This is a genomic window from Acinetobacter sp. GG23, assembly GCF_057766365.1.
Genome location: NZ_JBYMDJ010000001.1, coordinates 517504 through 575174, shown reverse-complemented (window position 1 = coordinate 575174; position 57671 = coordinate 517504). Strand labels below are relative to the sequence as shown.

General features: G+C 39.3%; 59 protein-coding genes, 3 tRNA genes and 1 pseudogene (2 of these 63 only partly in view). 43 read left to right on the top strand and 20 right to left on the bottom strand.

The genetic code is table 11. The features are described from left to right. From AC3CAU_RS02800 to AC3CAU_RS02785, 4 genes are all read left to right on the top strand, one after another. Positions 1-627, top strand: the 3' portion of a protein-coding gene (locus tag AC3CAU_RS02800; RefSeq protein WP_447053283.1) for a dihydroorotase. Its footprint begins 609 nt before the window's first position; the window shows 627 of its 1236 coding nt (coding positions 610-1236); its start codon lies beyond the left edge, outside the window; it ends in the stop codon at positions 625-627. 164 nt (positions 628-791) lie between these two features. Then, on the top strand, positions 792-2270 hold the full coding sequence (locus AC3CAU_RS02795; protein WP_447053282.1) for an OmpA family protein: 1479 nt from the start codon (positions 792-794) through the stop codon (positions 2268-2270). A 253-nt stretch (positions 2271-2523) separates the two neighbouring features. Further along, on the top strand, positions 2524-3303 hold the full coding sequence (locus tag AC3CAU_RS02790; protein ID WP_131215797.1) for a Rossmann-like and DUF2520 domain-containing protein: 780 nt from the start codon (positions 2524-2526) through the stop codon (positions 3301-3303). A gap of 54 nt (positions 3304-3357) precedes the next feature. After that, entirely contained in the window at positions 3358-4032 is a 675-nt protein-coding gene (locus tag AC3CAU_RS02785) for a class I SAM-dependent methyltransferase (RefSeq protein WP_424619379.1), read from the top strand. Between the two features lie 60 nt (positions 4033-4092). Here the strand turns inward: AC3CAU_RS02785 and trmB are convergent, their stop codons facing one another. From trmB to AC3CAU_RS02770, 3 genes are all read right to left on the bottom strand, one after another. Next, positions 4093-4809, bottom strand: a complete 717-nt coding sequence (gene trmB, locus AC3CAU_RS02780) for a tRNA (guanosine(46)-N7)-methyltransferase TrmB (RefSeq protein WP_131215793.1) — start codon at positions 4807-4809, stop codon at positions 4093-4095. 224 nt (positions 4810-5033) lie between these two features. Further along, positions 5034-5462, bottom strand: coding sequence for an EamA family transporter (locus AC3CAU_RS02775; protein ID WP_447053281.1), 429 nt, complete (start codon positions 5460-5462; stop codon positions 5034-5036). A 94-nt stretch (positions 5463-5556) separates the two neighbouring features. Continuing rightward, positions 5557-7005 (bottom strand): SulP family inorganic anion transporter, encoded by a 1449-nt coding sequence (locus tag AC3CAU_RS02770; protein ID WP_447054322.1) that lies wholly within the window; start codon positions 7003-7005, stop codon positions 5557-5559. Between the two features lie 234 nt (positions 7006-7239). On the opposite strand from AC3CAU_RS02770, the gene AC3CAU_RS02765 reads away from it, so the two are divergent. The 3 genes from AC3CAU_RS02765 (at position 7240) to AC3CAU_RS02755 (ending at position 8970) form a co-directional block, all read left to right on the top strand. Further along, a complete protein-coding gene (locus AC3CAU_RS02765) occupies positions 7240-7851 on the top strand; it encodes a glutathione binding-like protein (RefSeq protein WP_447053280.1) in 612 nt (203 codons plus the stop codon). 190 nt (positions 7852-8041) lie between these two features. Continuing rightward, entirely contained in the window at positions 8042-8623 is a 582-nt protein-coding gene (locus tag AC3CAU_RS02760; RefSeq protein ID WP_447053279.1) for an NAD(P)H-dependent oxidoreductase, read from the top strand. Positions 8624-8649: 26 nt separating this feature from the next. Next, positions 8650-8970: a putative quinol monooxygenase gene (locus tag AC3CAU_RS02755; protein ID WP_447053278.1), complete on the top strand. Its 321-nt coding sequence runs from the start codon at positions 8650-8652 to the stop codon at positions 8968-8970. Between the two features lie 394 nt (positions 8971-9364). Here the strand turns inward: AC3CAU_RS02755 and AC3CAU_RS02750 are convergent, their stop codons facing one another. The 5 genes from AC3CAU_RS02750 to AC3CAU_RS02730 form a co-directional block, all read right to left on the bottom strand. Continuing rightward, positions 9365-10150 (bottom strand): thiazole synthase, encoded by a 786-nt coding sequence (locus AC3CAU_RS02750; RefSeq protein ID WP_447053277.1) that lies wholly within the window; start codon positions 10148-10150, stop codon positions 9365-9367. Positions 10151-10162: 12 nt separating this feature from the next. Further along, positions 10163-10360, bottom strand: a complete 198-nt coding sequence (thiS, locus tag AC3CAU_RS02745; RefSeq protein ID WP_131215780.1) for a sulfur carrier protein ThiS — start codon at positions 10358-10360, stop codon at positions 10163-10165. Positions 10361-10384: 24 nt separating this feature from the next. After that, complete coding sequence (locus AC3CAU_RS02740) at positions 10385-10750, bottom strand: DUF423 domain-containing protein (RefSeq protein WP_447053276.1); 366 nt, start codon at positions 10748-10750, stop codon at positions 10385-10387. A 147-nt stretch (positions 10751-10897) separates the two neighbouring features. Continuing rightward, positions 10898-11767: an RNA polymerase sigma factor RpoH gene (rpoH, locus tag AC3CAU_RS02735; RefSeq protein WP_131215776.1), complete on the bottom strand. Its 870-nt coding sequence runs from the start codon at positions 11765-11767 to the stop codon at positions 10898-10900. A gap of 136 nt (positions 11768-11903) precedes the next feature. Then, complete coding sequence (locus AC3CAU_RS02730; protein ID WP_424619496.1) at positions 11904-12137, bottom strand: sulfurtransferase TusA family protein; 234 nt, start codon at positions 12135-12137, stop codon at positions 11904-11906. A 382-nt stretch (positions 12138-12519) separates the two neighbouring features. Between AC3CAU_RS02730 and AC3CAU_RS02725 the strand changes: the two genes are divergently transcribed. Continuing rightward, positions 12520-12732 carry a cold-shock protein gene (locus tag AC3CAU_RS02725; RefSeq protein WP_004648643.1) on the top strand — a complete coding sequence of 71 codons (213 nt, stop codon included), beginning with the start codon at positions 12520-12522 and terminating at the stop codon, positions 12730-12732. 98 nt (positions 12733-12830) lie between these two features. Then, entirely contained in the window at positions 12831-13982 is a 1152-nt protein-coding gene (gene rhlB / locus AC3CAU_RS02720) for an ATP-dependent RNA helicase RhlB (protein WP_425918611.1), read from the top strand. Between the two features lie 121 nt (positions 13983-14103). Here rhlB and AC3CAU_RS02715 read toward each other — a convergent pair whose 3' ends face one another. Continuing rightward, positions 14104-14484 (bottom strand): hypothetical protein, encoded by a 381-nt coding sequence (locus tag AC3CAU_RS02715; RefSeq protein ID WP_131215770.1) that lies wholly within the window; start codon positions 14482-14484, stop codon positions 14104-14106. A 222-nt stretch (positions 14485-14706) separates the two neighbouring features. Here AC3CAU_RS02715 and AC3CAU_RS02710 point away from each other — a divergent pair, with 222 nt between their 5' ends. From AC3CAU_RS02710 to AC3CAU_RS02645, 14 genes are all read left to right on the top strand, one after another. Continuing rightward, positions 14707-15282, top strand: a complete 576-nt coding sequence (locus tag AC3CAU_RS02710) for a nitroreductase family protein (protein ID WP_131215768.1) — start codon at positions 14707-14709, stop codon at positions 15280-15282. 33 nt (positions 15283-15315) lie between these two features. After that, complete coding sequence (locus AC3CAU_RS02705; RefSeq protein WP_131215766.1) at positions 15316-16389, top strand: NAD(P)H-dependent glycerol-3-phosphate dehydrogenase; 1074 nt, start codon at positions 15316-15318, stop codon at positions 16387-16389. Positions 16390-16465: 76 nt separating this feature from the next. Continuing rightward, on the top strand, positions 16466-16921 hold the full coding sequence (gene sixA, locus AC3CAU_RS02700) for a phosphohistidine phosphatase SixA (RefSeq protein WP_131215764.1): 456 nt from the start codon (positions 16466-16468) through the stop codon (positions 16919-16921). Between the two features lie 30 nt (positions 16922-16951). Further along, on the top strand, positions 16952-18091 hold the full coding sequence (gene gspL, locus AC3CAU_RS02695; protein WP_131215762.1) for a type II secretion system protein GspL: 1140 nt from the start codon (positions 16952-16954) through the stop codon (positions 18089-18091). After that, positions 18091-18570: a type II secretion system protein M gene (locus tag AC3CAU_RS02690; protein WP_131215760.1), complete on the top strand. Its 480-nt coding sequence runs from the start codon at positions 18091-18093 to the stop codon at positions 18568-18570. The genes gspL and AC3CAU_RS02690 overlap by 1 nt, the downstream gene beginning before the upstream one ends. Positions 18571-18660: 90 nt before the next feature. Next, a complete protein-coding gene (locus AC3CAU_RS02685) occupies positions 18661-19671 on the top strand; it encodes a quinone-dependent dihydroorotate dehydrogenase (RefSeq protein ID WP_131215758.1) in 1011 nt (336 codons plus the stop codon). After that, complete coding sequence (locus AC3CAU_RS02680) at positions 19668-20255, top strand: CvpA family protein (RefSeq protein ID WP_131215756.1); 588 nt, start codon at positions 19668-19670, stop codon at positions 20253-20255. The genes AC3CAU_RS02685 and AC3CAU_RS02680 overlap by 4 nt, the downstream gene beginning before the upstream one ends. A 24-nt stretch (positions 20256-20279) precedes the next feature. Beyond that, a complete protein-coding gene (gene purF, locus AC3CAU_RS02675) occupies positions 20280-21818 on the top strand; it encodes an amidophosphoribosyltransferase (protein WP_131215754.1) in 1539 nt (512 codons plus the stop codon). A 129-nt stretch (positions 21819-21947) separates the two neighbouring features. After that, the gene (locus AC3CAU_RS02670; RefSeq protein WP_447054321.1) at positions 21948-23798 is read left to right on the top strand and encodes a M48 family metalloprotease; all 1851 of its coding nucleotides are present in this window, start codon (positions 21948-21950) and stop codon (positions 23796-23798) included. A gap of 115 nt (positions 23799-23913) precedes the next feature. Next, positions 23914-24582 (top strand): hypothetical protein, encoded by a 669-nt coding sequence (locus AC3CAU_RS02665; protein WP_424620945.1) that lies wholly within the window; start codon positions 23914-23916, stop codon positions 24580-24582. Continuing rightward, the gene (locus AC3CAU_RS02660; protein WP_447053275.1) at positions 24579-25547 is read left to right on the top strand and encodes a 2-hydroxyacid dehydrogenase; all 969 of its coding nucleotides are present in this window, start codon (positions 24579-24581) and stop codon (positions 25545-25547) included. The genes AC3CAU_RS02665 and AC3CAU_RS02660 overlap by 4 nt, the downstream gene beginning before the upstream one ends. A gap of 86 nt (positions 25548-25633) precedes the next feature. Next, the gene (locus AC3CAU_RS02655; RefSeq protein ID WP_447053274.1) at positions 25634-27073 is read left to right on the top strand and encodes a M48 family metalloprotease; all 1440 of its coding nucleotides are present in this window, start codon (positions 25634-25636) and stop codon (positions 27071-27073) included. A 46-nt stretch (positions 27074-27119) separates the two neighbouring features. Then, positions 27120-27482, top strand: a complete 363-nt coding sequence (locus AC3CAU_RS02650; protein WP_131215744.1) for a GFA family protein — start codon at positions 27120-27122, stop codon at positions 27480-27482. Positions 27483-27570: 88 nt separating this feature from the next. After that, on the top strand, positions 27571-27933 hold the full coding sequence (locus tag AC3CAU_RS02645; RefSeq protein ID WP_131215956.1) for a hypothetical protein: 363 nt from the start codon (positions 27571-27573) through the stop codon (positions 27931-27933). A 68-nt stretch (positions 27934-28001) separates the two neighbouring features. On the opposite strand, the gene AC3CAU_RS02640 is transcribed toward AC3CAU_RS02645, so the two are convergent. Together AC3CAU_RS02640 and rpsU are read right to left on the bottom strand one after the other, a co-directional pair. Further along, the gene (locus tag AC3CAU_RS02640) at positions 28002-28448 is read right to left on the bottom strand and encodes a GatB/YqeY domain-containing protein (protein WP_131215742.1); all 447 of its coding nucleotides are present in this window, start codon (positions 28446-28448) and stop codon (positions 28002-28004) included. Positions 28449-28482: 34 nt separating this feature from the next. Next, positions 28483-28698 (bottom strand): 30S ribosomal protein S21, encoded by a 216-nt coding sequence (rpsU, locus tag AC3CAU_RS02635; protein ID WP_001136722.1) that lies wholly within the window; start codon positions 28696-28698, stop codon positions 28483-28485. 145 nt (positions 28699-28843) lie between these two features. On the opposite strand from rpsU, the gene tsaD reads away from it, so the two are divergent. Next, positions 28844-29860 (top strand): tRNA (adenosine(37)-N6)-threonylcarbamoyltransferase complex transferase subunit TsaD, encoded by a 1017-nt coding sequence (gene tsaD, locus AC3CAU_RS02630; RefSeq protein WP_131215740.1) that lies wholly within the window; start codon positions 28844-28846, stop codon positions 29858-29860. 186 nt (positions 29861-30046) lie between these two features. After that, on the top strand, positions 30047-30997 hold the full coding sequence (locus AC3CAU_RS02625; protein ID WP_131215738.1) for a sensor domain-containing diguanylate cyclase: 951 nt from the start codon (positions 30047-30049) through the stop codon (positions 30995-30997). Between the two features lie 173 nt (positions 30998-31170). Here the strand turns inward: AC3CAU_RS02625 and AC3CAU_RS02620 are convergent, their stop codons facing one another. Together AC3CAU_RS02620 and AC3CAU_RS02615 are read right to left on the bottom strand one after the other, a co-directional pair. Further along, on the bottom strand, positions 31171-31737 hold the full coding sequence (locus tag AC3CAU_RS02620; protein WP_424619677.1) for a DUF4385 domain-containing protein: 567 nt from the start codon (positions 31735-31737) through the stop codon (positions 31171-31173). Between the two features lie 317 nt (positions 31738-32054). After that, on the bottom strand, positions 32055-32927 hold the full coding sequence (locus AC3CAU_RS02615; protein WP_131215734.1) for an ATP-binding protein: 873 nt from the start codon (positions 32925-32927) through the stop codon (positions 32055-32057). Positions 32928-33113: 186 nt separating this feature from the next. Here AC3CAU_RS02615 and AC3CAU_RS02610 point away from each other — a divergent pair, with 186 nt between their 5' ends. From AC3CAU_RS02610 to AC3CAU_RS02590, 5 genes are all read left to right on the top strand, one after another. Next, on the top strand, positions 33114-34625 hold the full coding sequence (locus AC3CAU_RS02610) for a DUF3336 domain-containing protein (protein ID WP_447053273.1): 1512 nt from the start codon (positions 33114-33116) through the stop codon (positions 34623-34625). Then, a complete protein-coding gene (locus AC3CAU_RS02605) occupies positions 34615-35442 on the top strand; it encodes a protein kinase domain-containing protein (RefSeq protein ID WP_447053272.1) in 828 nt (275 codons plus the stop codon). The genes AC3CAU_RS02610 and AC3CAU_RS02605 overlap by 11 nt, the downstream gene beginning before the upstream one ends. Before the next feature lie 107 nt (positions 35443-35549). Further along, positions 35550-35634, top strand: a tRNA-Leu gene (locus AC3CAU_RS02600). 33 nt (positions 35635-35667) lie between these two features. Then, a tRNA-Trp gene (locus tag AC3CAU_RS02595) sits at positions 35668-35741 on the top strand. 40 nt (positions 35742-35781) lie between these two features. After that, positions 35782-35866 (top strand) — tRNA-Leu (locus AC3CAU_RS02590). Positions 35867-36035: 169 nt separating this feature from the next. Here AC3CAU_RS02590 and AC3CAU_RS02585 read toward each other — a convergent pair. Further along, positions 36036-36239, bottom strand: a complete 204-nt coding sequence (locus tag AC3CAU_RS02585) for a hypothetical protein (protein WP_131215728.1) — start codon at positions 36237-36239, stop codon at positions 36036-36038. 486 nt (positions 36240-36725) lie between these two features. Here AC3CAU_RS02585 and AC3CAU_RS02580 point away from each other — a divergent pair, with 486 nt between their 5' ends. After that, positions 36726-36998 carry a hypothetical protein gene (locus AC3CAU_RS02580; RefSeq protein ID WP_131215726.1) on the top strand — a complete coding sequence of 91 codons (273 nt, stop codon included), beginning with the start codon at positions 36726-36728 and terminating at the stop codon, positions 36996-36998. 24 nt (positions 36999-37022) lie between these two features. Here the strand turns inward: AC3CAU_RS02580 and gloB are convergent, their stop codons facing one another. Continuing rightward, positions 37023-37754: a hydroxyacylglutathione hydrolase gene (gene gloB / locus AC3CAU_RS02575; RefSeq protein ID WP_131215724.1), complete on the bottom strand. Its 732-nt coding sequence runs from the start codon at positions 37752-37754 to the stop codon at positions 37023-37025. A gap of 221 nt (positions 37755-37975) precedes the next feature. Between gloB and AC3CAU_RS02570 the strand changes: the two genes are divergently transcribed. Both AC3CAU_RS02570 and AC3CAU_RS02565 read left to right on the top strand, forming a co-directional pair. Further along, positions 37976-38797: a PhzF family phenazine biosynthesis protein gene (locus AC3CAU_RS02570; RefSeq protein ID WP_424621140.1), complete on the top strand. Its 822-nt coding sequence runs from the start codon at positions 37976-37978 to the stop codon at positions 38795-38797. A 138-nt stretch (positions 38798-38935) separates the two neighbouring features. Next, entirely contained in the window at positions 38936-41707 is a 2772-nt protein-coding gene (locus tag AC3CAU_RS02565) for a M16 family metallopeptidase (protein ID WP_424621142.1), read from the top strand. 341 nt (positions 41708-42048) lie between these two features. Here AC3CAU_RS02565 and AC3CAU_RS02560 read toward each other — a convergent pair whose 3' ends face one another. Beyond that, positions 42049-43113 (bottom strand): amidohydrolase family protein, encoded by a 1065-nt coding sequence (locus AC3CAU_RS02560; protein ID WP_424621144.1) that lies wholly within the window; start codon positions 43111-43113, stop codon positions 42049-42051. Between the two features lie 124 nt (positions 43114-43237). Further along, positions 43238-43633: a DUF3144 domain-containing protein gene (locus AC3CAU_RS02555; protein WP_131383413.1), complete on the bottom strand. Its 396-nt coding sequence runs from the start codon at positions 43631-43633 to the stop codon at positions 43238-43240. 108 nt (positions 43634-43741) lie between these two features. Here AC3CAU_RS02555 and AC3CAU_RS02550 point away from each other — a divergent pair, with 108 nt between their 5' ends. Next, entirely contained in the window at positions 43742-44374 is a 633-nt protein-coding gene (locus tag AC3CAU_RS02550; RefSeq protein ID WP_424621146.1) for a hypothetical protein, read from the top strand. Positions 44375-44407: 33 nt separating this feature from the next. On the opposite strand, the gene AC3CAU_RS02545 is transcribed toward AC3CAU_RS02550, so the two are convergent. Together AC3CAU_RS02545 and AC3CAU_RS02540 are read right to left on the bottom strand one after the other, a co-directional pair. Continuing rightward, positions 44408-45868: a CYTH and CHAD domain-containing protein gene (locus AC3CAU_RS02545; protein WP_424621148.1), complete on the bottom strand. Its 1461-nt coding sequence runs from the start codon at positions 45866-45868 to the stop codon at positions 44408-44410. Positions 45869-46030: 162 nt separating this feature from the next. Beyond that, the gene (locus AC3CAU_RS02540; protein ID WP_424621150.1) at positions 46031-47491 is read right to left on the bottom strand and encodes a CYTH domain-containing protein; all 1461 of its coding nucleotides are present in this window, start codon (positions 47489-47491) and stop codon (positions 46031-46033) included. A gap of 272 nt (positions 47492-47763) precedes the next feature. Here AC3CAU_RS02540 and AC3CAU_RS02535 point away from each other — a divergent pair, with 272 nt between their 5' ends. From AC3CAU_RS02535 to AC3CAU_RS02520, 4 genes are all read left to right on the top strand, one after another. Further along, complete coding sequence (locus tag AC3CAU_RS02535) at positions 47764-48147, top strand: Mpo1-like protein (RefSeq protein ID WP_424621152.1); 384 nt, start codon at positions 47764-47766, stop codon at positions 48145-48147. Between the two features lie 575 nt (positions 48148-48722). Beyond that, positions 48723-49343, top strand: a complete 621-nt coding sequence (gene thiE / locus AC3CAU_RS02530) for a thiamine phosphate synthase (protein ID WP_447053271.1) — start codon at positions 48723-48725, stop codon at positions 49341-49343. A gap of 39 nt (positions 49344-49382) precedes the next feature. Next, entirely contained in the window at positions 49383-50684 is a 1302-nt protein-coding gene (gene hemL, locus AC3CAU_RS02525; RefSeq protein WP_447053270.1) for a glutamate-1-semialdehyde 2,1-aminomutase, read from the top strand. Between the two features lie 77 nt (positions 50685-50761). After that, complete coding sequence (locus AC3CAU_RS02520) at positions 50762-51181, top strand: GlcG/HbpS family heme-binding protein (protein WP_447053269.1); 420 nt, start codon at positions 50762-50764, stop codon at positions 51179-51181. 348 nt (positions 51182-51529) lie between these two features. Here the strand turns inward: AC3CAU_RS02520 and AC3CAU_RS02515 are convergent, their stop codons facing one another. Next, entirely contained in the window at positions 51530-52147 is a 618-nt protein-coding gene (locus tag AC3CAU_RS02515) for a trimeric intracellular cation channel family protein (RefSeq protein ID WP_424621160.1), read from the bottom strand. Between the two features lie 164 nt (positions 52148-52311). On the opposite strand from AC3CAU_RS02515, the pseudogene AC3CAU_RS02510 reads away from it, so the two are divergent. From AC3CAU_RS02510 to AC3CAU_RS02490, 5 genes and pseudogenes are all read left to right on the top strand, one after another. Then, a pseudogene (locus tag AC3CAU_RS02510) lies at positions 52312-53022 on the top strand (phosphopantetheine-binding protein). Between the two features lie 129 nt (positions 53023-53151). Continuing rightward, on the top strand, positions 53152-53796 hold the full coding sequence (locus AC3CAU_RS02505; protein WP_131215696.1) for an RluA family pseudouridine synthase: 645 nt from the start codon (positions 53152-53154) through the stop codon (positions 53794-53796). Positions 53797-53940: 144 nt separating this feature from the next. Further along, on the top strand, positions 53941-56778 hold the full coding sequence (gene rapA, locus AC3CAU_RS02500; protein WP_447053268.1) for an RNA polymerase-associated protein RapA: 2838 nt from the start codon (positions 53941-53943) through the stop codon (positions 56776-56778). 153 nt (positions 56779-56931) lie between these two features. Then, a complete protein-coding gene (locus AC3CAU_RS02495; protein WP_131215692.1) occupies positions 56932-57198 on the top strand; it encodes a PAAR domain-containing protein in 267 nt (88 codons plus the stop codon). 157 nt (positions 57199-57355) lie between these two features. Further along, positions 57356-57671: the beginning of an alpha/beta fold hydrolase gene (locus tag AC3CAU_RS02490; protein WP_447053267.1), read on the top strand. Its footprint extends 512 nt past the window's final position; 316 of the gene's 828 nt are visible here — the first part of the coding sequence; its start codon is at positions 57356-57358; the stop codon falls past the right edge of the window.

The window sequence follows — 57671 nt, the reverse complement described above, 5'->3', positions numbered from 1 at the left end:
CCAGCATTGGCTGAAACCGTTGCGATTGCAAAATATTTGCTTATGATTGAAGCAACCAAAGTGCGTGCACATTTTGGGTTGTTATCTTGTGGTGCATCTGTTGAATTGATCAAAATTGCAAAAGACAAAGGCTTGCCTGTGACTGCGGATGTAGCGATGCATCAATTGCATTTAACCGAAAGTTTAACCGACGGCTTTAATTCTTTGGCACATGTACGACCGCCACTGCGTGCTGAAAAAGATAAACGGCTATTACGTCAGGGCGTAAAAGATGGTGTGATTGATGCGATTTGTACTCATCATGAACCGCTTAGCAGCTCTGCAAAATTAGCTCCGTTTGCTGAAACACAACCCGGTATAACTGCTTTTGATACTTATGTGGCGTTTGGTATTCAAATGATTAATGAAGGCCTGTTCGAGCCTTTAGAATGGGTGGAAAAAGTTACGCTTGCACCGGCAAGAGTGGCGAATATGGTCAATCGCTGGACTGAAGAAGCAGGTTGGATCTTGGTTGATCCTAAACTTGAATGGATAGTTTCTAAAGATTCCATTCTTTCACAAGGTAAAAATACACCGCTTATTAATCAAAAAGTAGTGGGTAAAGTGGTCCAAACTTTTGTGGCTTAATTGATTTAATATTTTTTTATGATTTATAAAAGTCAGCTTCGGCTGGCTTTTTTATTGCTGAAAAAAATAAGAGTATTCAAATAATACAATTAATTACACTGTCTGAAAAATGAGCAGATAAACTAAAAATACCCATGATAAGACCAGAATAAAAGGAATAATGGATGAATATTAATTTGATTGCTTTATTGAAGCAGAAAGTATCTGCAATTGTTCTTGAAGGCGAAACGGAATATCTAAGCGAGAAGAGTCAAGCATTAAGCAGTTTTTTTCCTATTTTATTGGCAATTTTCAAATCTAAGCCAGAACTTATTGGAAATTTGCAGAGTCAATTAAACCCGAGATTAAGTGACGTATTTTCAACAAATCCCGGTTTAAAAGAGGAGTTTTTAGAACAGGTTTCAGGAACGGTTCCAACTGGAGCAATTGAATCTACCTTAAACCATTCTATAGCACCGACATTAAATTTTTTAGAAACTGAAGCGGGTTCTTCTGAGCCAAGTGCCATTGTGCATTTGATTGAAACGCATTGGCCTGCTGTATCGAGTGCCTTGCCACATTGGGCACCAGTGCTTTTAAGTGCTTTAGGCGTAGGACTGGCATCTGGACATTCCTTACATCAGGCCCCTGAAACGCATGTAGTGGTAGAAGAAAAAAAGAAACCGAGTTTTTTATTGCCGCTTATTGGTTTCATTATTTTGGCTGCACTACTGGCTTTAATGTTTAGAGCTTGTTCTGATAAGAAGGAAACTGAGTCTGCAAGCGGTGTGCCTGCACAGACTGCCACCAGTGAGCCAGCAAAATTACAACTCAGCACGGGTTCGACAGGAGATTTAACCACATGTCAGTTATATTCTGGCAATGCCAGTTATATCGATATTCTGCAGAAAGAAATTAAACAAATTTTTAATCACAATATTGGTTGTGGTGTTGAAAGCAACCCAAGTTATCATACAGAATTTATTGACCAAAATGCCATTCCAAGTGTCTTGAAATTGGTTAAAGGGGTTCCAAATGCATCCATAATCTGGATGGGAGATCAGCTTTCTATTCAGACTGCAAATCCGACTGATGCAGAACAATTGGCAACTAAAATTAAGCCACTGGTTAAAAACATGACAGTAATGACGCAAGCAACGACTGCTGCTTCGACACCTATTGATAACAATATGGCAATTAGTGAAGGTAATACCAATGCGGAAAAAGCCTTGGCTGCAATTAATCCAGAGCAAGTTCGTGCATTAGATATTGCAACAGCCCTGAATCTGCAAATTATCAACTTTGATACCGCAAGTGCCAATATTCCTGATGCCAATAAATCGATTTTAGATCAAGCAGCTGCGCTGATTAAACGTGCATCACAAGTGCATCTAACGGTTAAAGGTCACACCGATGCTGTGGGGGATGCTGCAGCAAATAAAGCACTATCACAAAAACGGGCACAAGCCGTTGTCGATTACTTGGTGCAACAAGGTGTTGATCCAGCTCAGTTACAGGCAGTAGGTTATGGTTCGGAACAGCCCGTGGCAGATAATGCAACGCCTGAAGGTCAGTTTAAAAACCGTCGTATCGAGTTTGAAGTGTTAAATACAGAAACAGGCACTGTTCGTGAAGTAGATGAAGAGGGCGTAAAGCAGCAATAAATGAATTATTAAAATAAAAAGTCTCTGTGTCAAAGCAGAGATTTTTTATGGAAACCAGCATTTAATTTATTAACAGTGTTTAAAAATATTTTAAAACATGAAGCTATAGATATTTAATAAAAAGGAGGGTATCTGATTTGTTTGATTTTTTTTAACTTAATCAAAGATATCACTGAGTATTTAAAAAAGGACTAATTGATTCGTCCTTTTTTTATTGGCATGCTGTGGTGAATTGGAAATTGTGAACAGATATATGCGTATTAGTTTGATTGGGGCGGGACGGGTTGCCCATCATTTGGCTCATGCCTTAAGTCAGTATCATCAAATCATGCAAATCTATAGTCGCAGTTTCGAGCCTGCACAAACCTTAGCTGCTCAAGTCGGTGCAACTGCAGCGGCGAAGATCTCCGAAATAAATCCTGAGATTGATTTGGTGATCATTGCGGTAAGTGATCAGGCGATTGCGTCCATCATTGCAGAGACTCATCAACACTTAGCTGATGTTTTGATTGTACATACTTCAGGTAGTACCGATATTGAAGTCTTGGCAAAAACCCATGCACGTGCTGGTGTGTTTTATCCTTTACAAACCTTTAGTCTGGATCGGGAAATTCCTTGGTCAGATACACCCTTATTTGTAGAAGCCAAGTCTGAAGTGGATCTGGTTTTATTAAGCCAATTGGCCAATCAATTGAGTAGTCGAGTTTATCAATATACATCGGCACAACGCTTAAGCCTGCATCTGGCTGCGGTATTTGCCTGCAATTTCAGCAATTATTGTTATGACATGGCGAAGCAGGTGGTAGATGCACAACAGGTCGATTTTTCTTTGCTTTATCCACTGATTTTAGAAACAACCAATAAAGCTGTACAGCATGATCCTAAACAGATGCAGACTGGACCTGCAATGCGAGGGGATCAAAATATCTTGAATATGCATCAACAGATGCTACAAGATGCAAATCGGGATGATTTAAAAAATATTTATAGGTTGATGAGCCAGCATATTTTGCAATCGCATCAGCAAAAATAGTGGTTTAAAATTAAATCAATATACTTGAAGAATAAATAAGACAAGGATGTATTTATGGCAAAGGATTTTAACAGCCAATATGTAGTCGATGGTTATGATGAACATATCCGTAAATTAATTCCTGGCTATGAAGTGGTTCATCAGCAAATTCAAGCCTTGTTAAAAACCTATGCTGATGAATATGCACATGTGCTCATTGTAGGTTGTGGTACCGGCTATGAACTGGGACATTTAGTACGATCATTTCCAGACTGGACATTTACTGCAACAGAGCTGTCGGAAACCATGCTGGATAAAGCCAGACAGCATATCCATTCTTTAAACGCATCACATCGGGTGGAGTTTGTGTTGGGAGATGTAGACCAGTTAAAAACAGGTCAAACATACGACGCTGTGCTTTCTATTCTGGTCACGCATTTTGTGAATTATTTAGATAAGCCCAAGTTCTTTAAAGCGATTTACTCACGTTTAAAACCTCAAGGACTATTCATTACGTTTGATTTAACCCGAATCAAATCCGATCAGGAATTGGAAATACTGAAGCATATCTCTCAGGCAAATGGCTTAACGACTTCGCAAGCTGCTGCAATGATTGATCGTTTGGAAGATGATTTTTATCCGCTGTCGGAACAGGAAATATTGGAGCAATTGAAATTGAGTGGATTTGATTCGGTAGAACGCTTTACCCAAATTTTATCTTATCAAGGTTATCTGGCGATAAAAGCTTAAAGTCTAAGCATAAAAATGGCTCATACATTGATGAGCCATTTTTTAAGGTGCTGGTTAACGTTATTTAATTTTCTTGAACAGGAAGTCGTTAATTTTATGACCTTCCTCAATCCCGCGACGTTCAAACTTGGTTTGTGGGCGCCAGGCAGGACGAGGGTAACTGTTGCCTTTACCTGCCATATTTTCAAGGTTCGGACGGTTATCCAATACATCTAGCATCCATTCAGCATAGGGTTCCCAGTCTGTAGCCGAGTGAAATGTACCACCCATTTCCAGTTTTTGTTCAACCAGTGGCATACGGTCATGTGATACAAAACGACGTTTGAAATGACGTTTCTTTTGCCATGGGTCTGGGAAATAAAGCTGTACCGCATTAATGCTGTTGTCAGGCATTTCACGAAGCACTTGAATGGCATCGGCATCGAGTAAACGCAAGTTGGTTATACCTGCCATACCTGCTTCATATACACATTGTGCGATACCGGGAACATGTACTTCAATACCGACATAGTTACGTTCAGGATTGGCTTTTGCCATAAGTACCAGTGAACGGCCCATACCAAAACCAATTTCAACTGTTAAAGGGCGTTCTGGATGTTCAAACTGTTGACGTAAGTCACCCACCGGATATTCCAAAATTAGGTGACCATATTGTTCAAGCGCAGTACGTTGAGAGGTATTTAGCGGAGATGAACGACGCATAAAAGTGACAATTTCGCGATGTTCATTCAAGTTGTCCAGCTCGACGACTTGCGGGTCTAATTGATCGTTCGACATAACTTTGGCAAATGTAAAAAATTTGAATGCGGTATTTTAAGTCCTGAGCCTAACAAGTCAAACTTTTTCATTTTTAAGATGCGGTAAAGACAGCAGAGTCATGCTGTTATTGCGTCATTATTTGCTGAAATAGAAGTTGAGACCTAACAAATAACAGGGTTAAGTTGTGTAGGGATTGCTTTATAAAAAATATTGGCTTAGAAGATTTTAAAAGAAAATCTACATTATTTTAATGCAATAGTAAGCACGCCAAGCGCAATCAAGACAATACCCAAGTATTCTTGCAGGCTTGGGCGTTCACCTAAAAAAACTACAGCAAATAGGGTGACTAAAACCACACTGAGTTTATCAATTGGAGCCACTTGTGAGGCTTGACCGAGTTGTAAGGCCCGAAAATAACACAGCCATGAGGCACCGGTTGCTAAAGCTGACAAAGTTAAAAATAACCAGGTTTTGCCTGAAAGCAACAAGGGATTCTGCCATTTTCCTAATCCCCACACCACTAAACTTAATACAAATACAATAATGACCGTACGAATGAGTGTGGCTAGGTCGGAGTCTACCTGTCGCAAACCTACTTTAGCAAAAATGGCAGTTAAGGCTGCGAAACAGGCAGACAATATCGCCCACATAAACCAGTGATTTGTATTCATAGTGCTGCCTATATTCTTTTAGTTTTGGGCTGCTATCATTTGGGAAATCTATTAACAACAGCAACCATGATCTCACTTTTATTTTAATCAAAAGTTACAGCGGATTATAGCGATCAATTAATGTATTGCTGGCTTCATTTAACCCGACAACTTTTACGTCAATATTTTGATCTTTAAATTTCTGTACCACACTGTTCAGCATGTTGACTGAAGTAATATCCCAAACATGGGCATGAGTAAGATCAATCTCAACCTTGGAAATGATTTCTTTAAAATCAAAGAACTGGAAAAACTTGTCTGAACTGCTAAAGAAAATTTGTCCAGAAATTACATATTGGCGCGTATTAGAGTTTAAGAGCGTAGAGCGAACCTTGACTTCACTTTCGAGTTTATTGACTAAAAATAAAGCCGAAAGTAACACCCCGACAAAGACACCCAGCGCAAGGTTATGGGTGGCTAAAACAATAATGACAACAGCCAGCATCACAATATTGCTTTGCTTCGGATGTTTTTGGAAATTGCGGACTGAATTCCAGTTAAAGGTGGTGAAAGCTACCATAATCATAATGGCAACTAGTGCTGCCATCGGAATATACGCCAGCCAATCTTTAAGAAACACCACCAAGCACAGTAAAAATACACCTGCAACCAAGGTTGATAAACGTGTACGTGCACCTGACGATACGTTAATAATGGATTGACCAATCATGGCACAACCCGCCATGCCGCCCATAAAACCACTGACGATATTGGCATAACCTTGACCGCGACATTCCTGATGACGGTCGCCTTCAGTGTCGGTGACTTCATTCACAACGGTCGTGGTCATCATGGTTTCTAATAAACCAACTGTAGCTAAAGTGATGGAGTAGGGAAAAATAATGGCTAAAGTTTCAAAGTTGAGTGGAATTTCAGGAATCAGGAAAATAGGAAGCATATCTGGGAAATGCCCTAAATCGCTGACTGTACGCATATCACTATCTAAAAATAAGGCAAGTAGACTGAGCAGAACAATACAAATCAGCGGAGAGGGAATAAGTTTGCCAACTCTTGGTATATAAGGGAAAAGATAAATTACAGCCAAGCCTAGAGCTACAAATAAATAGCCTAAGTTATCCATCTTATTTAACTCAGGAAGTTGAGCCACAAAGATTAAAATTGCCAGTGCATTTAAAAACCCATACACCACAGACTGCGAAACAAAGCGCATTAATTTGGCGACTTTAAAATAACCTGCAATCACCTGAATGATACCGGTCAAAATAGTTGCTGCTAATAAGTACTGCAAGCCATGTTCTTTGACCAAAGTAATCATCAGTAAAGCTAGCGCACCAGTAGCCGCAGAAATCATGGCAGGGCGACCGCCAAAGAAAGCAATGGTGACGGCTATACAAAATGATGCATATAGACCGACTTGCGGGTCAACACCGGCGATGGCTGAAAAGGCAATCGACTCGGGAATCAGGGCTAAACCCACGACCAAACCCGCTAATACATCGGTACGAATATTGGAAAACCATTCTTCTTTTTTAAGGCTAATCACTACGTTAATTTTCATCAAACTTTAAAGCTGGATATGTTAAAACAGTTTTATAGAAAAAAGCAGATCAGATTGATGTAAAAAATATTGACTTGAAAAAGACAGCATTTTAGACAATATTCTAAAGGTAAGCTTTTTTTACGCATTGATGCTTTTTTGCAATTTATAGGTTCGATCACTTGAAAGTTCGATAGAAGAGATTTAAAACAGTTAATAGTTAAATAACAAGGATCAAATATGAAGCTTTATTACGCCCCGGGCGCGTGTTCTCTAGCATCACATATTATTTTAAATGAAATTAATGTCGATTTTGATTTAGAGCGTGTCAATTTAAAAACCCATACAACAGAAAAAGGTGCTGATTACTACGCAATTAATCCGAAGGGCTATGTTCCAGCTTTAGAAATTAATCCAGGCTTGATTCTTACTGAAAATGTGGCAATTTTACCGTTCCTTGCACAGCATGATCCTAAACAAGATTTAATTCCGCCATCAGGTTTAGGGCGTGCTAAAGTCCTTGAATGGCTGGGTTACTTGAACTCTGAATTGCATGATGCCTATGCGGTATTTTTTGGTGCTCCTTTAGCAGATGATGCAAAGGAAAAAGCCTATGCTGAAATTGATCGTTTACTTACCTATATTGAAAAAACCATTGGCGAGTCAGATAACGACTATTTAGTGGATGATAATTTTGGCCCGGCAGATGCCTATCTCTTTGTATTAACAAACTGGTCGAATGGTATTGGGCATGATCTGACGCCGTATAACAATATTATTGCCTTGCGTAATAAAGTGGCGGAACGCCAGTCGGTACAAATCGCGATGCGTGATGAAGGGCTAATTCCTTAATTTTTTTGTCTTGATTTAAAAAAGCACCTGAGGGTGCTTTTTTTTGGGGTTTTTAAAATTGTGAAATGTTGAATTATTAAAGAGTTCTATTGTTGATTTTTTATCAATAGTGTTTTGCAAACTCATGAATTTTTATCAATAAGATATTTGAGTATATTGGCCACTGTAAATAAATCCTTAAAGGTAAATGATGAGTAATATCCTGATTGTGAATGGTGCCAAGCAATTTGCCCACTCGAATGGCGAGTTAAATGATGCTTTAACCGAGTTAGCAAATGCTGTGCTCGGTGAACTGGGTCATACCGTTAAAATTTCTCGTGCAGATAGCGACTATGAAATTCAGGAGGAAATTCAAAAATATGTATGGGCCGATGTCATTATTTATCAAATGCCAGGCTGGTGGATGGGTGCACCTTGGACAGTCAAAAAATATATTGATGATATTTTTACAGAAGGACATGGAACTCTATATGCCAGTGATGGTCGATCCCGGTCGGATGCATCGAAAAAATATGGTTCAGGTGGTCTCATTCACGATAAAAAGTACATGTTATCGTTAACGTGGAATGCGCCCATGGAAGCTTTTAATGATGCTGATCAATTTTTTCATGGTGTCGGGGTTGATGGTGTATATCTGCCATTCCATAAAGCCAATCAATTTTTAGGAATGAAAAGTTTAGACACCTTCATCGTAAATGATGTAATAAAAATGCCGGATGTCGCTGAATATGAACGTAAATATCGTCAGCATTTAATGGATGTTTTTGCTTAATAGAAGTGGTGTTTAAGGAGCAAACTATGTTAGTTGTTATTGCAGATATCCAGATTCGATCAGGTGCTCAACATCGTGAAAACGTGTTAAATGCATTTAGAAAAATAACACCTGCGGTTTTACAAGAAGATGGGTGTTACGGCTATGAGTTACTGGTAGATCATGAATCGGATACTAATTATCAAACTAAAGTACCTGATTCAATTACCATGTTGGAGCATTGGGAAAGTATTGAGCATTTGAATGCTCATTTACAAACTCCTCATATGCAAGCTTATCAGCAACAAGTTAAAGATGATGTGCTGAATGTTAAAATCCGGATTATGCACAAGGGTTTAATGATTTAGCGATATTCTTGAAAGATAGAGTTCTTTTGAGTAATACCAGTTAGTTAAGGAATTGACTGGTATTTTTGATTTAAATTCATCATATTATTTGATACGCAGAAATGACATTCACAACTATTTGAGGCGGGAGGAAATTAAAAAATTACTGTTTCTGTGATGAATTTTCTACTCGATGGTGGTGGACGAGTTTTGCGATGAGGTGCGCTGCACCGCAAGATGCTTTTCTTGCGAAGCTTTACTTCTCATTTGGCTAAAAAAAGAACTGAAGAACTCCAAATATTTGATCTAAAAAGACAAGACTCCGCTGTGAATAACTCAAAAGTTAAGGAGTTTATGGTCGAACCCCTTAACTGATCAGCATTACTCTTTTGAGCCCTTTTTAAGGTTTTTAACTTTATTTAAAGAAATAACCGGTTTCAGGTGAACTTGCATTTGCCATACGTTTACGTGGCATGCGACCCGCTAAAAATGCTTCGCGACCCGCTTCAACCGCTTTTTTCATCGCAGATGCCATTAAGATGGGGTTTTGCGCAGCAGCAATCGCAGTATTCATCAGTACGCCGTCGCAACCCAGTTCCATGGCAATAGCAGCATCACTCGCCGTACCCACACCGGCATCCACCAATATAGGAACATTGGCATTTTCTTTAATAATAGAAATGGTATGCGGATTTAAAATACCTAACCCTGAACCAATCAGGCTACCTAAAGGCATAATCGCAACACAGCCCATGCTCTCTAACTCTTGCGCCACAATCGGATCATCCGAGGTGTAGACCATGATTTCAAAGCCATCGTCAATTAAGGTACGCGCAGCTTTTAAAGTTTCGGTGATATTCGGATACAACGTTTTTTCATCGCCTAGCACTTCCAGTTTAACCAGATTGTGACCATCCAGAAGTTCACGCGCCAGCATACAGGTACGGATTGCACTGTTGGCATCAAAACAACCCGCTGTATTCGGCAGAATGGTATATTTTTCAGGTGGCACAACAGAAAGTAAATTTGGCTGGTCAGGATGCTGTCCAATATTTACACGGCGGATTGCCACCGTCACAATTTCTGCACCACTAGCTTGAATGGCCAAATCGGTTTCAGTTAAATCTTTATATTTACCTGTACCGACCAATAGACGTGAATTAAAGGTACGCGAACCGATTATAAGCGGGGTATCTTCCATGGGAGCTCCGAATTAGCCGCCACCGACGGCATGAATAATTTCAATCTGATCTTCAGCGCAAATGGGGGTTTGTGCCAATTTGCTTTTGGAAATGATCATTTCATTTTGTTCTACAGCAAAGCGTTTGCCTTCCAAGGCCAATTCTTGAATCAATTCTAGTAAATTCGTACATGAGGTATTTTTTGATTCACCATTTAAATAAATATGCATACTTATTTTTCCTTTCCCCTTACTTTATTTTGCGTATTTTAATGCATTCCACGCCAGTACTAGCCAGCCAGCAATCATTAAAGCACCACCAATCGGTGTGATAGCACCTAATACACGCGGTAAACCTAAGGTCATCACGTAGAGTGAGCCACAGAAAAATAAAATACCGACTTGAATCAGGATAAAACTGGCTTTAATAGGCAGTTGAGGAATAATTTTACTGAGAATTGCGAGCGCCAAAAGTCCAAGGGCATGATAGAAAAAATAATCAGTTGCGGTATGCCACCAAGCCAATTGAGTTTCGCTTGCATGCGCTTTTAAGCCATGCGCGCCAAATGCACCCAGCATGACTGCAAGTGCCAAGTTAAGGGCTGAAATTGCAATCCACATAAGCAATTATCACCTGAGTAAATTTGCGCCTAACTTAGCATATTTTAGTGTTTACACAAAAGCCCAAATGTGACAATACAAATGTTTAAGTATGAAAAAAGGGCACGCAGCCCTTTCTTTATCACAGAATAAAATCAGCCTGATATCTTAGTTAGAAGACATGGCAACTTTAATTTTTTCCATGGCATTTTTTTCTAACTGACGAATACGTTCAGCAGAGACATTATACTCAGCCGCTAACTCATGTAGCGTCGATTTTTCATCATCTAGCCAGCGACGCTGCAAAATATTACGCGAACGGTCATCAAGCTGATCCATTGCGCTATGCAGGGCAGACGTACTTTGTTGCTCATAATCTTCTTCTTCCGCTAAGCGTGCGGGATCGTATCGATTATCTTCTAAATATAAAGCCGGTGCGACATGAGTTGAGCCTTCATCATCGTCATCACCCTGAGCTTCAAATGCTGCATCATAGGCGGTTAAACGACCTTCCATTTCCAAGACTTGTTCTGGTGTTACATTTAAGTCGTTAGCAATAGATTTTGCTTCTTCCAGGGTGAGCTTCTTACTGGATTTTTTTAGGCTACGTAAATTAAAGAACAGTTTACGTTGTGCTTTAGTGGTCGCAATTTTAACAATACGCCAGTTACGAATCACATATTCATGAATTTCAGCTTTAATCCAATGTACGGCAAAAGAGACCAAACGCACACCCATATTCGGGTCAAAACGTTTAACCGCCTTCATTAGGCCCAGGTTGCCTTCTTGAATCAGGTCGCCCTGTGGTAGACCGTAGCCTGCATAACTACGCGCAATATGAACGACAAAACGCAAATGAGACATGACCAGCATTTTTGCAGCGTCTAGATCTTGGTCATAATAATAGCGTTCGGCTAACTCTTTTTCTTGATCAGCCGTTAAAATAGGAATCTGATTGACAGTACTTATATAAGCACCGAGATTTACCCCTGGCGCCGATAATGACAGGGGCATCAATTGATTGCTGCTGTCACTCATGTGTTCTCCTTCAGAATGGATGACATAACCACTTAAATTTTATCTTAATCCAATATTTTCCTGAAATAAGGAATATTGGGTAGAGAAATGTAATTTTTTATGCAAATTTGAAAAGCTCTAGTTTAATTGAAAATAATTAAGATTCAATTAAGTAGTGATATTCAAAATCAGTTATTTTAGTCATAGTGCATTTTAATTGATGTATTTGGCAATAACGGACTACATCTTGCTGACTATGCGGATCTGAAGATTTTAATAAAAACAGATGCTCTGATTTATTTTTGATCGCTCGCTTAAGCATTAATAATGGCATGGGGCAGGGTTTACCCATCGCATCTATAATAATGGCTGTACTGGCTAGATCATTCATCTCATTTAATTTCTGATAATACGTTCTGAAATATTAGCAAATTTGGTGCCAAAATTAAATGAAATTATATAATCTCAACATAAAAACTACTGATATAAAATAGAGAAATAATTAGTAAAATAAAACTCAATCAAAAAGAAAATTATTCAAAAAAAACAGTATGAATTGTTATAAACCCATGATAAGCTCGTCGCGTATTCAACTTAATGACACACTTAATTTTGTCTTAAAGTTGAATATAGCAATGGATATAACCGGGATTTTGTTAATAGTAATACAGAATGATTACAAGCTTAGAAATAATAAATATTTTTAAACCTTGTTTACTCTGCTGTTTGCAACACCGGGTGGTCCTTCTATTAAATACAATGAGGATTAACTTATGACAGCTCGTGAACAAGGCGTAGTTAAATGGTTCAACGACACTAAAGGCTTCGGCTTTATTCAACGTAACGGCGGCGACGATGTATTCGTTCATTTCCGCGCTATCCAAGGTGACGGTCACCGTTCACTTCGTGACGGCCAACGTGTTGAATTCAGCGTAGTTAAAGGTCAAAAAGGCTTCCAAGCTGAAGAAGTACAACCTTTAGACTAATCGCCTGATTATTCATGAGAACGCCCCAATGTAATTTGGGGCGTTTTTGTTTATAATAGGCTATAATTTTCCTGAATATTAAGTTAGGGCACATTTATATGTCATCTGGTTTTGAAACCTTAAATTTACATCCGAAACTGAAACAGGCTATTGATGCTTTAGGTTTCAAAGAAATGACACCTATTCAGGAAAAGGTTTTGAAATTTACTTTGGCTGGGCATGATGCTATTGGGCGTGCGCAAACAGGTACCGGGAAAACAGCGGCTTTCTTGGTCAGTGTAATTAATGACTTGCTCAATAATCCGATTAAAGAACAACGCTATCGCGGTGAAGCACGCGCGCTCATTCTTGCGCCAACACGTGAGTTGGCTTTACAAATTGAAAGTGATGCTAAAGAGCTAACCAAATTTACCGATTTGCATGTGGTTACCCTATTGGGTGGGGTAGATTTTGATAAGCAAAAAGCACAATTGAATAAACAGTTTGTCGATATTATTGTGGCAACACCCGGTCGTTTAATTGACTTTGTTGAACAAAAAGAAGTCTGGTTGGATCAGATCGAATTTTTAGTCATTGATGAAGCAGACCGTATGCTTGATATGGGGTTTATTCCTTCAGTTAAACGGATTGTGCGTTATTCACCGCGTAAAGAACAACGTCAAACGCTCATGTTTTCTGCAACCTTTAGTTATGATGTTTTAAACTTGGCACAACAATGGCTGTTTGAACCCATCACTGTTGAAATTGAGCCAGAAAAGAAAACCAATGCAGATGTTGAGCAACGCGTTTATATGGTTGCGAAAACAGATAAGTATAAATTACTGGAAGAAATTTTACGTGATGAACCGATTGAAAAAGTCATGATTTTTGCTAATCGTCGTGACCAGGTGCGTAAACTTTATGATCATTTAAAAAGAGATGGCTATAAAGTAGTTATGCTGTCTGGTGAAATTGCACAAGATAAGCGTACCAAAATGCTGGATCAATTTAAAAATGGTCAACATAATATTATGATTGCAACTGATGTTGCGGGTCGTGGTATTCATGTGGATGGTGTTTCACATGTGGTGAATTTTACTTTGCCTGAACAGTCGGATGATTATGTGCACCGTATTGGTCGTACCGGTCGTGCGGGTGCGCGTGGTGTAAGTATTAGTTTCCTATCTGAAGATGATGCGTTCTATCTTCCAGAGATTGAAAAAGCTATTGGTCAAAAATTACCTTTAACCCGTATGGAAGGTTATTGTTAATCTGGCATTAATTAAAATGTAAAATCAAAAGCCGCTTAAAATAAGCGGCTTTTGATTAGTGTATTAGTTAAAATATCATTGTTTGGGTGATACGATGAAATAGACTGATTCTCTAAGCAAATTAGTTTGCTCGGCAGCTAAAAGTGAGAACTGTTTGATAATCGTCATCACGAGCTAGGCTACCACTTTTACCCGCTAAAGTACCTAGAACACTGGTTGCAGCTTGAATCATTTGTCCTGTTTTTTCATCCACAACTCCTTTTAAAGCACCGTTGTATTCAGTTTTTTCATCAATGATGATCGCAGTGGCTTTTTTACCGCAGGTATTGTTGGCGGCAGTAATGGCATTATTTTTTGAAATGAGATTGGTTTTACCTACACCAGTCACTTCATATTGGTTATTTTGCTTTTGAATAGCCAATGAGTTGGTTGGGTTTGATGTACAGGCGCTTAGAATAATAGTTGCTGCAATTGTTGAAGTGAGTACCAAAACTTTATTCATTGTTTTCCCCAAGATCGTAAAGAATTAAAATTATTGGAACATAATTTTTTGAATGATTTTTGAAGGACTTGTATAAAATATGCAGTTTTATATGGTTACTCTGTGATTACTCTACCTTTAAGACTGAAATGAAGAGGGAAGCATTGATTTAATACTCTAGAGTATCTGAATAAGAATATGCTAATCTTGATCAAATATTTTAGTACATAGATATAGAAGTTAATGACGGATTCAGCGGTAGATACGGTTCATCTTAATATTCATCAGCGTCAATCAATTGGTCATTTGGTTGAGCCTGCACCGAATGCGGCGCAGTTGGAAAAAGCCTTTCAGGCTGCATTGACAGCACCAGATCATCATCGCCTCAAACCGACTCGTTTTGTCGTCATTCCGAATGATCAGCGTGAAGCTTTTGGTGAATTGTTATCTCAAGCAATCGCAGATCTGGGTGAAACAGATCAGTCTCAGTTAGACCGTGTTAAAAACCATCCTTTTCGCGCCCCACTTTTGGTTTTAGCATTAACGGAATTTAAACCGCATCCGAAAGTTCCTGATTTTGAGCAAACCTTAAGTACCGGTGCAGCGATACAAAACTTTTTGCTCTCCTTGCAAGTTCAAGGTTTTTCGACCATTTGGCGAAGCGGTGCAGTGATTGAATCAAGGTTATTTAAGCAGGCTTTAGGTCTTGCAGCCGAAGATTTGATTTCTGGAATTATTTATATTGGAACAGCCGTAAAAGCGATTCCTGCACGTGCAGAAATAAATAGCCAAAATTATGTGAGTTATTGGAATAAATAACTTTATTGAATCATGAATTGAGATATAAAAATAATGTCAGAATTGAAATTTTCAGATCTTGTTCAACCGGTATCGGTAGATCAAAAAACAGCGTTACGGGTAACCGTTTTAGGGGGTGGCAGTTTTGGTACTGCCATGGCGAATACAGCTGTAAGAAATGGTTGTGATACCATGATCTGGATTCGTGACGAAGTAGCTGCCAATGAAATCAATCAAACCCATATCAATAAACGGTATTTGCCAGATTTTAATTTAGAATCAGGATTAAAGGCAGTAACGGATTTGGAAACGGCTATTTGTAATCGTGACATTATTCTAGTGGCGATTCCAAGTCATTCTTTTCGTGATGTACTCAAACAAATTAAGCCATTCATTACTTCACAGGCGGTCATATCCTTAACCAAAGGTATTGAGGCAAAAACCTTTAGTTTTATGAGTGATATTATTCGTGAAGAATTACCTGAAGTGCCTTATGGTGTACTTTCAGGGCCGAACCTAGCCAAAGAAATTATGGCAGGTCAGCCCGCAGGTACGGTGATTGCCAGTCAGTCCGAACTGGTACGTTATGCAGTACAGCAAGCCTTGCACAGTGCATTATTTCGTGTATTTGCAAGTGACGATGTACATGGTGTGGAACTTGGCGGGGCATTAAAAAATATCTATGCCGTTGCAATGGGTATGGCCGCGGCTTATAAAGTCGGTGAAAATACCAAAAGTATGATTTTAACTCGTGCATTGGCTGAAATGAGCCGTTTTGCAGTGAAATTGGGAGCAAATCCACTGACGTTTCTGGGGTTGTCAGGGGTTGGTGATTTATTTGCGACTTGTAGCAGTCCACTAAGTCGTAATTATCAGGTCGGTTTTGCTTTGGGGTCAGGTAAAAGCTTGCAACAGGCGACTGAGGAATTGGGGCAGACGGCGGAAGGGATCAATACGATTATTCAGGTGCGCAGTCGTTCAGAAGAATTGGATGTATATATGCCGATTACCAGTGCTTTGTATGATGTAATTTTTGAAGGTGCACCGCCTTTAAGTATCGCACTTTCACTGATGAAAAATGGGCACCGTAGTGATGTGGAATTTGTTTTGCCACACCATGAAGTTTAATTTCGAATATTGGAATGAATGAGCTCTGTCATAAAGCTGGGTTATAATTGCTGCAGATTGAGAATAAGGAAATTTTATGCAACTCACTTTAGTCCGTCATGGTGAAGCTTCTCCTGCGGTCAATGGAAATGATGACAAACGTCCATTAACCAAGCGAGGACACAAGCAGGCGCAACAAACAGCAACCTATTTAAAGGACATGATTAAACCCGATATATTTGTGGTGAGTCCTTTGGTGCGCGCTCAAGAAACTTTGGCGCATCTTCAACATTATTTTAATAATGTGCCTGTGCTGGTGTGTAATAAGATTAAACCTGAAGACGATGCGAAATCAGCAGTGGAATGGTTGGCCCAGTTGCCTTATGAGTCTATCGTAGTGGTATGTCATATGAATGTGGTGGCTCATATTTCATCGTTATTGACACTAGAGTCATTTAATCCATATGCTCTGGCTGAGGCGCGCATTTACGAACAAGCCGTCATTGCAGCTGGCTTGTCAACCCAGTTAAAAAGTTTTATACCAAACACATAAAATATTAATTAAAACGGCAGAAAAACATTAATGTTGTATTTATGGATGCCTGAAGCCAATGGGGTTTGGCAATGGTCGACTGGAGAGAGCTGGTATCAAACCTCTAGTCTTGAACAATTGATTCAAGAAACCCAAACCTATCATGGTGAAGAAGCCGTGGTATTTTTTCCAAGCCGTGATGTGCAAATGGTGCAACAGACGTTAGCCAAATCACAATATAAAAAACTGGGCGTGGAAGGGGTTAAATATCTATTAGAAGAATTTGTGGTTTTGCCTATTGATGCAATGAAGGTATTGCATCATTTTCAAAATCCAGATCAGTTGTTTATTTTGGGTGTGGCAAATAATACAGTAGAAATGCTAAACCATACCTTGAGCTTGATTCCAGTTAAAGTCATTTCCCTGTTGCCTGATTTTCTGATTTTACCTAGCCCGGAAGCAGGGCAAACCGTCATTGCTCATGTTTCAGGAAAGTTGCTGGTGCGTGAAAAAGAATTTATAGGTAATTCGATTGATGATTTAGCTTTGTTTCTGGATTATCAGCCGCCAGGGCAGCGTTATAAAATTAGCAATTTTACTGCTGAACAAATGCAAAGCCTTGAAGCGATGGTCACACATGAGCAGATTGAATCTTTTCATTATGAATTGCCGGTCTTAAAAAAAGCCAAAGCTCATCCTTTTAATATCCTGCCGAAAGCTAAAAACAGTACTGGTGTAGGAGGCTATTGGAAGGCCTGTGCTGCTGTGTTGGTCGCAGCTTTAATGGTTCAATTTAGCTATGATGCAATGCGCTGGTATAAATATAAAAAGGTTGCAGATCAGACTGCAGTACAAGCAATCGATCAATATAAATACTGGTTTGGTCAGAGTAGCCGTGTGACTGAACAAAATTTAAAGAGCCAGTTTGAAAGTCATGTACGTTTGAATAAAAGTGCCAATACTCAAGCCTTGCAATTACTCAGTCGGGTGGGGCCGGTTTTAATGCAGAATCAAATTGTGGCAAATCGTATCAATTACGATGCTTCAGTTCTAAATATGGAACTAAAAGCCAATTCTGCTACGGCGTTGCAAACGTTAACGCAACAACTGAATCAGCAAGGATTTAAAATTGAATTGGGCAATATCCAGCCGAATGGCACCGGTGTAATTGGATTGGTGAAAATACAATAATGACTACATCAGAAAGACTGCAAAGCTCTATTGATCAATCTATAGAGAAAATAACCGATTATTTAGATCGGTTGTCTGTACGTGAACGCTATATGGTGATTTTTACCACTATTTTTGTTGTGGTTGTCGCTATTGGTTCAACACTTTGGTTTATGCATGCAGCAGCAAATAAACAGCAAAACCGCGTTAATGATTTAAAAGACATGATGGTGTGGATGCAAAGCAATGCGGTGACTATGAAACCTGCTAATGATTTGCAGTTAACTGCGGCAGATAAAGTGCAACGTGTTGCCCAGCAGCAAGGATTATCGGTTGCATCTCAACAAGCAGGTGAACAAATTCAAATTTTGGCATCACATGAAAATTACGCCATTTTGGCAAATTTTTTAACCCAACTCGCTCAAATGGGACTAAGTCTTGAAAAAATAGAATTAATTTCTGAGGCAGGTCAGATTAAATTAACAGCGATAGTGCAATAATGAGTAAAAATAAAGATCCGCTAAGCATGGCGTTTTCCATGGGCTATGCCTATAATATGGCGACTTAAAAAGCAGTAGACTTTTACAGATATGTTGTATTCTCTTGTCCGCCCTTTGTTGTTTTCTTTAGCACCAGAGCGTGCACATGAGCTGACACTATCGTTATTGAAATCAGCTCATCGCATGGGCATGATGCGTCAAAGCATTGCCTCTAAACCAGTGACTTGTATGGGGATTCAATTTCCCAATCCGGTAGGTTTGGCTGCCGGTTTAGACAAAAATGGCGCTTATATTGATGCCTTGGCTAGACTGGGCTTTGGTTTTATTGAAATTGGAACCATTACCCCGCGTCCACAAGCAGGCAATCCGCATCCTCGTTTATTCCGTTTACCTGAAGCCAAAGCCATTATTAATCGGATGGGGTTTAATAATGATGGTGTAGATAAACTGATTGAAAATGTCAAAGCCGCAAAATTCAAAGGCATTTTGGGGATTAATATTGGTAAAAATGCCGATACTCCTGTTGAAAATGCAGTCGATGATTATCTGATCTGTCTGGAAAAAGTTTATAATTACGCATCTTATGTGACGGTCAATATTTCATCGCCGAATACTAAGAATTTGCGCAGCTTACAAAGCGGTGATGCGCTGACAGAACTGTTGGAAATGTTAAGAAAGCGTCAGCTTGAACTGGCCGAAGAACATCAGCATTATGTACCTTTGGTGCTTAAAGTTGCGCCAGATTTAACGGTTGAAGATATCGAATTTATTGCAAAGCAATTGATCCAGTTTAAAATTGATGGTTTGATTGTGACTAATACAACTTTGTCACGTGAAGGTGTGGAAAATCTCAAGCACGGTAATGAAGCGGGTGGCTTGTCTGGTGCGCCAGTCTTTGAAAAAAGTACCGCTTGTCTTGCAGCATTTTCAAAAGCATTGAAAGGTCAAATTCCATTGATTGGTGTCGGCGGTATTTTGTCGGGTGAGCAGGCAGTTGCAAAACAAGCTGCCGGTGCAAGCCTTGTACAAATTTATAGTGGCCTCATATATACAGGTCCAACACTGGTTAAAGATTGTGTTGATGCGCTAAATACTCCATGAATACACTGGATATCTTCATACTGATTATTTTGCTCATTGGAGGGCTTAACGGTTTGCGAAAAGGATTGATTTCAGCCTTTGCGAACTTGGTAGGATGGATTTTTGCACTCATCATTGGTGCAAAATATGCAACCATTCTGGCACCTTCGATGGTCTCACTCAGTGCAGATCCAGTAGTACAAAAAATTGCAGCTTTTGCATTTATCGTATTGGTGATGGTGGTATTAACCTGGATTATTACTGCATTTCTCAACAAGATATTAAAGAGTCTAAAACTTGGCCCCCTCAACAGATTGGCAGGCGGTGCTTTTGGCTCTTTAAAGGGCTTAATGATTGTACTTATTACCATGCAAGGCATTGGTCCTTGGGTGGAAAGTTCTCCGCACTGGAAACAGTCTAAATTTGTACAACTTCTTATCCCTTACGCACCATGGGCCGCCGAGCTTTCCAAAGAAGCTGCGCATGGAGCGCTCAATCATATCAAGTCCGATGAAGGTGCGCCGGCATCTTCCGACTCATCGTCTGATAAAACGCAGAAGCATGCAGCGCGTACAGATGAATCAACAAATAATCCTTTTTATTAATCCTAGCTTGTTTGCGAGGTTGCTATGTGTGGAGTAGTTGGTATAGCTGGTAAATCACCTGTTAACCAAATGTTGTTTGATGCATTAACGATGTTACAACATCGTGGTCAGGATGCAGCCGGAATAGTAACTTGTCATGAAGGGCGTTTGTTCCTGCGTAAAGACAACGGTATGGTACGAGACGTCTTTCATACGCGTCACATGCGTGCACTGCTAGGTAATTACGGTATTGGTCATGTGCGTTATCCAACAGCAGGTTCTTCAAGCAGTGCAGAAGCACAGCCATTTTATGTGAACTCGCCTTATGGGATTACCTTGGCGCATAACGGCAACTTGACCAACGCTGAAGAAATTCACGATGATTTGTTTAAAACAGATCTTCGTCATATGAATACCGATTCAGATTCTGAAGTTTTATTAAACGTTTTTGCACATGAAATGCAAAAAAGTCGCAAGCTTAATCCAACTTCAGAAGATATTTTCCAGGTAGTTTCACGGGTACATGAGCGTTGCAAAGGTGCTTATGGCGTTGTGGCAATGATCACCGGACATGGTCTGGTGGGCTTCCGTGACCCAAACGGTATTCGCCCACTGATTTATGGTTCGCGTGAAACTGAAAAAGGTATGGAATATATTATTGCTTCGGAATCAGTGGCAATTACTGCTTTAGGTTTTAAAGTTGAACGTGATATTGAGCCGGGTGAAGCAATTTTTATTACTTCAGAAGGGGAAATGTTTACCAAGCAATGTGCAGAAAATCCTGAATACCGCCCTTGTATTTTCGAATATGTGTATTTTGCACGACCAGATGCAATTATAGATGGCATTTCAGTTTATAAAGCACGTTTAAAAATGGGTGAAAAACTTGCCTATAAAATTTCGCGTGAGTGGGGTGAAGAACACGATATTGATGTGGTGATTCCAATTCCAGATACATCACGCACTTCAGCTTTAGAACTTGCCAATATCCTGGGTGTTAAATTCCGTGAAGGCTTTATGAAGAACCGTTATATCGGACGTACCTTCATTATGCCGGGTCAGAAACAGCGGGAAAAATCAGTTCGTCAAAAATTGAACCCAGTTGAACTTGAGTTTAAAGGCAAAAACGTTTTACTGGTGGATGACTCGATTGTTCGTGGTACAACCTGTAACGAGATTATTCAGATGGCTCGTGATGCTGGTGCGAAGAAGGTTTTCTTTGCTTCAGCTGCACCCATGGTGAAATATCCAAACGTTTACGGTATTGATATGCCTGCGAAAGATGAGTTAATTGCCTCTGGTCGCAGTGTGGAAGAAATCCGTGAAATTATTGGTGCTGATCGTTTGATTTTCCAAGACTTGGAAGACTTAAAAGGCGCTGTTCGTACCAGTAAAGTACCGGCACTGCAAGAATTTGATTGTTCGGTTTTTGATGGTGTGTACGTGGCAGGCGGAATTGATGCAGCTTATCTGGATGAACTTGAGCGTAAACGTAACGACTCTGCAAAAAAATCCATTGGTGGTTATATTGATGTAAACATTGATGCTGCATCAGTGGATCTTACTGGAGTGAAAGAAGAATAAAATTCTTCTTAATTCTATGAAAAGCGGGAATTTCCCGCTTTTTTAATTTATGATGAGTGAACAAATACAATGTAATAAAGGATCTTCACATTGAAGAGTGCGGGCTATTCTTTTATTCAAAACAAAAATATGGTTTGGTCTGCAAGTGTGTGCATGCTTGCGGTGTTGCTCACACTATTCATTTTAAATATCATTATGGGGTTGCTGGTATTTTATATTGATCATACCCAGTCCATATTCTGGCATGGTTTGAGTCCTTATTTAATCGTGCTGCTGCTTAGTGTGATGACGATTTCTGTCCTGTACGAGTTTTATGTATTACGTGCCGGTGGGCATTCGCTGGCAAAACAGTTAGGCGCGCGTCGCTTAAGCCTAATCGAAAGTATTCCTGAGGAAAGTGTTGCTCTTAAAATCACTGAACAGTTGGCAGATACCTTTTTAATTGAGACTCCAGCCGTATATGTGCTTCCCGGGGAAGTAGGCGTAAATGCACTCACCGCAGGTTTCTATCCGCGTGATATTGTGATTATTTTGACCTGGGGTGCATTACAAAATCTAGATGAATTAGAGCTTTATGGTTTGTTAAGCCATGAGTTTAATAAAATTTTATCCGGTGAAACAGCAGAAAATACTCGTCTAAAAATTCTTTACAGCAGTCTGACGACTTTTAGCCAGTGGGGTAGTAAAATTGCAAAACTGGGTTTTACCAAGCATGGACAGGCGCATACGCATAAATTTGCGACTTTCTTTGTCGCGATGGGTGGTGTGATTTGGCTGATTGGAAGTCTCGGTGTTTTAATTACCCGTTTTATTAAATATATTTCATTGGGCGGACGGACATTTAAAAATGATCAAAAAACCAGGCGTTTAATTCAAAATGATGCCAATGTACAGACTTTACTCAGAATTTATGTGCATCATTCAGGATCACAAATTCACAGTGAATATGCTGAATCGATTTCACATATGTGTTTTGCCAACTCTCTGAGTCCGCAAAACTGGATGAATATTCATCCGAGTATTGAGCAACGTATTTATGAGCTAAACCCGGGTTTGGTGCAAGATTTACAACTTGAAAATTTAAAAAAAATACGTAATCAACCGCTATTTAGTTTGTTCCGGTCACTGGATGAAATGAACGGTGAAATATACTCACCGTGGAGTTCCCCACAACCGCTTCCACTGTTACGTTTATCACCCATTAGTTTTGCAATCAATGACGCGATTAAGCCTTTAAATCCGGCAATTCGAAATAATATGCGACGTCCTGAGTTAATACAACGGGCATTACAGACAGCGACGGGTTCGCGAGAAGTGATGGTGTCGATTTTAATGATTAGGCAGTATCGTGAATTTATTCCTGCAGATGCTGAAGTCAGTCGGGCGATTGTGGATTCATTGTTGAATTTGGATGGTCGAGTCCATATCTCTATTTTCTATGAAGCTTGTAAAAATATTGGAGCAATGCCTGCTAGCATTGCGCGGCAATTTTTAATGAAATTGGCACGTATTATTCAAGAAGATGGTGAAATCGGTCTGCTAGATGCTTTGTTGCTTGAATACGTGAAATTTGAATTAAATCTTCTTCCATTACATACACCTACTTCCTTGGAAGAAGTGAAACCGCATATTGTGCGCCTGATTGATGCCTTATTGCATGTGCAGCAAATCAATAGCGTGAATCAACTGGATGTTCGTGAAAAGATTCTCAAGCGTGTATTAACTGCAAAAGAACTGGAAATGTACACCGAGATTTCTGATGAGCCAATTGATTTGGCAGAAATTTTAAATGATATTGCCGGTTTACTACTACGTGATCGCTTGAGTATTTTAGGTATTGCAGAGCTTTGCTTGTGGAATGATCGTATTATCACGCAAGATGAACTGGATGTTTTACAATTGCTGTATTGGCGTTTGGGTTTTGAAACGAATGAAATGGTTGAGCAAATGCAGAAAAAAAATAGTTTAATAATTGTATAAACTGGATGCGATAAAATTATAGATGGGTGATGATTAGACTAATCTGTAATAAAAGATCAGCAAAAGACAACTAATCTCGTTAGAATACCAACCATTCAATGGGTGATGAAAAAAGATGATAGGGCATCAGCGTGACATACTGGCAACATTAGGAATCGATGTCTGGATTCCTAAGGGGGCTGCGTGTCAAAATATGCCATCCTCATCCATTTGGAGAGATCAGGCTGCACCCGAATATCTGACCGAGATTGTGGTTACGAGAGTTCAATCATCCATAGCCCCAGCGCCAAAGACTGAACAGCTTAAAACGCTTGATCGAACAGAACAGTTACCAACGCCACCGATAGCTGTCAAAGAAGTTCAGGCTGAAGTTGTAACTCAAGTTGTTGAAGAGCGAGCTGCACTACAGATTGAAGCTTTTCAATTACAGGCTTTTAGTTTGCCACATTGTATTATTGTGATTAATGCTACCGAACTGAGCGCTGAACAACAACAACTTTGGAATAATATTCAACAAGCCCTTCAAGCTGAATATTATGAATTGCAATGGCCATTTCCTTTAATCAATTTCCAGGATGGTCGTGGTGCTGAAAGCTATGTGCAGGGCTTTATAGATGCCATTAGTGCAGATAAAAATATTATTTTTTTAGGGCAACTCCCTTATTTTAATTATTCAAAAAGTATTCATTTAGCGGGCTTGCAAGAGATGTTAGATCAGCCCGTATTAAAAAAACGCTTATGGCAATTTATGCAAAAAAGTAACCAAAAAACGGATGCTACATGAAGAAGAAAGTTGTTGTTTTTAGTCAGTTAGATCAAGATATACTTCAACGTTTACAAGCTCAATATCAGGTTGAAGTCATTAATCCAAAACTGGGCGATGTTAACCAGCAGATCCGCGAACAGGTTAAAGATGCGGATGCCATGATTGGTGCAGGGCGCCTACTTAATGAAAGTAATTTGGCCACAGCACAGCAACTTAAAATTATTTCAAGTGTTAGTGTGGGGTATGACAACTATGATCTTGACTATCTAAATCAGAAAAAAATCTGGTTATCTAACACTCCTCATGTGCTTACGGAAACCACGGCTGATTTGGCTTTTACCTTGTTGATGAGTGCTGCGCGTAAAGTGCCTTATTTGGATCAATGGACCAAACAGGGCCAATGGAAACGTACCGTAGGTGAAGCTCAATTTGGACGAGATATTTTTGGTAAAACCTTAGGTATTATTGGTCTGGGTAACATTGGTGCTGCTATCGCCCGTCGTGGTTTTTATGGCTTTAATATGAATATTCTTTATCATAATCGACGTGAAAAGTTGGAATTGGCGCAGCCTTTAAATGCACGATATTGCGGTTTAGATGAATTATTACAACAATCAGATTTTATAGTGGTCGCTGTCGATTTAAATCCAGAATCTAAAGCCTTGATTGGTCAGCATGAGTTTGATCAAATGCAGCCACATACAGTATTTGTGAATATTGCACGTGGTTCTGTAGTGGATGAACAGGCTTTAATTGATACTTTAAAAGCAGGTAAAATTTTTGCTGCGGGTCTGGATGTATATTTGAAAGAGCCTTTACAGGAATCAGAGCTTTTTAATTTAGATAATGTTGTAACTTTGCCGCATGTGGGTTCTGCGACGGAGGAAACACGTAAAAAAATGGCTGAATTGGCTTATCGTAATGTGGTCGATGCACTAGAAGGACGAACCCCAGCTTATGTGGTGAATGCTTCATTTTCTTAAAGATTGATAACACTTCATTGCAAATCTCTTCAATTTTCAATGTTATAGTCAGATAAATTGAAAAAAAGCAGTTTGAGAATATAACATTGAAACGGTTTTTATGGGTTTGCAACATTACTTTGATTTCAGCAATGGCATTGACACACAGTGCTAATGTGAATTCCACACCCCAGTTTAATGTTCCAGAAATCGGCAGCGGAGTCGGTTTAATTGATCAACAAAAAGAAAAAATGATTGGCGAAAAAGTATTTCGTGAAGTTCAAAAACAAATGCCTGTGCTGCAAAATCCATGGTTAGAAGATCAATTGGTCAGTGTGTTTTCCCATATTTTAAGTCAAACCCAGCTTGGGCAACCTATTGGTTTAGTTATTATCAATGACCCTCAAATTAATGCTTTTGCTGTTCCCGGTGGATTATTTGCCATTAATACAGGGATGGTGACTTCTGCTCGAAATATGGATGAGGTGGCTGGAGTGATGGCGCATGAAGTTGCACATGTATCACAACGTCATTACAGTCGCTCTCAAGAAGCGTTTAAAGGGCAGGGTTTACTGACTTTGGCGGGACTTTTAGTGGGTGCTTTAGTTGCTTCGCAAGCGGATGGTGATGTGGGTACCGCGGTAATGTTGGGGTCGCAGGCCGCCTTAATGGATAAGCAGCTGAATTACAGTCGTAATCAAGAGCGTGAAGCAGACCGTATTGGGATGCAATATATGTATACAGCCGGTTATAACCCGCAAAGTATGGCTGACTTTTTTGAAGTGATGCACAGAGAAACCAGTAAAGTCAGTTTTTTACCTGACTTTTGGTTAACTCATCCACTAAGTACAGAACGGATGAGTGAGGCGCGATTACGGGCAAATCAGTTGCCTCGAGTTAAAACGAATTTGCGCGATGAAGATTTTGAAATACTGAAATTGTACAGCATGGTTGTTTCTAATCAGGCCACCGAACAACAATTACAGATTTTAGCCAATCGTAAAAGTTTCTCAGGGCAGTTGGCTTTATCTGCTTTTTATCTCAAACAGGGCGACTATGTTTTAGCACAGCAAGTTTTAGATCAGGCGAAGGTTCAGCAGCGCTTGAACAATCTATTGCTATTAATCCAAGCCGATATTTATCTGGGACAAAACAAAACCGATGAGGCCTATAAAGCAATTCAGTCTGCCGCGCGAATAATGCCTGAAAATCGGGCTTTGGCTTTTAAATTGGCTGAAGTATTGATTCGTCAAAAACAGCCTGCCCAAGCCTTAAACCTGATCCAGCGCTTTAGCAATAAAAACCCTCGCGATATCAACGCTTGGCGACTTATGCAGCAAGCCGCAAATATTGATCAGCAATCTCCGTTTAGAACGGTAAATGTATTGCGTTATCGTGCAGAGGTGGAATACTGGGCGGGCTGGGAAGAAAATGCAATTAAGTCGCTATTGCATGCACAGCGCTTGATTAAAAATAATGAAGTGTTATCTGAAAAAATAAAAATGCGGATTAATGAAATGCAAAAAGAACGACAGTTCAGAATTTAATTTAATCTTGTTATTTTATAAGGATAATAAAAATAAGGAGTTAAGTATGTTAGAAGGACAATGCTTATGTAGTGCGGTGACTTACCGTTACCATGGAGAAATTGAAAAAACTATCATATGTTACTGCAAAGACTGTCAGATGGCTCAAGGCTCGATCTTTGGCTGGAACAGTCCTTTGCAGAAATCAAAATTTGAAATTACCAGTGGAATTAAATTTCTAAAAGAATATTTTCACACCCCTGATAAAGCCCGGGTATTTTGTCAGGAATGCGGAAGCCCTGTTTATTCTTATCGGATGGATTTGCCAGACATTATTCGTTTACGTTTAGGTACAGTGACTTCCGGGGAAATACCCGCACCTACGGAACAGGCTTATATCCAATATAAACCTTGTTTTTTTGCATATTGATGAATAAAATCTACAGTTGTAAGAGTTAAGCCTATGATAATATTGGATTGAATTTGTATTTCTAATAATGAACAGTATTAATTAAATGATGAAAAAAATATTATTTTCTTGTTTTCTAGTTGGTTGCACGGCATCAAATGTTGCCTTGGCAAGTGTCGAGCAATACGTGGCAGCCGTGGATAAAATTTCTGAACAATATAAGCAGGAAACCAGAAGCTTTTTTAGTAGTCTGGATGCGCAGCAAAGCAGTTTTACTTCACAGCAGCAAGCCCAATTCTGCGGAATTGTGGGTAATTATATAGAGCGTTTATATCAAGCGGCAGATCAAAACAGAGCGTCTTTAGATCGTCAGTTTAGACAAATGACCAAGCAGGACGTGATTCATCAAGTGATGGCATCAAAAGAAATGTTGATATTGAAAAAATATAATGTGCAGTGTGATTTGAAATAATAAGAGAATGTGTTTGAACTGTCTTGTAATTAAGGCAGTTCAACGATAAAGAAAATATAGAAGTGGGATTATGCAAGTTTGGCTTTAATTTTAGCTGAAACTTGTGCAGGATCGGCGCGCCCGGCTATGAGCGGACGCAGAGAATTCATCACCTTACCCATATCTTTCATGCTAGTAGCTTCTTGAGCAGTAATCGTCTGCGCAATGATAGAATCAAGCTCTTCCTCAGTCATAGCTTCTGGTAGAAATTGAGATAAAATCTCAAGTTCGGCTTGTTCTTTACTAGCTAAGTCTTGTCGGTTAGCGCCTTCAAAGGCTTTAACCGATTCTTTACGTTGTTTAATTTGCTTTTCAATGACCGCAAGAACTTGAGCGTCGCCAAGCTCTATGCGTTCATCGACTTCGATTTGCTTAATTGCTGCCTGTAGACCACGAATTACCGTTAACTTAGACATTTCTTTAGCACGCATAGTTGCTTTCAAAACATCGGTTATTTGGTTTTTTAAAGTAGTCATTTATTTAGTCCAGGCAGTCAATCACAAATTAATCTTAGTAAAGGCGAGTAGTACGTACTGATTCACGCGCCAATTTCTTTTGGTAGCGTTTAACAGCAGCAGCTTTTTTACGTTTACGTTCTTGAGTTGGTTTTTCATAGAATTCACGTTTACGAACGTCAGCTAAAACACCCGCTTTTTCGCATGAACGCTTGAAACGACGGATAGCTACGTCTACTGGTTCGCCTTCTTTCAATTTAACTTGTGGCATGAAGAATCCTCATTAAGTTATGGATAAGATCTAGGCTGTATTGCCTTGGATCACAAGTGAAGGACAGTATTTTACTCATTTACATCTCATATCACAAGTCTATAATAGCTTTAGCAATATTTAGATACGGGTAAAAGGCAGTTTAATGATCGTTCTTGGCTTAGAAACTTCTTGTGATGAAACAGGGTTAGCACTTTATGACAGTGAAGTCGGCTTGATAGGACAGGTTTTATATAGTCAGATTAAACTGCATGCAGAATATGGTGGTGTTGTTCCTGAACTGGCTTCACGTGACCATGTAAGAAAATTAATTCCTTTAATGAATCAGTTGCTTGAACAAAGTAATATCAAAAAATCACAAATTGATGCGATTGCCTATACCCGTGGACCAGGCTTGATGGGCGCATTAATGACAGGTGCATTGTTTGGCCGTACTTTAGCATTTGCCTTAAATAAACCGGCCATTGGTGTGCATCATATGGAAGGTCATATGCTTGCGCCTTTATTATCTGCGACCCCCCCAGAATTTCCGTTTGTCGCTTTATTGGTCTCCGGTGGCCATACACAGCTCATGGCTGCGCACGGTATTGGTCAATATGAATTGCTTGGTGAATCGATTGATGATGCCGCGGGTGAAGCCTTTGATAAAGTCGCGAAAATGATGGGCTTGGCCTATCCGGGTGGGCCCAATATTTCAAAATTGGCATTGCAAGGCAGCGCAACAGCGTTTGATTTTCCGCGTCCAATGTTGCATCAGGGCTTAGACTTTTCATTTAGTGGTTTAAAAACAGCGGTTTCAATTCAATTGAAGAAAGTTGAAGGTCAAAACCGTGAAGCTGATATTGCGGCATCCTTCCAAGAAGCTTTAGTGGATACATTGGTAAAAAAATCGATCAAAGCACTCAAACAAACCGGTTTAAAACGTTTAGTGATTGCGGGGGGGGTGAGTGCCAACCAACGTTTACGTGAGCGCTTGGAAGCAGGTTTGGCAAAAATCCAGGCACAAGTTTATTATGCAGAACCTGCATTATGTACCGATAACGGTGCAATGATTGCATTTGCAGGTTACCAACGTTTAAAAGCAGGACAGCACGATGGATTGTCGGTAACAACGACACCACGTTGGCCGATGACGGAATTGACTAATCCTGCACAAGCTTAAATAGGGTTACTTAAAAAGAGGCTATCTAGCCTCTTTTTACTTTTAAGTATTTTAGTGAAGAATAAGTCGATATGAGTTTATATGGCTAGATTTTATATTCATGATAAGTTCTAATGAATTCAGAAAATATTCTGAATTAAAACAGATAAATAATTTTTTGGGATCATAAGCATAGGTTTATTTTGGATGGATAATATAAATTTCAGAAGCTTTCAAGACGCCGGTCAAGCTGTTCTCAAGTTTTTATATAAACGTTTCGGATTTAATTTATGGATGATTACCCGAGTCGAAGGTAAAGACTGGATTGTACTCCAGAGTGAAGACCATGGTTATAATGTTCAACCGGGGCAAGTATTTCAGTGGGCAGATTCATTTTGTTTTCATATGATTGCGGGTAAAGGCCCTAAAATTGCGCCTCGTTCAAAAGAGATTCCTTTATATGCGACTGCCCCGATTAACCAGCAAGTCAGTATTAAATCCTACATCGGTCAACCGCTGATCCATGAAGATGGTAGCTTGTTCGGTACACTTTGCGCCATCGATCCTCAAGAAAAATCTGAAGCCATTATTCAGGATATAGAGCTGATTGAATTATTCGGTAATTTATTAAGCAGTATTCTGCAAGCTGAACTGCGTCAAAATGAACAAATTCGTCAGCATGAGCGTCTAGAAGCTGAAGCGCTTATGGATGGTTTGACTGGCTTATATAACCGCCGGGCGTGGGAAAGATTGGTCACTACAGAAGAAGAGCGTTGCAAGCGTTATGGACATCCTGCTGCAGTTTTCTTTATTGATCTGAATGATCTCAAGAAAGTGAATGACAGTCTCGGGCACGATTACGGAGATGAATTAATTCAGCAGGCGGCCCAAGTACTCAAACATACTGCACGTAGCAATGATATTGTGGCACGTCTAGGTGGGGATGAATTTGTAATTTTAAGCGTAGAAAATGATGAGGTCGGAGTGGAAATACTCATGAGTCGTCTTATACATGCTCTGACACAGGCAAAAATCGGTGCGGCAATTGGCGTAGCCATGCGACAGCCTGCACAAGGGCTATTCAAAGCGGCTGCCGAAGCAGATAAAAAAATGTTTGAGCATAAACGTCAAATTAAATCTGAATATCATAAAATCTAGAAAAATTGTTTAAATCATAAAAGTTAAAACAGCCTTTAACTTGAATTAGTAGAATAAAGCTATAAACCTAGACAGGTTGAAAATGCTTTTAGATAAAAAAAAGAGCAATTTGTAAATTTAAAATTGCTCTTTTAAGAGTTAACTCTCATTGAGAGTGCAATTACAGTATTCAATTAATCCTGACGGATCAACTCGTTGAATTGTTCTTTAAGCTCAATGTATTTTGGATTTAATTTTGCTTGATCGCTTTTATCTTTAAAAATTTTCGCGACAGCAGCTTTGACCTGATCTTCAGTGCTACGTGGCTGTTTTTCAGTTGTAACGGCATCATTGAGTGCTACTTTAACTTTAGGGGTAGCGCCTTTATTTTTTCGGCCGGTTTTGTGGGTACCTTTTTTATGATTTGCATAACGACGCGCACGAGTATAGCCCATGAGCAAAAACTTTCTTGCCATGTCTGCACCAACAAAATCATTTTTCTCTAAATAATCTAAAAATAAGGCAAAAATCTTGTTACTACTTTCAGTGGCTTGAGCTTCATCTTCAAATTGCCAAAACGGTGAAATTTCAGATTTATAGGGTTCAACTAATAAAACACCTTCTTCACCACGACCAATGCGATATAACTCTGGACGCTTTCTAAAATTAATCTTTTCAAAGTCGAGTGAAAAGTCGAAGCTGCGTGAAAATGAGGGAGCTTCAGACTTAGGTGTTAATGAATCTTGTTGGTTATCGGTCATTGGGAGATTCCTTAAGTGTGTGAGTCTTATGAATAATGAGCACTATTCATGACTCTCAAGAGATTTTGCAGAGTTTGAAGCATTTTTATGGGCTTTGATATGTCTAAATTGCACTGGACATAACAACCGCTGTTTATATTGTCCAAATAAAATAAATCAAGTCATTTAGGGGAGAATCTGGAAGCATAAATAATCCGGAATTTTTACAAACCTTAAGAACCGCAATAAAAATCTAATGTCATCTTGAGGTAGAGCTTAGCTCATTATTTTGGTTCAGTATTTAATAAAGGATTGAAAAGTGGCTAAATCATAAAAGCTTATAATGATTTTAACTGCTGCGAGCCAATCCAGTGTTTAGAAAACTGATACGCTGCACGTCCCGAACGCTGCCCACGAGCCTGACACCAACGTAATGCTTCAGCACGTGTAAAATCATCCATTGGCATATTGGCTTTTGCTAAATAATGCTCAACAATTTCTAAATACAAGTTCTGATCCATGGGGTAAAAAGATAGCCACATTCCGAAACGGTCTGACAATGAAATTTTTTCTTCAATCGCTTCTTGAGGGTGAAGCTCTGTATATTGCGGAACATCCACGCGCGTTACCGGCGTATTTTCATGCATAAACTCTGGCAGCAAATGACGGCGGTTACTGGTTGCATAAATAATAAAATTACTCGAACCAGATTGTAATGAACCATCTAGAACACTTTTTAGGCTACGATAATTTTCATCTTCTGCATTGAAGGCTAAATCATCACAATAGACAATAAACTTTTCCGGCCGGTTTTCAATCAGCTTCTGAATGAGAGGGAGGTCGGATAAATCATCACGTTCAATTTCAATTAAACGTAAACCTTCCGACTCATATTGGGTGAGCAGGGCGCGAACAATAGAAGATTTACCGGTACCACGTGAGCCGGTAAGTAAAACATCATTAGCAGGTAAGCCTTTTAAAAATTGCAGCGTATTTTGGATGACTTTTTCTTTTTGTCTTTCAATGCCTTTTAAATCATTCAAATACATCTTCTTGGGCTGTTGAATGGCGATTAATTGTTTGTCTTGCCATTTATAAGCAGAGGCTGAAAAGTCGGTCGCTTGTTTCAGTTCTGGTAAATTTTGCTGTAGTTGTTGGAGTACAGTAGAAAGTGCTTGTAAGATATGCTCAGGTAAATCAATTGTTGCCATGATGGTTCAGCTTATACATGTAAAAGTAAAAGGATGGTTTTATTCAAGAACTGTATATCAATTAGTCGTGTTTTGCCAAGGGAATAGGCATTTTTGCAGTGATAATCCGCTGAGTTTTCTGTCAATGTTATGCGTGATGTCTTATCATGAATAATGAATAAAAATGAAAGTGTTTGAGGGATAGATATGTTATTTAAAGATTTCACCCAAGATATTAATCCACATCAAGCGTATCGCATAAAAAAATTAAAGCGCCAACTTGAAATAGCTGAAACATATGAAGAATGGAAAAGCATCGCACTGGAAATAGATGAAGAAACAGGTGCTCAAGAATGGAAATATGATAATTGCTCACCTTATTTTGATGCTGAAATTATTTCCGAGCGATTAAACCGTTTAAAACGCTACCGTTTTCAAAAACGTACTGAAGATCTCATGTACATATTGCGTGAAGGTTTAAGCTATGATATTGCCAATATTGCAAATCCGATGTTGTTTACTGCCACATATGTGGGGACAAAAAAAATCATAGAAGACTATGTGGAAGAAGTCAGTGCAAGTCTTGCTTACATCGCTTCAGATGCTTGTTCTTGCTTATGTTTAACTGAAAAAATTAAATTTTTTCAGCATTGTAAAAAAGCATATGGTCAACCTGCGATCATGTTTTCAGGTGGTGCAACATTGGGGCTGTTTCATACAGGAGTATGTAAAGCGCTCCTTGAACAAGATTTAATGCCTAAGGTGATATCGGGTTCGAGCGCGGGTGCAATTATGACGGCAATGTTGGGAACCTCAAAACCGTCAGATATTTCCGGTCTTTTAAATGGTGAAAACTTTTTTAGTGAAGCTTTTCATTTTCGTAAATTAAGCGAAATTTTAAAGGGTAACGGTGGTTTTGCCGATGTAATGTACCTAAAGAAATTCTTGGTTGAAAATTTGGGAGATGTGACCTTTGAAGAAGCTTTTAAAAGCTCTGGTTTGCATATTAATGTGGCTGTTGCACCATATGATGCTTCACAAGAAGCCCGGATTATGAATGCTTACACTTCGCCAGATTTGCTGGTTTGGAGTGCAGTATTGGCTTCCTGCGCAGTTCCGATTTTATTTCCACCGGTTAAACTCACCAGTAAACGTCAAAATGGTCAATTAACGCCTTATATGGCAGATACACGCTGGGTAGACGGCAGTGTACGTAGTGATTTCCCTCAAGAGAAAATGGCAAGGCTGTATAATTTAAATTACACCATCGCCAGTCAGGTTAACCCCCATATTGTGCCGTTTATGCAAAGTGATGCAGAACGTCACCGTCGAGATCTATTGAGTTGGCCAGAACGGATTATTCGTCGTCAGGGGAAGGTGATTACCAAAGGCATTATGGAATTTACCCGGGATCGGGTTGGAAAAATCCCCCCGGTTCGACGATTGCTCGATCATGGTTTTGGTGTGATTGATCAAGGATATTATGGCGATTTAAATATTGTCGGTGATTATAGCTTGCGACACTATAGTTATATGTTTCAAAACCCGCGACCCTATTTGTTCAAATTGTTACAACGTGAGGGTGAGCGGGCGACCTGGCCTAAAATATCCTCGATTGAAACACATGCCCGTGTAGGGAAAACCATTCAGCACTGTTTGGAAATTTTAAGCTATCAAGATGATCCGGCGCAAAAAGAAGCAGAATTTATTGCAGTTTAATATTGAAGACTTTCATAGCTGTAATTTGATTCAAAAGACCAAACCTAAAAGTTTAACTTTTGGGCGTTGTTTATATACCTTTGAATATCAGCAGCAGCACTACTGGTTAAAAACACAAGCATGCAATGTGAATCAAAGTTGTGAAGCTGGATTTTTAAATGAATTGGCTTTTTATCAGCAATTTGTAGATCAATCCCATTCTTCAAGCAACATGCCTGATTTTTTATTACCTTTTCAAGTGATTCCTCACTTTAAAATTGTATCTCAGCAAAAAGGGTTAAGATCATCTGCATTGATTTTGAGCCATGCAGAATCACCATTTGGGGAGTGTGCTGGCATGTCGCTGAATGAGATTAAAAAGACGTTATTAAAAGTACTCGATGTGATTGATCAGTTACATCAATTCGGCTGGATTCATGCAGATTTAAAGCAGGAACATTTTGTCCTATACCAGCAACGTGTGTGTTTGATTGATTTTGAACAGGCTCAAAAAGTTGATGTATCCCAAAAAATGCAAAGTCTGACTGCAACTCCACGCTATATGGCACCAGAACTTTTTCATTTTACAGAAAAAAACGTACAAACAGACATATATGCATTAGGAATTATTTTTTACGAATGGCTAGCAGGGAAGCGTTTAACAGCAGAAAATTATCAAGATTGGGCCTATTTACATTGCCAGCGGTTAAGTATTGAGCTTCCAGATCATTTAATACATTTTAAAAAGTTTCTATCAGGCATGTTGGCAAAGCAAAAAGAGCAAAGATTTACCAGTATTCACGCTGTAAAACAGTGCTTAATCCCTGAAAATGCTTAAGAAAAATACAAAAAAACCGCTTTTGTTTTTTATTTAAACAAACAAGTGGATTTTTCATAAAAAGGTCTTGTCATCAGGAAACGATCTCTATAATATACACAGCCATTGGGGACGTGGCGAAATTGGTAGACGCACTGGATTTAGGTTCCAGCGCCGCAAGGTGTGAGAGTTCGAGTCTCTCCGTCCCCACCAATTATTATCAAACTTGTTTGGTAATAAGGCTATAGAGGATTGGTGTAATGGTAGCATGACGGTCTCCAAAACCGTTCGTCAAGGTTCGAGTCCTTGATCCTCTGCCAAGTTTTAAAAAATCTAACACTAGTATGTTAGTACCCTGATGGGGACGTGGCGAAATTGGTAGACGCACTGGATTTAGGTTCCAGCGCCGCAAGGTGTGAGAGTTCGAGTCTCTCCGTCCCCACCATCATATTAAAGCAAGGTATATACCTTGCTTTTTTATTGCCTGAAAAAAAGTGAAAGATAAAATAAAAAAGCCCAAAAGAGGGCTTTAAAGATTAGTTTGAAAAGATGCTTTTAAAAATATATTTTGAATAATTTATTCTTTTGTCTCGATTCAAAAGTGAGATATATTTTTAAGCTTTTAAGTGATCTTCAAACTCTTCACCAAGTTGTAGGGCCAGTGAATTACCCGCCAAATCACAGGTGACCAAACCATATTCTTTTTTAAAGCTAAAAGTAAAACCGCGATTGTCGGTTAATGATTTTACCGAATAGCCTAATTTTTCTAACCAGATGCGAAACGCAATTAAATTTTTTGCTTTAACAACTTTCTTCACGAGAGCACTCCTTGTGTATATTAGATACATTACAGTATTAAAATAATAATAGGGATACAGCTTCTTTTTTAAAGGGCAACTTTGTGTTGTTTTTTATAAAATTAATATTTTGTATTTTTTATGAGCAATAAATACATAAATAAAAACTGAATTATGGATAAGGTTTAACCGGTTTTTGACCTGAATTTTAATATAACTATATGAATTTTATTTATTTTACCGGAATTTTTTAGGTCTTTGAGGTCGAAATATTTATACACAATTTTCAATGTGGTTTAAATGTGTCTATGTTTGAGCTGTTGCTTCGGATTGTTTAGAAATACTGAACGGGGGGCGGGAAATCATTATTATTTTATAAATAACTGAATAGTTGCAAAAAAAATGACAATACTTGCTATGTTAAAAAACGAAAAAATAGATTGCGCCGTACTGGGAAATTTTAAATTATATCTTAGGCGTAATACTTATTAAGATGATTAGATTGAAATGACCTCACAAACCATTGAACAAAATGTATTGAATCAAATTCAAAATATGCAGCAACAAGGTTTAACTCCTGTTGCTGCTATGTTGGGACATGAAGATTGGCTGATCTTTGCAGAACAATCAAAAGTGTCTTATACCCCTTTTGGTAGTGCTCGACGTTATCAACCTGCTTTAGGTGGCTTGCTGTTGGTTCGTGTTGATGAAATGAATATGACACGTGTGGTGACTCAAATTGAGCTTAATGCTTATGCACAAATGCATCAGATTTTGTAAATCATGTTTTTTCAGCTTTAACTGTTAAAAATGATCTTTTAACTCTCTTAGGCGTTGGAATTCTTCAACGCTTTCAACTCGTAAAAATGGATTGGTGTCTAATTCTAACTCAATGGTACTCGGTAGTGTACATTGACCGAGCATACGTTGAGCTTCAACTTTTTCGAAACGCTGTTGGATCGCCAGATTGTCCGGTTCCGCGTGTAATGCAAATTTTGCATTTGAAAGGGTATATTCGTGTGTGCAATACACTTTGGTTTGCGCAGGTAAAGCGGCTAAGCGATTAAGTGAGTGATACATTTGCTCATATGTACCTTCAAAGACCCGACCACAGCCCATCGCAAAAAGGGTGTCGCCGCAAAAAACAAGCTCCAAAGCCTCGATAAAATAGACGATATGTCCTAGGGTATGACCCGGTACGGCAATGATCTCTATATCTAAATCGTGGAAAGTAATATGGGCTTCGTGTTGCAGGGGATGGCTGATAAAAGGAACTTTACTTAATTCTTCACGTGGACCATAGACAGGAATATTGCGATTGATTAAAAGTTCGGGTACACCACCGGTATGATCTTTATGCCAGTGGGTCAGCCAGATCTGACCCAGCTTCAAATTGTTTTCTGTACAGTATGCTTCTACCAAATGTGCTTCGGTTGGATCAATTGCGACCACTTCTTTACTCGGCGTATGTTCTAACAACCAAATATAGTTTTGTAATTGATTTTTGACATCAATCATATGGATTTGAAAAGTCATGAGATAAGTGATCAATGAGATAGATATGAATAAGCTATCGTTAAAGTCAATTTTTTGCCAGTAGAACATCGCAAATCTATACAGATGCTTAATTTTAAATAAAATCTTGAGTATTTGAGTTTTATCAAAAAATGATCGATAGAGATTATTCTTAATATCTTTTTCTATCTTAAGGTTTTTCAATCAGTAAAATGGTTACAAATAAAATCAGGTAAATCAATATGAAGATGTATCAGGTGGATGCGTTTACAAATGAGCTGTTTAAGGGCAATCCAGCAGCAGTAATTGTGACCGAACAGTGGTTAGATGAAACATTGATGCAAAATCTTGCATTGGAAAATAATTTGTCTGAAACGGCTTTTGTGAAAATCATTGATACAGAGAATTATGAAATCCGCTGGTTTACGCCGACCACAGAAGTAGACTTTTGTGGGCATGCCACTTTAGCCAGCAGTTTTGTGCTGTTTAAAGATTTCACTTCTGCAAGCGTCATTCAATTTCATGTGAAAAATTTGGGCATCTTCGTCGTTAGCCAAGAGGCGGATGGTAAAATTAAAATGAATTTTCCTGTTCGCCGTGCAGAGAAAATTGAGAGTTATCCTGAAATCTTAAATCAGGCTTTAACCAAGCCCTTTAAAAATGTTTATTTGAATAGCCAGGCCTATATTGTGGAATATGAAAACCCGCAAGATGTTGTTGATGAAACCCCAAATCTGGAATTGTTGAAACAATTGGGACGAATTCGTACAGCAATTACAGCGCAAGGGACAGATGTGGATTTAGCCTTAACTGCACAAGCTGAGCAATATGATTGTGTTTCACGTTATTTTGCACCTGCCAATGGCATTGATGAAGATCCAGTAACGGGTTCAATTCATACCGCTCTTGCGCCACTTTGGGCTGAAAAACTGGGTAAAAGTGAAATTCTGGCTTATCAGGCATCAAAACGTGGTGGTGAATTGTATTGTGTAGTACTTGAAAATGAGCGGATCGAAATTTCGGGTTACGCAAAGTTATATATGCAGGCAGAGCTGTATCTATAAAATGTATGAATAAATTTGCTACAAAGCCGTTGAAATAAACGGCTATTTTTTCAAAAAACTACTACTAAAAATGAAAAGCATTTTCTAAGATGGCGAGGGTGATAAAAATTCATATTGTTGAATAAAATTGGAATAATTATGTTAATGCGGTTTAAACAACTTACCATCTCTTTATTATTGGTTGGCTTTAGTGCAACCGCTTGGTCACAGCCTGTTTTAGTAAAATCTCAACAGAAGATTGAGGAATATAAATTAGATAATGGTTTGCGTGTGGTACTTGCGCAAAATGACAAAGAAAATAAAGTATTTATGAATACCGTTTATCTCACAGGTTCATTAAATGATCCACAAGGTAAAGGTGGCTTGGCGCATTTGTTGGAACATCTGGCATTTAAAGGAACACAGAATATCAAAGGCGAGGAGTTTCAGCGACGCCTGGATCAATACACCTTAATGACCAATGCCAGCACCGATTATTATTCGACTAAATATACCAATATTATTCGTCCAGAACAGAATGCAATTAATGAAGTGATTCATCTCGAAGCGGAACGAATGGATAAACTGGTGCTGCAAGAAAAGTTTGTACCTTCTGAAATTTCGATTGTGAAACGGGAACGTGAAGTTCGGATGGATCAACCTTTTTCAGTCATGATGGATCAGATGTGGAAGTCCGCTTATGGTAATCAGTATCTAGGGCGTTTACCGATTGGTGACTTAAACGAATTACAGTCGATTAAAATGGATGAGCTGAATAAATTTTACCGTAGCTGGTATGCACCGAATAATGCAGTTATGGTGATTTCAGGTAAATTTGATAAAGCTGAAGTATTAAAACAGATTGATAAAAGTTTCAGTCCAATTGCGGCACGCCAAGTTCCGGCACAAACTAAAGTTCCCGTCCTTGATTCAGCCAAAATTAAGAACAGAAACTTTCTGGTACAAAAGGGCAGTGACCTGGCTAAATTCAATATTTATCTAAATGGCAAAAATGAAAAGATCAAATCTGCATTAGCCTTGGCACCGTCTTTATATACCATGCAGCCAAGCGGACATCTGTACCAAAGTATGGTGGAAACAGGTGTAAGTACCGGAGTTCAATCTACCACATGGTTAGATCAAGACTTCAATTTAGTTTTCATGGGTGCTATTTATGCCCCAAATCATGATGCAAAAAAAGTTCAATCTGAATTGGTGGCAGGGGTTGAAAAAAATAAGCCATTTAATGAAACCGAGCTGAATCGGGTAAAAAATCTGATTCAGAATCAGGCAGACAATATCCAGAGTAATGCTGCTGCATTAGGTGGACGTTTGAGTGATTATTATGTTTCTTATCAAGGGAATTGGTCACAATATTTTACTGATCTGGAGAATGTGAAAAAATTAAAGCTCTCTGAAGTGAATCAAACTTTAACCCAGTTTTTAGTCCCAGAACACCGTATCTCAGGGGATATTAAGCCGACACCAGAAGATCAGAAAAAAGCACTAGAGCAAAAACAGGTAGCTGAACAACCTAAAACACTTGATCAAACTGATGTCAAAGAAGAACCTTTAAAAGATAGCAGTGTCTATAAACAAGAGGTTGCTGAATATGTGAAGACCTCAAAGCAGTATCTAGTGGATACCGAAAAGAAAATTCAACGCGGAACCTTGAAGAATGGTATTAAATACGCGTTGTATCCAACATCGACCCGTGATGACAAAACCTACGCCACTATTTCTGTCGATTTTGGTACAGAAAAGTCATTATTTAATAAAGGCGAAGTGCTCGATTTAATGGCGTATTTATTATTGCGTGGATCAGATCAGTATAGCTTGCAAGATATTGCCGATAAATCAATTGAAGCGGGTGGTGGTGCTACTGCAACAGCATCCGCCAATAGTATTACCATTCAAATTGTGGCAAAAAAAGAAAAATTTGATGATTATTTTAAATTTATGATGCAGGTGTTGAAAAAGCCGAAATTTGAACAATCACAATTTGATTTAATCAAATCGCAAAGTTTATCTGCATTGGATCGTCCTTATACCGAGCCTGAAACCGTTGCTGCACTTACCATGACCCGTTTATTAGAGACCTATCAACCAGGCGATTTGCGTTACCATTTTGAGCCGGATCTTGCCAAACAACAAATTAAAGCAGCCACGGTTGAGCAAGTGAAGAAATTGTATCAGGATTTCTTTGTCAGTAACCATGCACAAATCGCCATTACCGGTGATTATCAAGCTCAACCCATGCTCGCATTAGTGCAAAAAGAGTTTTCAGGTTGGAAAGCGCAATTGCCATATCAACGTCTAAGCTCGGATTATCAAGCTTATCCCGCAAAAAAAGTTCATACTTTATCTGAACAGCGTGAATTCGGCAGTTATCAATCTATTTTGACTTTCCCTGCCGGTGCAAATCATGCGGATGCTACAGCCTTAATCGTATTCAGCTATATTTTGGGTGACTCACAACTCTCTTCACGCTTAGCGCAAGAATTACGTGAAAAAAATGCCTTGGTTTATGGTTTTGGCAGTAGTGTCGAACTGGATGATTGGATTGATTCAGGTGCGCTAACCATTGAAGCCAATTACACGGCAGGTAAATCGGCTCAAGTTTCACAAGGTGTACGTAAAGTCTTAAATGACCTGTTGACTAAGGGCGTGACCGAGCAGGAACTGGAAGCAGCAAAAGCCAGTATTTTAAAAAAACGGGTTACTGCTTTAGAAGATGAACGCAATATTCATAGTATGTTAACGCCACAATTAGAACGTAATCGTGACCTATTGTTTCGTGAAAAACGTGATCAGGCACTAGCAAAATTGACCAAAGCCGATGTGGATGCCGTGATCAAAAAATACATAAAGCTGGATCAGCTGGTTGAAGTCATGGCAGATCAGTATGGCAAACCGCAAAATAAATCATAACTCTTGATCCACTTTAATGTGATTGCCGTGAATCTATTTAAGGTGAGTTTGATAAATTATTATATAAATTCCAGTTCATTAAGAATCCATTACTATTAGGACTTACAGTTTTAGTCATAGATCAGTATTAACCTCCGGTCCGACCCGCTTTTGTTTCGGTAAAAGTGGGCAAAACTATTTTCTTTCACAAAACTTGCAAGATATCGAGTTATATTAAAATCATCGCAGAAACAGTACATTGCAAATGAGATTCTAATTCGAATAATGGTGCAGGACACTCATCTGTATCTAATTTCAGGTAAGACTCATCTTGAATTCAGCTTAGGTAAAGGCGAGGTCTTTTAAAGCCGATAAAACTGCTTTGCATTATGATGAAACACTTGCTCCAATGCATTTGGGTCATAGGCTACAACTGCATCACTAAAGGCATCAATAATATTCACCAATGACGAGCTGACGCAATCCATCGGAAAGTTGGAAGCAAACATCACCCGATATGTGCCAAAACAGTTGAGTACATGGCTAATCAGTGGCATAACTAAATCATATACTTCTTGTTTATTGGCTAGCCGGTCTTGCTTGTGGAATTGATGACCTAAAACAGGCATCAATAAGCCAGACATCTTGGTATAAACATTTGGACATAAGGCAAGTTCGGCAATATCTTCTTGCCAGCGAATAAGAATATTTTCACGGGCTATTTTTGTTAGTCCTGTCAGTGTTCCGACTTGACCGAATAATCCGGCAGGCGTTCCAAAATGATCCAGCACAATCGAGGTTTCAGGGAACTGTTTGGCTAGGGCAATCACGTCACTGAGTTGAGTTGAATAGACCCAGGCATCAAAAGTTAACTTGTTTTCTGCTAGAGCTTCGAACCCTCTGAGAAACTTTTTATTCAAATATAAATGTGGTTCATCCGCCCAGGCATGAATATCTTTATCTTCATGTACTGCCGCCATTTTACGAATGCCTTTAAAACGCGGTGAGGCTTTTTGGTGTAGCTGTAAAATTTTCTTAAAATTACTGTCTCGTGGATCTGCTGTTGCAATAATCCCGCCCAGTTTCACTGTTCCTAGGTTGAAGGGGAGCGATTCAATGAACTTTGTTTCCCCTATAACGCCTTTGCCTTTATTTTTATGCCAACTGGCTTCAACATGCACCACTTGTTCGACCTGATAATGCCCAATATCTTGCATATAGTTTTCAGGTAAATAAGGCGCTGTAATGTGGTGGGTGAGTCCCACCGTTTCAATGAGATCATCGGACTTAATCAGGCGAACGAATTTATCAAGTAAATAAGGATGCTTGCCCAATAACTTAACTGCCAAAGCTGCCGCATGGGGCGTGTTATAGGGATCCCATTGGTGAATATGCGCATCAATAATTGCAAAATCCAGTTGTCGCATGGGGTTGTCCTTAATTCATCGGTTTCTTTTATTAACCTTACTGCAAACTCATCAAGCTTTGAATGACCTTTTATCCAAAAAGTAGCGGTGTAAAAAAAGCCCTTTCGGGCTTTTAATCACATGATCAGTGTTTATGATCATGGTCATGCTTATTGGCATGAAATTCTTCGTTATGACGGAAGCGAAGATAGTTTTCAAACTGTTCGCAATATTCGTCATAGTTGTCTTCGAGCATCATTTGGAACTGCTGCATGATGTAAGACATGACCTGATCTTTGGCATCACGCATTTCATTACCATCTTTAAAGTTGTTGGCAGCTACCCAGGTATTAAAGCGGGCAGTACCAAACAACATTGCAGCACTGACTTGACCGCGCATTTCCGCCGGTTTGACTTGTGAACCTTTTTCAACACGACAAAATTCATTTGCTTGTTTGATAAATTCATCAGCACGTTCAAAAAAAACAGCATTTAACGCTTCTTCTTCGGTGACATCTGTTGCTTCAATCTTTTGAACCATGAACTTTTCCTGCAAAACGATCTAATGGCATATTATAGGCAAAGCCTTGCAGAAACTAAACCTTTGGATTAATCTAAAAATAGCCTAAGTATAAAAATGGATAATCCAATGCAAGATGCTATTGCGGTACAAAGTCTAAAAAGTGACATCGCCTTATTGCGTCAAAATATTTGGCCACCTGTAAATTTGGCCAATGTGGAAGGCCTGCCCATTTATTATGGTTCCCAGTTAGAAGTTGAAGAATATTACCGTCAATGGACGGGCTTGATTGAAAGGGCGCAAGATCTATTTCAACCCTTTATGGAAGATGAAACACTAGATGCGGTTCATTTACCCAGTCATTTAAACTTACCGTTATTTTATTTTCATGTGGATCGCATTCGGATTAATAAAACCCGTGCCAAAGAGTCGAAGACTTTTCGTGGCATCGCCAGCCTGATCGACAAATGTGGACAATATGAGCCAGAGCAAATTCAGGCCATGAGGCTTTGGTTAGACAGTGATGACACCGCTGCCTTGGTTGCACACCGTGAATTTATTGATTTACGTACCTATGTGTTTCAGCATGGGCAAAGTGAATACACACGCACCCGATTTTATGTGAATGGCATTGTGTTAAGTACAGAACCGCATTTTGAACTGGTAGATGCACGAGACAAGCCGCGTAAACAGCGCAATGACAGTTATAGCGATCCATTGGCAGATAACAATACCTGGAAAGTCTTTGGGAAATATCGCTAATCGTGGGTGATATTCACCAGAGTTATCTTGCTCTTACCAGAAAGTGTGGGTTTTAGAATACGTATCTAAATGCTGTTGAGCTTGTTGCAGGGTATATTTTTTTTCACTCGCAATCCAGCCTAAGGCAAACCACACTTTTTGTTTTTGTTTGACTATATTTTGAAACATGTCTTCAGCCACAATTAAATCATTATATTGACCCAAGCTTTCTTGTGCCGGTTTTAAATCTTTCAGATAACGTTTTACATCTTTGCTCGGATAAAGCGAAGCAACAAACTCGATGCAATAACGTAAGCGTTTGACCCGTTTGCGGGTACGATGTTGTGATTCAATATCCAGTTCTAAAAACTGATCGGCATCCTTGCAGATTTGTTGATGCAATTTCTGAAGTTTTTTTGCTATATCTTTTTTTAATCTGGTTTTTTGCTTCTTTGCGCAAGGTTGATGCACGAATTGCAGTAAAGCTAAGATCAAGTTGACGAAGTCTAAAGAACGCAAAGACTCATCAATCGGAACAGTGTTTTCTTTCGCGACATTGGGAAGTTGCACGAAAGGTGCTCCCGCTGCTTCAAGCTGAGGTAACAGCCCTTCGCTTAAAGCATCACGGTCTCGGGTTGAACCAAGTTGGCGAAACAAGGCGGTCAGCTGTTCTTGCCATTCAGGATCGACCTCCGTTGACCAGTCAGCAAAAATGCGTAAGGCACTTCTTAAACGGCGAATCGCGACACGTGTTTGATGTATATGTTCGCTATTGTATTGTTCAGCTGCAATAGCCGTTGCATTCGGCAACAGATGTTGCAAGGCATTGTTGACGATCTGTTTTAATGCCCAATCTGTTGAGCCTTGTTGATTCAGTTGTAGGGGAATGGCAAATTGAGCAGGAAAAATCTCTAAATTTTGTGCCAGTAAATCTCCACGTTGCGCTTTGCTTCTGACATCCAGCCATAAATGATATTGTTTAACCCAAGGTTGAATAAATTTGATTAGGTCTTGGATAGATCCTTGTTTAAGCTCAAATTCAATCTCATAAATTGCTAGAGTTTGATCATCATGACGGATCTGACCGCGATCTAGACTGACTTCAATTTCGGTCTGATTATAATGCACCACATAGACCAGACGTTTTACCTCTGTTTCAAATTGCTTGATTAAATTTTTGGCCTGTTTGCCTAATACCTGTTGCAGCAATTTTTTGGCTTGAGGATTGGATTGATAAATCTCCAGATCTAAAGCAGGATCATCCAACTCTCCTAAATCGTTTTCCAATTCAAAACGTTCTAAATGATGAGCGCTCGGAGCTTTTAGGGTTTGTATCCAGTGTGTGTCTTCAAGGCGTTGACGCAATGAGATTTTTTGCTCAGCTAGGTGCCGTTTTGGCGTGTCGTAGTATTGTGCATATAAAGAAATCGGACGAGCGTTTTTGGACAAGAAGAATTGATAGATTTGTTTTTGATATGACAACGGGATCTGAAATTTTAATTCTACTTCTAGCATGTTAAAACTCCTGACGCTTTACAATCAAAGTAGTGATGACCTTGATTGTAAGCCAGCCTCAATAAAAGAGTAGGAGAGTTTTGCTGAAAAGTTCATACAGCGTATTACAAGATATGTCATAACAATGACTGAAATATCCTGTCATACACTTAATTTCATCTACTATTTAATGAATTTACGACTCACTAAAAATTGTTCTGTCGCTTCAAGTAGATTCTGTGCATAAACTTCTTGCTTGGCAGTCAACCAGCCCAACACGAACCAGTCACTGGCTTCAAGCTCAGTTTGTTGAATATAATCCGCAGAAGATGCCAAAATCTGATATTCACTTGCGGCAAGTTGCGCATCATTTAACGCTTTACTGTATTTCTGCAAATTTTTGACATCATAAATTGAGGTCAAAATAGAGAAGCTAAATTTCAATTCATGAATTTTAGTGGCTAATTTATCCAGACTCTCAAAATCAGTAATCTCTGCACTGGTTAAACTGTCTTGCAATTGCTTATATTGATTTTGCAGTGTGTTTTGCGCAAACCATTTTAAATCGTGAGATTGAGCCTGTTCCTCACTGTCCAAACTAAACATCAATAATTCTAGATAGTGATGCACGTTTTGTGTTGAGCGAACTAAATTAGCCAACTTTTCTTTGGTATACAGAATATCTTTAGTTAAATTTGATGCAGTATTGGGGTTCTGTAAAAAAGCGCCCAAAGTCGTCTGCATATGTTCTAAATGCTGTAAATGATCAAATTGCTGTTTGAATGCTCCAATTTGCATGGCCCATTTATCTGAAACTGACTCATTCCAATCTTTAAATAACGATAACGTTAAATTCAAATGATCTAAGGCAATTTGCGCTTGCTGAATATGTTCTTTTTCAGCAACCACCGCTGAAATAGCGGCAATATTAGGCAGTAAATGCTGTAATTGTTGAGCAATAAGAAGGCGTAAGTTTTTATTGGCTGGATCTTTTTTGCTTAACGTAAATTCTTTAGCTGATTTTGCCGGACTAACTTTTTGAGTCATCGCCAAAAGATTACCGATTTCGGCTTTACTACGAACATCGAGCCAGAGTTGGTATTTTTTAACCCATTCAAAGCTGAAGGCCAACAGGGATTGTACAGAACCTGATTTAAGTTCAAATTCAACTTCATGCATTTCACGCTGTGCAGTTCCGGTACGGACTTCACCCACATCTAAACTCACTTCAATGTCAGTCTCTTGGAACTGAATCACACGAAAGGTGCGTTGAATATCCGTCTCAAATTGTAATTTAAGTAGCTCTTGTGAGTTCTGCAGAGCATTTTTTAAGATTTGCTGCGCTTCAGCATCATGTTCATAAATACTTAAATCAAGCTGTGGCGCCTGTTCAAGCTCACCCAGGTCATAATTATGCTCAAAGCGGTGTAAGTGGCTTTTCCCAGCAGCTTTTAAGGTTTGAATCCAGCGGGTCCCTTCAAGTCGTTGTCTTAAGGCTACACCATGCTGTGAAAGTAAGCGTTTTTCGGTGTCATAATATTTTGCTTTAAGTTGAATAATTTTCGATTTTTTAGGATCTAATGCTTTCAGTAAAGCATTACGTCTTGCTTCAGGAATTTGAAATTTTAATTCAACTTCGACCATGATCTTTCATCCTAATTTTTTGACGTTATTTCAGCAATGAAATGCGTCAGCTTTACGGTACAAATGCGTTATGAAATCTATTCTTTTATAGCGCTAAATTTGTATTCTGAATTTTAAGTCTCCGATTGTAACGAAAATGATTTTTCATGTAAGACTTGACGAAGAAATTCTTAAGTAATTGCTTTTGAAATGAACAAAAACTAATAGCAAACTAAGCTTTTATTTGTATAAAATCTGCGCTAACTTAAATAAAAATACTCTGGATTATGACAATGAATGGACTTGTAAAGCTAAACTTCGAACATCATCGAGAACCTGAATTCGAGCTTCCGATTCAGAACTATCATGAATTTTACCGTTTTTATTTGACTGAGCACCGTAATATCAGCAGTCGCCGTTTGCATGTATTTGGAAGCAGCGTCGGGGTGTATTTCTTTAGCAAGGCCATTCGCCAAAGAAAACCAAAATATTTGGCTTATGGTTTATTGTCCGGCTATGCCTGTGCATGGGTAGGACATTTCATGTTTGAAAAGAATAAACCGGCCAGTTTTAAACAACCCCTATACAGTTTTATTTCAGACTGGCGTATGTTAGCTGATGTGTTACGGGGAAATTTGAGTCTAAGGGATCGTTCAATGGATAAAATTTCAAGTTAATGAATGAAACATTTTTTGTGGACGAAAGTTGCTCTATCAAAAAACCAAATTTTACCTTAAGATAAAATAATACAGAATTTGACCGACTCGTACTTGCAAAAATATAATGAATATTCTATTAATGGTTCTATACTTATTCAATTAATTTCTCGGATTGAATAAAGATGTAATCTTAAGTTTTCCAAGCCTAGAGCGACCTTTCTCTAGGCTTTTTTTATTGATTTATTTTAGTAAGGTGATCGTGGAGGGAAAATAAAGTGACTCTCTAATCCTTTGCTTCCTTAAGCGTGTTTTTCTCACCAAGAATGATACAGTCAGATGGTCGCTCCAAGTTTTATTTTTACATTGTATTGTTGTTTATGGGTATTCTGTAGATTGATTAACCCGTTTAATACCCACATGAGCTGTCACTAAACATAGGTATTTTTTCACTTATTCCGAAAAAAATGCGTTGGTTATATATTTTTAGACTTTTACGAATTTATTGATTTTATCTTCATGAAAATAAGCCGGATACGCTGAATCTTGCTCTTGATATGCCTATAATAGGGCAGTTTTAGTTTTGGCAGTTTGTTATGCGCGGTTTATATCTGATTACCAATGATGACCCTGTAGAGATTTTATTGGCGAAGTTAGAAGGTGCAATGGCGAATGGCGGCATTGCGGTCTTGCAATACCGTCGTAAAAAAGTCGCTAAAGACGATCAACTTTATGAAATCGAGTATATGAAAGCCATGTGTACTGAATACGGTGTGCCTTTCGTGATTAATGATGATCTTGAAATGGCCGTCAAATACGGTGTGGGTGTGCATTTAGGTCAGGATGATGGTTCTATTGTCGAGGCAGTTGCGCGTTTGCCTCAAGGTGTGTTGATCGGTCGCAGCTGTAATAACTCCCTTGATTTGGCTGAACAGGCAATTGCAGAGGGTGCAAATTATGTAGCATTTGGTGCGATCTATGCTACCCACACTAAACCTGAAGCAGGAAACATTGGCTTAGAAACCTTAAAACTGGCCAAAGAAAAACTGAACGTACCCCTCTGTGCGATTGGCGGTTTAACGGTTGAGAACTCCAGCGAAGTCATTGAATCCGGGGCGGATTATTGCGCAGTAATTAGCGATATATTGGGACTTCCTATGCATGCCATTCCTGAGCGGTTAGATGAATGGTCTGCACTTTTTCAAGCTACCGCATAAAATATTTTTGATTGATTTAATTTTTAGTCGAGTGCCTTCATGAGCTTATCTCCAAAGCAAGAACAATTGTTTAAACAAGCCAGCAAACATATTCCAGGTGGGGTGAATTCGCCAGTACGTGCATTTAATGGGGTGGGCGGTACGCCTGTATTTATTGAAAAAGCCAAAGGCGCATATTTGTTCGATGTTGATGGTAAACGCTATGTCGATTACGTAGGTTCATGGGGACCGATGATCTTGGGGCATGCGCATCCGGCAATTATTAAGGCCGTTCAGGATGCTGCGGTTGATGGTTTAAGTTTTGGTGCACCAACCGTACATGAAACTACATTAGCAGATATTATCTGTAAAATTATGCCGTCAATTGAATTGGTTCGCATGACCAACTCAGGTACGGAAGCGACCATGACCGCGATTCGTCTAGCACGCGGTTATACCGGTCGTGACAAGATTGTAAAATTTGAAGGCTGCTACCACGGTCATTCAGACTCACTTTTGGTTAAAGCAGGCTCAGGTATGTTGACCAGTGGTGAAGGTGAGGCGACTTCGGCGGGTGTGCCTGCTGATTTTGCCAAGCATACGCTCACGCTTCCATACAATGATATTGCGACTTTAAAAGAATGCTTCGCGAAATTCGGTTCTGAAATTGCTGGTGTAATCGTTGAGCCTGTGGCAGGAAACATGAACTTGGTGAAACCGATTGAGGGTTTCCTGCAAGCCATTCGTGATGTGTGTGATGAACATGGTTCAGTGTTTATTATTGATGAAGTGATGACTGGCTTTCGTGTCGGTTTGGGTGGCGCACAGGCTCACTATGGCGTAACACCTGATTTAACCACGTTGGGTAAGATCATTGGTGCCGGCTTACCTGTAGGTGCTTTTGGTGGTAAACGCGAAGTGATGGAATGCATCGCGCCATTGGGTAAAGTGTATCAAGCGGGCACATTGTCTGGTAATCCACTGGCGATGCGGGCTGGTATTGAAATGTTCAAACATTTACGTGCCGAAGGCTTCTATGAGAATTTAACTGCACAACTTGCTAAGTTACTTTCAGGCTTAGAAGTAGCTGCGAAAGAAGCAGGTATTCCGTTTAAGACTCAACAAGTTGGCGGTATGTTTGGTTTGTACTTTACCGATCAAGAAGACATCACCAGTTTCGATTCAATGTTGAAATGTGATGTTGCTGCGTTCCGTAAATTTTTCCATGGCATGTTAAGTCGTGGCGTGAACCTTGCACCATCTGCTTTTGAAGCTGGCTTTATTTCAGCTGCGCATAGTGATGAAGATATTGCTTATACGATTCAAGCTGCCAAAGAAACCTTTGCAGAAATGAAAGCTTAATATTTAGAGTTTACATTAGATCAGGCCCGAATTCGTTCGGGCTTTTTTATAGGGATTTTGAAAAGGGAAAAAGACGAATGCAAACCAAACATTATTTGACTTTAAGCGATGCTGAATTTTTATTAAATGAAGCTCATCAATACGCTATTCAAAACAGTTTCAATGTCAGTATTGCTGTCGTAGATGAAACTGGAAATTTGCTGGCGATGAAACGTATGGATGGTACAGCGCCAATGACTGCAAATTTGGTAATCGAAAAAGCTAAATGCTCAGCAATGAGTCGCCGTCCATCTAAGTTATTTGAAGATATTATCAAAGGCGGTCAAATGGGCTTTCTGACCATGGAAAGTTTCTCAGGAATGCTGGAAGGTGGCGAGCCAATTATGTATCAAGGGCAGCTTGTTGGAGCAATGGGTGTGTCAGGCGTGAAATCCTTTGAAGATGCGGAGATTGCTCAACAGGCGATAGAGAAGTTTTTAGCACAGGTGCAAGCATAAAACTTATCTTTAGCTTTTCTAAAACTAGAGGGAGAAATTAAATCTTAGTTAAAATTAAGGCATAACAGGAAAATTGAAGAATGCCTAACATTAGGCATGAGAGATAATCTTTTTTTTGACCTATTGTTTAAATTTAAAGCATTATGGTTAGTGTGTAGAGGGATATTTTAAGTCCAATTTTGGACTTTTCCTATTCACCTACACACGAGATAACCTCGTTTCAAAGCTACCCCAACTGCTTGGGGATTTATGCCATAAGAATATAAATAATGCATTAGGAAAGGTTGTTGAACTTAAATAAACTGCCTCTAATAAAACTAGGATGGTTCGCTTTAGCATTTCTAGAAATTATTTTGATTTTAACCTTATTGTGGGTAAATTTAACCCGTAATACAATGAAATCAGACGAATTAGAGTGCAGGTAATTATTGCAATCCAGATACTATAAGCAGATGAAATAACACCACTTGAACCTAGAACCTCGATTGCAGCGCCTATGATTGCCGCACTTGCATAGATTTCCTTGGTAAATATAATCGGTGTACGTCCACATAAAACATCCCGTAAACACCCACCACCGACCGCACTCATACAGCCCATGATAATTGAAAGTTGTACGCTACCGGTATGTGCATAAGTCTTATTTGCCCCAAATGCGGCAAAAAACCCCAATCCCAAGGCATCAAATAATAAAGAAGCTTTATCTAAAGAAAAAACTATATGTTGAAATAAAATACTTAATAGAAATGCTAGGAAAATTGCAAAGAAATATTCTTCATTAATGAGACCTGAAGGAGGGGTGGCGGAAAGACATAAATCTCGAAGAACACCTCCGCCAATTGCCGTGATCGCCGTTAAGGAGAATATCCCAAAAATGTCATATTTTTTCTGTATACCCAGCATTGCTCCACTTAAGGCGAAAGCAAAAGTTCCAACTAAATCAATATAGTGAAGTAAAATATCCATAGGCTTTAAAAATTATTATATTTCATAAATTTACTGTTTATTTTGTGTGTTGGACAGATTTTTAGAATGTTTTTAATCTTACAGCGTTAATCAAAAACTTATTAACTTATACAATTTAGGCTAGCATACAGCAATGTTGCAATATGCTAAATAGTAGTTTTCCCATGCTGTATCCCATGCCCAAAAAAATTCAACTTGCTCCATCTCAAGCCAAATGGCAGCTTGCTGCTGCACATTCAGTATTAGTACTTGTTGGATTACAAAATTTGCGGATGCTTCAAGGCATACAACACAGCGACCTGATGACTAATCTCATTCAGATCAGCAATAAAGCTAAAGCCTTAGATATTCCGATATTTGATTTGTACGGTGATGATCTGATGCAGGGGATGCAACAACTCGGTGAATATGCATCATCTCATCCACAACTGATTTTTGCTGGGCAGGTCACGCCGATGCTGAAACAGATTTTGCCGCACCTGCAAAGTGTAACTGAACAGATCTGTGTGGTTGATGATGCAATTTTATTGCCGAATCAAGATCAGCATATCCAGTGGATAGAAAATATCTCGGCACAAGGTTTGCACCACATGAATAGTTATAGTTTGGCCCGGCTGTGGGATTTAAGTGCACCGTCAAATTATGTGCTTTCAACCAAGGGGATCATGTTTGCCGTTGCAGAGCAGCTGAATATGGATGCGCTTGAAATTGATCCTTATATCGATTTGAAATAATACGGCCTGGATTCTATCACTATCGTCACTTTGGTCGGAACTTGGCGTGCGCATGGTGCAAATGTGAGGTACGAAGATATTGTAGAGCATGCTTCTTTACATGATTTGGTGGGTTTTATATTGCAATCCGCACGTTCATAACGCGAGATTGAAATAATTTTTGAGCAAAATCGGAAAATCCGTCGCCAATTGTAGTATTGCGCATTGTAATTCTGCGCCAAGCTTTCTATCATTGCCGGCTTGTTTTCGCGATCAGCCTGGGATTGAACATTGAGTAATTTTCTAACCGAACACCTGATACATCGTGACGAAGATTTTATGGTGATCCATAAACCTGCAGGTGTACTCACCGTTCCCGGTAAAACTGAAGATTTACAAGATTGCGTGATCAACAGATTATTAAAAATAGAACCGAAAACTTTACTGATTCATCGTCTGGATCGTGATACTTCAGGTATTCTGGTTTTTGGTCTGACTAAATGGGGGCAAAAAACCATTTCCCGTCAGTTTCAGGAACGCCAAACAGAAAAAACCTATCAGGCCGTCGTTGCCGGACATCTTGACGGAGAAGGCACGGTTGATGTTCCGGTCATTTACGATCCTGAACATCCACCTTTACATATTGCTGCTCCCAATCATAACAAGCCTGCACTTACCCATTGGCAAGCCATCGAACATTTTGAAATTCAAGGGCAGGCGGTAACGCGTGTCAAACTTACTCCCATTACAGGTCGTTCACATCAGCTTCGTGTACATATGCAGTATCTCGGTCATCCGATTGTGGGTGATACCTTGTATGCCACACCAGAGCAGCAACAGTTGATTCCTCGACTGTGCTTGCATGCTGAACACTTGAGTTTTTACCATCCTCAAACAGAGGAACGGGTGGAGTTTTATTATCCTGTTCCTTTTTAAGGTAAAAACTTTTTAATCGTCATCGATTTTGCGCACTTTTTAGTGGGCTTTATGTCAAAATATATTGCTTAAAGACCTATTTTCTTGCTCAAATACTAAACAGGTTTTGATCTTGAAAATAAGTGTCCTCATTTTTAGATAAAGGTGGAAAAATTGCATCAGTTTGCTATTGGTCAGCGTTGGTTATCGGATACAGAAACAGAGCTTGGATTAGGGGTTCTCATTGATGTAGATGAACGATCGGTTAGCATCTTATTCCCGAAGAGTGATGAAACACGTGTTTACGCACGTAACAATGCACCTTTATCACGTATTGTTTTTAATATTAAAGATGAATTGCAGGATCAGGAAGGCACAAAGTGGCTGGTTGAGTCTTTTGAAGACCGTCATGGCGTGGTGCGTTATAACGTAATCCGTACCCTTGAAGATGGCACTGAAGAACGTAAAGCTTTAAACGAAACCCGTGTTGGTGCACATATTCAGCTTTCAAAACCGCTAGACCGTTTGCTGGCCAGTCAGGTGGACTATAAAGAATGGTATGACCTTCGTATTGAAGCCTTGATGATGCAAGCCAATATGAAATCCAGTCCATTACGTGGCATGATTGGGGCACGTGTCGGTCTGATTCCCCATCAGCTGTATATTGCACATGAAGTCGGTCAGCGTTTTGCGCCGCGTGTTTTACTTGCCGATGAAGTAGGTTTGGGTAAAACCATTGAAGCCGGATTGATCATTCACCAGCAGCTTAAAACTGGTCGTTCAGAACGTATTCTGATTTTGGTTCCAGATTCACTGCAATATCAGTGGATGATTGAGATGCGCCGCCGTTTCAATCTTCAGTTCTCATTATTTGATTTAACCCGTACCGCGTCTATTAAAGAACATGATCCAGATTTAAATCCATTCTTGACTGAGCAATGCATTATTGCCAGTGTCGATTTAATGGTCGATCATGATGATTTACGTGAACAAGCATTAGAAGCCGGTTTTGACCTTCTTGTCGTAGATGAAGCGCATCACCTGATGTGGAGCGAAGAAGAAGGCGGGAATGACCGTTACGATCTTGTTGAAGAACTCGCTGAAAAAACCCCGGGCGTGTTATTGCTTACCGCAACACCTGAGCAGCTGGGGGTAGAAAGCCATTTTGCCCGTTTACGTTTACTTGATCCGCAGCGTTTTAGCTCACTCGATCGTTTCCTAGACGAAGAAGAGCAATATCATCACACCGCAAAAATTGCTGAAGTGCTGATGTCAGATTTGCCTTTGGAACCAGCTCATTTAGCTGCGATTGAAGGATTGCTAGGGCATAGCATTCAGGATGAGCCAGAACAGCGTTTCCGTGCCATTCATGAATTGCTGGACCGCCATGGTACAGGCCGTATTTTATTCCGTAATACCCGTGAAGCGATTCAGGGTTTCCCGGGTCGTGACTGTCAGCCTGTTGCTTTACCTGCACCTGCAAACTGGTCGAAAGACGGCAAGCTGCGTGAACAAATGTGGCCTGAAGAAGCACAGCTGGATGGCGCGTGGATGGAGCATGATCCACGTGTGATGTGGCTGATGGAAATGCTGCGTACCGAGCTTAAACATAAAAAAGTATTGCTCATCGCGCGTAGTGGTCCAGTAGTCGAAGCTTTGGAAAATGTACTTCGTTTACATGCCGGTATTCGTACTGCCATGTTCCATGAAGGCATGAGTCTTTTAGAACGTGACCAGGCTGCGGCTTATTTCGCTGAAGATTCTTATGGTGCACAAATTTTACTATGTTCGGAAATTGGTTCAGAAGGACGTAACTTCCAGTTTGCCTCTGACCTCATCCTGTTTGACTTGCCAGCGAATCCAGATGTTTTAGAACAACGTATTGGTCGTTTGGACCGGATTGGTCAGGAAAACCGTATTCAAATTCATGTGCCTTATCTAGCTGGTACAGCGCAAGAGCGTATGTTCCGTTGGTATAACGAAGGTTTAAATATCTTCGGCAATATTTCACCCGCTGCCCAAACGCTGCAAGAAAACTTCATTGCCAAATTAAAAGATTGTTTATTGTCAGATTTAGGGCAACAGTTTGAAGATTTGCTTGAAGAAGTCAGCGTGCAGCGTGAAGCCTTGGAAGCTGAATTGCAGGAAGGGCGTGACCGCTTGCTTGAATACAATTCATGTCGTCCAATTGTGGCGCAAGAAATTGTTCAAGCGCTTGAAGACTATGATGACAACACTACGTTGCCAATGTTTATGAAGCGCTTCATGGCATCGACCAATATCGATTTTGATGAGCAAAGCAATGGTACGGTAATCATTAAGCCAACTGATCAAATGCAGGTTCAAGGTTTGTCTTTAGATGAAGAAGGCATGACTGCGACTTTCTATCGTGATCAGGCACAAGTTCGCGAAGATGCACAGTATTTAACGCTTGAACATCCATTCACTGAAAGTGTGATGGAAATGATTAACACCCAGTCATTTGGTAGCACTAACGTCGCACTGTTAAAATCGAATGCCTTGAAACAGGGTTCTTTATTGTTAGAAGTGTGGTTTAAAGTGGATGTGATTGCACCGAAAGCATTGAATCTACCTTCAAGCTTGCCACAACAGTTAATTCGCGTATTGCTCAGCGAAACAGGACAGGACTTATCTGCCAAGATTGATCCGAGTATTTTAAAACCGTATTTGCATCATTTGGATAGCAATAGCTGTCGTCAGGTGGTGAAAGCCCGCCGTGATGTGATTGAGCAGCGTTATGCACAGGCGCTTGATCTTGCTAAAAAAGCACTGCCAAACTTCAAGCAACAAGCCAAAGAAGTGTATGGCAATAAATGGCAATATGAAATTGACCGTTTAACTTACTTGAAGCAATTTAATCCAAGTATTCGTGAAGACGAAATTGCACGCCTGCAAAAATTTCAATCAGAAGGCATTAGCTTACTTGATGGTTTATCGGTAACACCGGAAGCGATTCAGGTGTTGGTTGTAGTTAAACCGTAATTTCAAAACTTGTTTAAAAAAGCATCTTCGGGTGCTTTTTTATTGCTTAAAATTCTCTAGGTCTTATTTGTGTGAACAATGGAAGATTAGAGCTTGGAATTCATCTCATGCTAAGATGGCGCATAAATTATATAAATAAAATTAGAAAAAATTATGGCTAAATCTTTAGTGACTCTGGGGTCTTCGACCACACATGGCGGCATTGTATCCGAATGCGAAAATACATTTATAATCAATGGAATTGCAGTGCATTTGCATGGGATGAAACATTATTGTCCCCAATGTCACGCAGTGGTGTCTGCAATTGCCAGAGATCGATCTACAATTGTGAAAGGACGGGGAGTGGTTATTGCTGGAGATAAAACGACTTGTGGGGCAACTTTTCTAGGCAATCAATTTCTGGTTATTTCACAGAAATAATGGTAATGCATTGAAAAATATTTTTATAATAAGGCTTCATAATAAAGAAAGACTGACTTTGAAGTCAGCTGATCTACGATTTAATGATTTGAATTAAGCAGACTTTTCCTTAAGCTAGACGACGTTCATACGTTTAATAAAAGAAGAGCTTAACTCCATGCAGGATTCATTATTTAAAAGGACAGCGATTCATTTTACCCATGCCAATGGAATTCCTGCACCAAGTTATCAAAAGTTTTTCGATTGCTTTGAAGATGAGTTTGATTTGAAGTCCATTTCAATGATCGGAATGGATCCTCAATATCCCATTACCCATGATTGGCGTTATTTGGTTGACCAAATTATTAATGATATTGAACAGAAATTTCATGGAAAAAAGGTCATAGGTCTTGGGCATTCTTTTGGTTCATTACTTACCCTCATGAGTGCCTATAAGCGCCCTGATTTATTTTCACAATTGGTGATTATGGATC

Bases quoted from the DNA above. Each gene is read 5' to 3' on its own strand.
- AC3CAU_RS02795 (WP_447053282.1), top strand. From the start codon at position 792: ATGAATATTAATTTGATTGCTTTATTGAAGCAGAAAGTATCTGCAATT.
- AC3CAU_RS02790 (WP_131215797.1), top strand. From the start codon at position 2,524: ATGCGTATTAGTTTGATTGGGGCGGGACGGGTTGCCCATCATTTGGCT.
- AC3CAU_RS02785 (WP_424619379.1), top strand. From the start codon at position 3,358: ATGGCAAAGGATTTTAACAGCCAATATGTAGTCGATGGTTATGATGAA.
- trmB (WP_131215793.1), bottom strand. From the start codon at position 4,809: ATGTCGAACGATCAATTAGACCCGCAAGTCGTCGAGCTGGACAACTTG.
- AC3CAU_RS02775 (WP_447053281.1), bottom strand. From the start codon at position 5,462: ATGAATACAAATCACTGGTTTATGTGGGCGATATTGTCTGCCTGTTTC.
- AC3CAU_RS02765 (WP_447053280.1), top strand. From the start codon at position 7,240: ATGAAGCTTTATTACGCCCCGGGCGCGTGTTCTCTAGCATCACATATT.
- AC3CAU_RS02760 (WP_447053279.1), top strand. From the start codon at position 8,042: ATGAGTAATATCCTGATTGTGAATGGTGCCAAGCAATTTGCCCACTCG.
- AC3CAU_RS02755 (WP_447053278.1), top strand. From the start codon at position 8,650: ATGTTAGTTGTTATTGCAGATATCCAGATTCGATCAGGTGCTCAACAT.
- AC3CAU_RS02750 (WP_447053277.1), bottom strand. From the start codon at position 10,150: ATGGAAGATACCCCGCTTATAATCGGTTCGCGTACCTTTAATTCACGT.
- thiS (WP_131215780.1), bottom strand. From the start codon at position 10,360: ATGCATATTTATTTAAATGGTGAATCAAAAAATACCTCATGTACGAAT.
- AC3CAU_RS02740 (WP_447053276.1), bottom strand. From the start codon at position 10,750: ATGTGGATTGCAATTTCAGCCCTTAACTTGGCACTTGCAGTCATGCTG.
- rpoH (WP_131215776.1), bottom strand. From the start codon at position 11,767: ATGAGTGACAGCAGCAATCAATTGATGCCCCTGTCATTATCGGCGCCA.
- AC3CAU_RS02730 (WP_424619496.1), bottom strand. From the start codon at position 12,137: ATGAATGATCTAGCCAGTACAGCCATTATTATAGATGCGATGGGTAAA.
- AC3CAU_RS02725 (WP_004648643.1), top strand. From the start codon at position 12,520: ATGACAGCTCGTGAACAAGGCGTAGTTAAATGGTTCAACGACACTAAA.
- rhlB (WP_425918611.1), top strand. From the start codon at position 12,831: ATGTCATCTGGTTTTGAAACCTTAAATTTACATCCGAAACTGAAACAG.
- AC3CAU_RS02715 (WP_131215770.1), bottom strand. From the start codon at position 14,484: ATGAATAAAGTTTTGGTACTCACTTCAACAATTGCAGCAACTATTATT.
- AC3CAU_RS02710 (WP_131215768.1), top strand. From the start codon at position 14,707: ATGACGGATTCAGCGGTAGATACGGTTCATCTTAATATTCATCAGCGT.
- AC3CAU_RS02705 (WP_131215766.1), top strand. From the start codon at position 15,316: ATGTCAGAATTGAAATTTTCAGATCTTGTTCAACCGGTATCGGTAGAT.
- sixA (WP_131215764.1), top strand. From the start codon at position 16,466: ATGCAACTCACTTTAGTCCGTCATGGTGAAGCTTCTCCTGCGGTCAAT.
- gspL (WP_131215762.1), top strand. From the start codon at position 16,952: ATGTTGTATTTATGGATGCCTGAAGCCAATGGGGTTTGGCAATGGTCG.
- AC3CAU_RS02690 (WP_131215760.1), top strand. From the start codon at position 18,091: ATGACTACATCAGAAAGACTGCAAAGCTCTATTGATCAATCTATAGAG.
- AC3CAU_RS02685 (WP_131215758.1), top strand. From the start codon at position 18,661: ATGTTGTATTCTCTTGTCCGCCCTTTGTTGTTTTCTTTAGCACCAGAG.
- AC3CAU_RS02680 (WP_131215756.1), top strand. From the start codon at position 19,668: ATGAATACACTGGATATCTTCATACTGATTATTTTGCTCATTGGAGGG.
- purF (WP_131215754.1), top strand. From the start codon at position 20,280: ATGTGTGGAGTAGTTGGTATAGCTGGTAAATCACCTGTTAACCAAATG.
- AC3CAU_RS02670 (WP_447054321.1), top strand. From the start codon at position 21,948: ATGGTTTGGTCTGCAAGTGTGTGCATGCTTGCGGTGTTGCTCACACTA.
- AC3CAU_RS02665 (WP_424620945.1), top strand. From the start codon at position 23,914: ATGATAGGGCATCAGCGTGACATACTGGCAACATTAGGAATCGATGTC.
- AC3CAU_RS02660 (WP_447053275.1), top strand. From the start codon at position 24,579: ATGAAGAAGAAAGTTGTTGTTTTTAGTCAGTTAGATCAAGATATACTT.
- AC3CAU_RS02650 (WP_131215744.1), top strand. From the start codon at position 27,120: ATGTTAGAAGGACAATGCTTATGTAGTGCGGTGACTTACCGTTACCAT.
- AC3CAU_RS02645 (WP_131215956.1), top strand. From the start codon at position 27,571: ATGAAAAAAATATTATTTTCTTGTTTTCTAGTTGGTTGCACGGCATCA.
- AC3CAU_RS02640 (WP_131215742.1), bottom strand. From the start codon at position 28,448: ATGACTACTTTAAAAAACCAAATAACCGATGTTTTGAAAGCAACTATG.
- rpsU (WP_001136722.1), bottom strand. From the start codon at position 28,698: ATGCCACAAGTTAAATTGAAAGAAGGCGAACCAGTAGACGTAGCTATC.
- tsaD (WP_131215740.1), top strand. From the start codon at position 28,844: ATGATCGTTCTTGGCTTAGAAACTTCTTGTGATGAAACAGGGTTAGCA.
- AC3CAU_RS02625 (WP_131215738.1), top strand. From the start codon at position 30,047: ATGGATAATATAAATTTCAGAAGCTTTCAAGACGCCGGTCAAGCTGTT.
- AC3CAU_RS02620 (WP_424619677.1), bottom strand. From the start codon at position 31,737: ATGACCGATAACCAACAAGATTCATTAACACCTAAGTCTGAAGCTCCC.
- AC3CAU_RS02615 (WP_131215734.1), bottom strand. From the start codon at position 32,927: ATGGCAACAATTGATTTACCTGAGCATATCTTACAAGCACTTTCTACT.
- AC3CAU_RS02610 (WP_447053273.1), top strand. From the start codon at position 33,114: ATGTTATTTAAAGATTTCACCCAAGATATTAATCCACATCAAGCGTAT.
- AC3CAU_RS02580 (WP_131215726.1), top strand. From the start codon at position 36,726: ATGACCTCACAAACCATTGAACAAAATGTATTGAATCAAATTCAAAAT.
- gloB (WP_131215724.1), bottom strand. From the start codon at position 37,754: ATGACTTTTCAAATCCATATGATTGATGTCAAAAATCAATTACAAAAC.
- AC3CAU_RS02570 (WP_424621140.1), top strand. From the start codon at position 37,976: ATGAAGATGTATCAGGTGGATGCGTTTACAAATGAGCTGTTTAAGGGC.
- AC3CAU_RS02565 (WP_424621142.1), top strand. From the start codon at position 38,936: ATGTTAATGCGGTTTAAACAACTTACCATCTCTTTATTATTGGTTGGC.
- AC3CAU_RS02560 (WP_424621144.1), bottom strand. From the start codon at position 43,113: ATGCGACAACTGGATTTTGCAATTATTGATGCGCATATTCACCAATGG.
- AC3CAU_RS02555 (WP_131383413.1), bottom strand. From the start codon at position 43,633: ATGGTTCAAAAGATTGAAGCAACAGATGTCACCGAAGAAGAAGCGTTA.
- AC3CAU_RS02550 (WP_424621146.1), top strand. From the start codon at position 43,742: ATGCAAGATGCTATTGCGGTACAAAGTCTAAAAAGTGACATCGCCTTA.
- AC3CAU_RS02545 (WP_424621148.1), bottom strand. From the start codon at position 45,868: ATGCTAGAAGTAGAATTAAAATTTCAGATCCCGTTGTCATATCAAAAA.
- AC3CAU_RS02540 (WP_424621150.1), bottom strand. From the start codon at position 47,491: ATGGTCGAAGTTGAATTAAAATTTCAAATTCCTGAAGCAAGACGTAAT.
- AC3CAU_RS02535 (WP_424621152.1), top strand. From the start codon at position 47,764: ATGAATGGACTTGTAAAGCTAAACTTCGAACATCATCGAGAACCTGAA.
- thiE (WP_447053271.1), top strand. From the start codon at position 48,723: ATGCGCGGTTTATATCTGATTACCAATGATGACCCTGTAGAGATTTTA.
- hemL (WP_447053270.1), top strand. From the start codon at position 49,383: ATGAGCTTATCTCCAAAGCAAGAACAATTGTTTAAACAAGCCAGCAAA.
- AC3CAU_RS02520 (WP_447053269.1), top strand. From the start codon at position 50,762: ATGCAAACCAAACATTATTTGACTTTAAGCGATGCTGAATTTTTATTA.
- AC3CAU_RS02515 (WP_424621160.1), bottom strand. From the start codon at position 52,147: ATGGATATTTTACTTCACTATATTGATTTAGTTGGAACTTTTGCTTTC.
- AC3CAU_RS02495 (WP_131215692.1), top strand. From the start codon at position 56,932: ATGGCTAAATCTTTAGTGACTCTGGGGTCTTCGACCACACATGGCGGC.